The following is a 55,939-nucleotide window of genomic DNA, read 5'->3' as shown; positions in this document are numbered from 1 at the left end:
ACACCGGCAGGCCGTTCTGCATCGCCTTGGCCAGGATCTTGTCGCGGCGCAGGCCGCCGCCGTCGTCGCTGACCTCGATCACGATATTGCCGCCGTGGTGCTGCGCCGACAGGATCAGCTGGCCGGTCGGATCCTTGCCCGCGGCGACGCGCTTGTCCGGCGTCTCGATGCCGTGGTCCAGGCTGTTGCGCACCAGATGGGTCAGCGGATCGATGATCCGTTCGATCAGGCTCTTGTCCAGTTCGGTGGCCTTGCCGAAGGTCACCAGGTCGATCTGCTTGCCGAGCTTCGCGGCCAGGTCGCGCACCAGGCGCGGGAAGCGCGAGAACACATAGTCCATCGGCATCATGCGGATCGACATCACCGCTTCCTGCAGATCGCGCGCGTTGCGCTCGAGCTGGCCCATGCCGGAGAACAGGCGGTCGAACAGCACCGGGTCGAGCGACGACGCGGTCTGCGCCAGCATCGACTGCGTGATCACCAGTTCGCCGACCAGGTTGATGATCTGGTCGACCTTCTCGGTCGGCACGCGGATCGAGCCGGATTCCTGATGATGGGCGGCGGCGGCCGCGCCGGCCCTGGCGCGCTCCTTGTCCTTGGCGGCAGCGGGGGCCGCGGCCGGTGCGGCCACGGCGGCGGCCGCGGGAGCGGCCGGCGCTTCGGTCACGGCAGGCGCGGCGGCAGGCGCCGCGTGGGCCGCGCCGCTGGCCGGCTCGATCACGATCTGCTCGGCGTCGATCACGAAGCAGCAGACCGCGACGATATCGTCGGGGCTGCATTGCGTCGCCAGCTCGATCGCCAGCTCGCCGTCTGTCTGCGTCTCGCCGAGGATCTCGCCGAGGTTGCCGAGCTCCTCGCGCAGCAGCGCCTGGTCGTCCTTCGACACCTTGAGCAGGCGCACCTTCAGCGCGCCGCCCGCCGGCGCGCTCGTCGCGGCGGGCGCGGGCGCCGAGGCCGGAGCGGCCGCTACCGGCGCCGGGGCCGGGGCCTCGCCGCCGGTCTCGTAGGCCAGCTGCTGCAGCACCGCACAGATGCGCGCAAGGGTCTGCGGATCGGGTTCGGTGCCGTTGCGGTAGGCGTTGAGCTGGTCTTGCAACACGTCCTTGGTTTCCAGAAAGGTATCGATGATGGCCCTGGACAACGCCAGTTCACGGCGGCGCGTGCGGTCCAGCAGATTCTCGAGCAGGTGGGTGGTCTCGGTCAGCGCGCTGAAGCCGAAGGTCGCCGCGCCGCCCTTGATCGAATGCGCCGCGCGGAAGATCGCATTGAGGTCTTCCGCGTCGGGCGCCTCGATGTCGAGGCCGAGCAGCAACTGCTCCATTTCAACGAGCAGCTCTTCCGCTTCCTCGAAGAAGGTCTGATAGAACTGCGTGATATCGATATCGACAGACATGACCGTCCTGAATCACTGATTGCTTAGCATTGCGCCGTTACCAGCTGGTTATCGACCTCGCCGACGGTCTTATTAAATTTTGTTACTGATTTAAGCGCCGGCTGCCCTCTCCCCTACCCCTCTCCCGCAAGCGGGAGAGGGGAACACCCTTCGCCATGCCAGACGTCCGCTCCCCTGTCCCGCATGCGGAAGAACGAACCCCCCTTGCCATGCCGGAGGTTCTCTCCCCTCTCCCGCTTGCGGGAGAGGGGCTGGGGGAGAGGGCCAGCCTTTCTCTACTGCGCCCTGCCCGCCGAAGCGCCCGTCGCCTCGTCCATGCCCTGCTGCAGCGCCTCCGCCGACTCGCCGGCCTTGGCGCGCACCGCGACGTCGGCCGCACTGGCGTTCTCCGCCTCGAAGCGGGCCTGGGCGCGCTGGTTCAGCACCACGATGCTGATGCGGCGGTTGACGGGGGCCAGCGAATCCTTCTTGTCCAGCGGCATGGTGGCGGCCAGGCCCAGCACGCGCAGCACCTTGCCTTCCTGCATGCCGCCGGCAATCAGCTCCTGGCGGGAGGCGTTGGCGCGATCGGCCGACAGCTCCCAGTTCGAGTAGGTGCGCTCGCCGTTCATGTAGGTGGCCGAATCGGTATGGCCCGACAGGCTGACCTTGTTCGGCATCTCGTTGAGCACCGGGCCGATCTCGCGCAGGATGTCGCGCATGTACGGCTCGACCACCGCCTTGCCGGTGCGGAACATCGGCCGGTTCTGCGTATCGAGGATCTGGATGCGCAGCCCTTCGCTGGTGATGTCCAGCAGCAGCTGCGGACGAAACTGTCGCAGCACCGGGTTGTTCTCGATCAGCTGCTCGAGCCGTTGCTTCAACGCGCGCAGCCGCTCGGTCTCGAGCTGGTCGCGGCGCTTCTGCAGCGACTGCGGATCGTCCTCGCGCATGCGGCGCGTTTCGCCGTCCTTGCTGGCCGGATCGATGCCGCCGCCGGGGATCACGCTCGGCGACTCGCTGGTCTTCTGGCCGCCGGCGATCGCCACCTTCAGCGGCGTGCGGAAATACTCGGCCACCTGGACCAGGTCCTTCGGCGTCGACGTGCTCAGCAGCCACAGCACCAGGAAGAACGCCATCATCGCCGTCATGAAGTCGGCGTAGGCAATCTTCCAGCTGTGGTTGCCGTGCGGTTTGCCGTGTGCGGCAGCGCGGCGGACGACGATAGGGCGCGCGTGTTCGGTCATGCTTGGCCTGCGGTGGACGGACGGATGGACTGGCTCGAGGACTGGCTCGACGGCGCGCTTACGTCAGGCTCTTGACTTCGCGCACGTGGTCGTCCAGCTCCAGGAACGACGGACGCTCGCTCGAGTACAGCACCTTGCGGCCGAACTCGACCGCGACCAGCGGCGCGTAGCCGTTGAGCGAAGCCAGCAGCGTGACCTTGATGCACTGGTACATCTTGACCGTCTCGGCGACCTGGTGCTCGACGCGCGAGGCCAGCGGCGAAACGAAGCCGTAAGCGAGCAGAATGCCGAGGAAGGTGCCGACCATCGCATGGGCGATCAGGGCGCCCAGCACCGACGGCGGCAGGTCGGCCGAGGCCAGCGCGTGCACCACGCCCATCACCGCGGCGACGATGCCGAAGGCGGGCAGCGCATCGCCGACCCGCGCCAGCGCGTGCGCCGGCACTTCGGCCTCGTGCTTGAAGGTCTCGATCTCGTGGTCCATCAGGGCCTCGATCTCGAAGGCATTCATGTTGCCGTTGACCATCATGCGCAGATAGTCGGTCAGGAATTCCATCATCGCCGGGTCGGCGAGGATGCGCGGATACTGGCTGAAGACGCTGCTGGCCGCGGGATCGGCGATTTCCTTTTCGAGGAACAGGATGCCCTCGCGGCGCGCCTTGGACAGCAGCACGTACAGCAGCGCCATCACTTCCATGTACAGCGCCTTGTTGTATTTGCTGCTGCGAAGCAGCTGCGGCAGCGCGCGCAAGGTCGCCTTGATCGCCTTGCCGCTGTTGGCGCTGATGAAGGCGCCGAGCGCGGCGCCGCCAATGATCACCAGTTCTGCCGGTTGATATAGCGCGCCCATGTGGCCGCCCGTCATGGCGTATCCGCCAAGCACCGCCGCCACTACGACGACATAGCCAAGAACAACTAGCACGATCGATTCCCCGTCAGAAAAACACGCGTCGGACACGCGCGAACCGGCCCGGGACGGGCACGGCCGAAACTTCGCGCCGTACCGCCCGGTCTGGCTCGCCGCGCAAGCCCGGCGTGAATCAGGCGGGTTGCGCTGGCGTGGCGTCCTTCGAGGGCTTCTTTGCCTTGCCCGCGCGCGATGGCGGCCGGCACAGGCTGCAGACGAAGTTCGCGTTCGGCTCGTAGGCGTGCGTAACGAACTGTCCTCCGCAGCATGTGCAACTGGAAAGCTGCAGCATATTGCTCTCGAAGAACCGTACTAACGTCCAGGCACGCGTAAAACTTAAGACAATTTCGCCGCCGAGCAGGGACACGTGCTCGAGGTAGAGACGGTATGCGGCGACCACTGCACGAATGCCGCTCGCCTCGCCCTGCTCGACCATGAACTGGTAGGCCGAGAAGAACAGCGACGAGTGGATGTTCGGCAGCCAGGTCGTGAACCAGTCCGTCGAGAACGGCAGCATGCCCTTGGGCGGGGACACGCCGCGCAGCTCCTTGTACAGACGGATCAGCCGGTCGCGCGAGAGCGTGGTCTCGGCTTCGAGCACCTGCAGGCGCGCGCCCAGGCCGATCAGCTCGATGGCGAGCTGGGTCTGATTGGCATCCTGCAGTACGCTCTTGCGCGGGGCAGCCGGAGCGGCCGTGTAGCTCCGGGCCGGTTGGGCCTGCAGCAGCGCGCTCAATTGAGCGACTCCACCGGCTGGCGCGCGAGCAGGATCGCAGCATGGATCTGCTGCATATCGTGGCTCTTGGCGGTATGCGTCAGCGTGGAGAGCAACGCATGGTCGTCGAACCGGAATCGGCACAGGACCATGTTGGAGGCCGCCAGCTTGACCAGCTGAGCAGGCGTCAGCTTGACCAGGATGTCAGCAATCTCCTTGCTGACGCCAAGGCGGAACATGGCTTCGAGTTGGTTTTCGCGCACCAGGCGTTGCGCGAGCAGCAGATAGGCGAGATTGACCTCCCTGATCTCCTGCAGAAGTTCACTGCTTTCCAATTTATCCCCGCTACCAAGGAACCCTCGCCCGCTTGTCCAGCGCTTACCGGTGGCAGACCTCCGGCGTCCAGATCGTTTCAGTGCGTGTGCGACGGGTACTACATCTGATCGGAACTACACCCGCCCAGTTACATCTTTCACATCTGGTAACAAATGTTACGGAATGTAAATGGACTGTCCGCTTTATATCGGCAATCGCCTGCCGCTGCCAATCCCTACTTACGTTGGGGATCGCCATTGTCGTACGGATGATACATGGCGAACACGGCAGGTCCGGATGTAACAACCTTGTAACGTGATCTGGATCAAATCTGTAACAACGAACATGCCGCGAGAATCACTTATTCAGGGATTCCGGGCGTTCGCGGGCACGTTTTCGCTCTGACTGAAAACGTTTCGCATTTCACTGCGATCGCCTGTCGCTTTCCACCATTGACGGCGCAGCCGGCATCGGCTTGAACAGCCGGCGCAGCCACGCTGCGAGGCGCGCGAAGACGTCGTCGGGCTCGTCGCGAAACAGGTGCGGCCGCGCGTGTTCGACCTGCTCCATCACGCGCCCGGCTTCCTGCGCGTCGATGGTGCCGTAGTCCAGCGCCAGGCCCACCATTGCGCGCAGTTCGCCCAGGCGCGTCAGCGCGGCGCCGGTGCCGCGCTCGGTCTGGACCAGATACAGCAGGTCGTAGACGCGGCGGCGCAGGCTGTCCGCCAGACGCCATGCCGGCGTCTGCATCTGTTCTTCGATGGTGCGCACGTCGACCGCGGCATTGGCAATGTGTTCGGCCAACGTATCGGCCAGCGCCGGATCGGCGCCCGCCTGGTCGAGGATCTCTACCGCCCACTTGCGGGCCTGCGCCAGCCGCTCGGACTGCGACCATTCCGAGCGCACCGCCAGCCCGAAGCCGAAGCGCTCGGCATCGCGCATCAGATTGGCCATCGCATGCGGCAGCTGCTTGTCGAACACGCGCTTGGCCCAGGCGTACTCGCCGCCGGTCAGCAGCCGCGTGACCGCGCGCTCGGTCAGCGGACCGTCCTGGTGCATCACGCGCGCACGCAGGAAGTCCTCGAACGAGGGCGGCACGAACTGCCGGTCCAGCCCTGTCGAGAGCCGGACGAAATGGTCGAACTCGCCGCGCAGCTTGTCCGCGGCCTCAGGCGGCAGGGACAGGGTGATTTCGCTGTTCATCGTCTGTCATGGTCGGGGGCGCGCCATGACGGCCACGCCCGTCCCGCCGCGGCGGGTGGTCAGAAGGCGCTCCAGTCGCTGTCGGCGCCAGCGGTGGCGGCAGCGGCGGCAGCCGCGGCGCGTGGCGCGGGACGGCCCGGCAGGCGCGGGGCGGACCTGGCCGGAGCCGGCTCGGCGCGCTCGGCACGGTCCGCGCGGTCCGCGCGGTCCGTACGCTCGGCGGTAGCGGGCTCATCGTGGCGGCTGGCGGCCTGTGCAGCCGCTGCCGCCGGCGCGGCGGCGATCGGCTTGGCAGCCGATGGGGCCTGCAGCGACGGCGCGAACAGCTCGTCGGCAGCCAGACGGAAGCGGGCCAGCGATGCCTGCAGCCGCGCGGCCTGGTCTTCCAGCGAACCGGCCGCAGCAGCAGCTTGCTCGACCAGCGCCGCGTTCTGCTGCGTGACCTCGTCCATCTGCGCCACCGCCTGATTGACCTGCTCGATGCCCGAGCTCTGCTCGGCCGAGGCCGCGCTGATCTCGCCCATGATGTCCGTCACGCGCTTGACCGCCTGCACGATCTCGCCCATGGTCTGCCCGGCCTGGCCAACCAGCGCCGAGCCGTTGTCCACCCGCGCCACCGTATCGCCGATCAGGCCCTTGATTTCCTTGGCCGCGTTCGCGCTGCGCTGCGCCAGGCTGCGCACCTCGCCGGCCACCACCGCGAAGCCGCGGCCCTGCTCCCCCGCACGCGCCGCTTCCACCGCCGCGTTCAGCGCCAGGATGTTGGTCTGGAACGCGATGCCCTCGATCACGCCGATGATGTCGACGATCTTCTTCGAGGCGCCGTTGATCTCGTCCATGGTCTGCACCACACGGCCGACCACTTCGCCGCCCTTGACCGCGGTCTCGGACGCGTTGGCCGCCAGACCGCTGGCCTGACGCGCGTTGTCGGCGTTCTGGCGCACCGTGCCGGTCAGCTCTTCCATGCTCGACGCGGTCTCTTCCAGCGAGGCGGCCTGCTGCTCGGTACGCTGCGACAGGTCGTTGTTGCCGGCGGCAATCTGACGCGAGGCGGAGGCGATCGACTCGGCCGCGGCCTTGAATTCCTGCACCATGCCCGACAGTTGCAGCTGCATCTGCTTCATCGCGTACAGCATGCTGACGCGGTCGCCGGCGCGCAGCTTGATCTCGGTCGAGAAGTCGCCGTCGGCGATGCGCGAGGCGATCGACGCCGCATAGGCCGGCTCGCCGCCGAGCTGACGCGACAGCGCGCGGGCCAGCAGCACGCCGAGCAGCAGCGATACCGCCAGACCGCCAAGCACCAGTGCCAGCATCCACAGCCGCGAGCTTTCGTAGACGCCCTGGGCTTCTTCCATGTTGGCGCGGGCACCGGCATCGCGGCGCTTGACCATGTTGAACATCAGCTCTTCGATCGCATGACCATCCTTCAGCAGCGCGGTGCTTTCCTCGAAAACCTGGCTCTCGAACTGCGAGGTATCGAGCGGCTGGCGGGAGACCAGCTCGATGTACTTCGTCATGCGGTCGCGATAGGCCGGCAGCATCGTGTCGAACTGCTTGATCAGCGCCTTGCCCTGCTCGGTCTGGAAGGAGCCGCGCGCCTCCTTGATGCGCTCTTCGGCCGTGCCGAACGACTTCTCGATCAGCGTCTTCTCGGTCGTGCGCTCGCCCATCGTGGAGGCCGACAGCAGCGCGATCTGCGCGCGGCTGGCGTACAGCAGATTGATGTTGGCGTCCTGCACGGCCTTCAGTGCCTGCAGGTCATTGTTGTAGATCCGGCTCGTCCACTCGGTCATCCGGCCCATATTGACCACCCCCAGCAGGCCCATCGCCATGCCGATGACGGAAACGATCAGAAAGCCGACGACCAGCTTCGTCGCGACTCGCAGTTGCTTGAACCATTGCATGAGAACTACCTCTTCCTATGGATGACCGTGCGGCCGGATGGCGCGGCAGATCGTCGGTGATCGGTTGCCGCGCTTGCCGGCTTCGTTGTAATGCCCGTGGATGCTGCTGTTCGTACTTCGGTCGGCGGCGGGCGTTGCCGATGCCCCTTCCGCCGCCGTCCATCAAATGCCTGTCAACCGTCCCTCAAGCGACTATCGATTGACCATCGATCGCCCATCGATCGCCCTTCCATTGCTGGCTGGTTGCGCATCGATGCCGCTCAGGCGCGCGCCAGCCGCGGTGCCGCCGGCTCCTGCGCCGACGCCCCACGCGGGCGCAACGGACGCGGCTCGGCATTCAGGCTGACGCGGAACACGGAGACGGCGTCGCGCAGCCGCGCGGCCTGGTCTTCCAGCGAACCGGCCGCGGCAGCAGCTTGCTCGACCAGTGCCGCGTTCTGCTGCGTGACCTCGTCCATCTGCGCCACCGCCTGATTGACCTGCTCGATGCCCGAGCTCTGCTCGGCCGACGCCGCGCTGATCTCGCCCATGATGTCCGTCACGCGCTTGACCGCCTGCACGATCTCGCCCATGGTCTGCCCGGCCTGGCCCACCAGCGCCGAGCCGTTGTCCACCCGCGCCACCGTATCGCCGATCAGGCCCTTGATTTCCTTGGCCGCGTTCGCGCTGCGCTGCGCCAGGCTGCGCACCTCGCCAGCCACCACCGCGAAGCCGCGGCCCTGCTCGCCCGCACGCGCCGCTTCCACCGCCGCGTTCAGCGCCAGGATGTTGGTCTGGAACGCGATGCCCTCGATCACGCCGATGATGTCGACGATCTTCTTCGAGGCGCCGTTGATCTCGTCCATGGTCTGCACCACACGGCCGACCACCTCGCCGCCCTTGACCGCGGTCTCGGACGCGTTGGCCGCCAGACCGCTGGCCTGACGCGCGTTGTCCGCGTTCTGGCGTACCGTGCCGGTCAGCTCTTCCATGCTCGACGCGGTCTCTTCCAGCGAGGCGGCCTGCTGCTCCGTGCGCTGCGACAGGTCGTTGTTGCCGGCGGCCACCTGGCGCGTCGCCGTGGCGATCGCGCTCATGCCTTCCTGGATTTCGTGAACGACAGACAGCAGGCTGCGCTGCATCGTCTGCATGGCCTTGGCCAGCGCGCCGATCTCGTCGTTGCTGGAAAACTCGTAGCGCGTCGCCAGATCGCCGGCGCCCAGGCGCAGCGCGAAATCCAGCATCTCGCGCATCGGCCGATGCACCATCGCCAGCAGTGTCGCGCCGGTCGCCATTGCCGACAGGCCGGCCAGCACGAAGCCGCCCCACAGCCAGGGGCGCAGCGCCGCGCGGGACTGCGGCTCGGCCAGCAGTTCGAACGCGACCAGCGCCGCCAGGAACCAGGCCAGACCCACGCCCTGCGACAGCATGATGCGGCCGCGCAGGCCGACCCGGCGCAGCCGGTCGACCCAGCCCAGCGGACCACGGCGGACCACCACACCCTCGCAGATACGGATGCCCGCGCCGTTGCCTGAGCGAATGCGGGCGTACGCGGCCTGCGCCGCCTCGATCTGCTCGGCGCTTGCCATCGAGCGCACCGAGGTATAGCCGACGGTCTGTCCGTCGACGCGGGTCGGCGTCACCGTCGCGCTGACCCAGTAGTAATCGCCGTTCTTGCGGCGGTTCTTGACCAGCCCGACCCAGGAGCGGCCGGCTTGCAGCGTGCGCCACAGGTCCTCGAAGGCCTCGGGCGGCATGTCGGGATGGCGCACCAGATTGTGCGGGGCGCCGAGCAGTTCTTCGGCGGTAAAGCCGCTGACCTCGATGAACGCGCGGTTGGCGAACGTGATGCGTCCCTTCAGGTCCGTGCGCGAAATCAGGTAATCGTTCGGCGCGAGCTTGTACTCGCGCGCGGTGACAGGCTGGTTGTTTCTCATGACGTTGTGCTGCTGGATTCGTTCGGAGAGCGGCGGATCAGCCCGCGGCGGCGGCTTCGATCGCGGCCAGTTCCTCGGTCGCCAGCAATTTCTCGATATCCACCAGGATCAGCATGCGGTCCTCGACCGAGCCAAGACCGCGGATGTATTCGGTGTCGAGATTGCCGGAGAACTGCGGCGTGGGCTTGATCTGGGCGGGGGTCAGCGTCAGCACGTCGGAGACGCCGTCGACGACGATGCCGGTGGTGCGATGGTTCAGGTCGACGATGATGACGACCGTGTACTGGTCGTAGCTGACCTTCTGCTGCTGGAACTTGATGCGCAGGTCGACGATCGGCACGATGATGCCGCGCAGGTTGATCACGCCCTTCAGATAGGCCGGCGCGTTGGCGATCTGCGTGACCGCCTCGTAGCCGCGGATCTCCTGCACCTTGAGGATATCGACACCGTATTCCTCGCGGCCCAGCGTGAAGGCGAGGAACTCCTCGCCGCTTCCTTCGGACTTGATGCTGAGATTCATCTTGCGCTCCCGCTCCCCTGTGGTGGCCGTCGTTGCACGCTGGCGGCGTGCAACGCGACCGGCCCGACCGCCTTTTATTGGCAACTGCGTGACAACTGCGTGGCGGCCGCATGCGATGGCGCCGCGATGGCGCGGCACCGTTGGCGCCCCGCGCACGGCGCGCCTCGCCCCTTGCTGGTTATCGGCAGTCCCGGGGCGGGACTGAAGGGTCGGAAACGCCCGGCCTCACCCCTCTTCGGAGGGGGATAGCAGCGCGGCGACCGACTGCATCAGCTGGTCGGGATCGAAAGGCTTGGGCAGAAAGCCGCTGGCGCCGGCGTCCCGCGCCTGGGCACGGATCTGGCCATCGGCCTCGGTCGTCAGCATCAGGATCGGCAGCGCGGCATAGCGCGGCGTGGCGCGCAGGCGGCGGATCAGCGTCAGGCCATCCATGCCGGGCATCACCTGGTCGGTGACCAGCATGCCGAACGGCTGCGCGTCCGGTGCGGCCTGGGCCGCTGCGTGCGCCGCGTCGCCGTCCGCTGCCTCGGCGACGTCGTAACCGCCGGCACGCAGGCAGGCGGCGATCATGCGACGCAGGGAAGGCGAATCGTCGACGACGAGAATGCGTTGAGCTGGCATGGCGGCTACCTCGAAACGGCGGCGGATCGGCCGGACGGTGGCGTGGCGCGATCCGCGTTCTGTGCTGGTCGGCGCCGGCCCGTGCCGGCGCATCGCTGGGGGCGCGGGCCGCGATATCGGCCGGACTCGGCCCCCATACCGCGACGCTGTGCGCCAGCCAGACTTATCGGCGGGAAGGCGCGCTTCCTTTAGCGCAGCGCGCCGCGTTCAGCGGCGCGGGCTGGACAGCAGGTCGGCGAAGCTGCCCGCTTCCATCGGCCGGGCCAGCAGATAGCCCTGCACTTCGTCGCAGCCCATGCGCGCCAGGATGTCGAGCTGGGCCTGCGATTCGACGCCTTCGGCCACCACGCGCATGCGCAGTTCGTGGGCCAGCGCCACCATCGAGCCGACGATGGCACGCCCCTGGGGATCCGACTCCAGACCGCCGATCAGCGTGCGGTCGATCTTGAGCGTGCCGACCCGCAGCCGCTTCAGATAGCCCAGGCTCGAATAGCCGCTGCCGAAGTCGTCCAGCGCGACATGGATGCCGAGCGCCTGCAGTTCGGCCAGCGTCTCCAGCGACTGCGCGATGTCCTTCATCGCCGCGGTCTCGGTGATCTCCAGCGTGATCGCCGACGGGGGAATGTCGTGCTGGTGGATCTGCTCGAGCAGATACTGCGGGAAATCGCGGCTGGCAAAACGCAGCCCTGACACGTTGATCGCAACCGGCACCACCGGCAGACCGGCGTCCTGCCAATCGCGCACCTGCCGGCAGACATTGGCGATGACCCAGTCGTCGAGCTTGTCGATCTGGCCGGACTGCTCGGCCACCATGATGAATTCGGCGGGATTGACGGCGCCCAGCGTCGGATGGCGCCAGCGGCACAGCGCCTCGGCGCCCACCACGGTGTGCGCGTCGACATCGAACTTGGGCTGGTATTCGAGCGACAGGCCGTCGTCCTGGATCGCCAGCCACAGATCGCGGCGGATCACGCGCATGCGGCGCGCGCGTTCCCCCGCCGCGGAATTGAAGGTGCGCACCTGGTTCGAACCCGATTCGCGCGCTTCCGACAAGCTGACCCGCGCCGCCTGAATCAGCGCCTCCGAGCTTTGCGCATCGCGCGGATAGACCGCGATACCGATATTGACGCCGATCTGCATCTGCAGGCCGCGCGCGGTGACGAACTCGGAGATCGACGCCAGTACGCGCGAGCCCAGTTCGTGCGCGCGATTGGAATTGAGCAGCGCCGGCACGCCGACCGCGAACTCGTCGCGGGCCAGGCGGGCCAGGAAATCGTGCGGTTCGAGCGCAGCCTGGGCCAGCACGCTGGCGTCCTGGGCGAGGATGTCGTCGGCACGCACCTCGAACACTTCATCGACCTCGCGGAAGTCGGCGATATGGATCAGCAGCACCGCGCAGCTGGTTTCGGCCAGCCGCGCATGGGCGATCGACTGATCGAGCCAGCGCGCGAACGCGGCGCGATCGGGCACATCGGTCGCCACGCTGTATTCGCCGACCGTCGCCTGGCCGCGCCCCACCGGACGCACGGTCAGCCGGCCCGGCATGCGGCCATTGAGCCGGCGCGCGAGGCGCGCGGGCAAACCCGGCGAGGCGCCGGCGCTGCGCTCGCCACTGCGCTCGCCGTCGGGCTCGCCCGCATCGTGCAGCAGCACATCGCGCTCGCGCAGCGGCGCGCGCTGCCGATTCGACAGCGACAGCAACGCGAAGGCCGCCGTGCCCAGCACGGCAAGCCCGAGGCCGAACCAGGCCGGATGCAGCAGGTTGACCGCGTCGATGCAGGCGGCGCGCGAGGTCGAGCCGCCGCATTGATGGCCGAGTCCGATGCCGGCCGCGGCGATCACGCCCGCGCCGGCGAGCGTGGCCAGCATCGCGGCACCACGCCAGTACGCCAGCGCGCGGCGCAGCCATTGCGCCAGCACGGTGGCGGCGACGCCGCCCGCCAGCGCGGCCACGGCCTGCGACCATTCGACCGAGCCCGGCACCGAGCCGGACAGCAGCACGACCCAGACCGGCAGGCCGACCGACGCCTGCGACATCAGCCCCGCGGTCAGGGCCATCATGCGGCCGGGCCATCCCGCTCCCTCGCGGCCGCGGCCGGCAGCACGAAGGCCAAGGCCAACGACGATGCCGAGCAGGATGGCGAGCAGCAGAACGCTAAAACTCATATCGAAGGGGGCGCTGCGGAATGCGTGTGTGCGGCGCCGTCAGGCTCCGGCCCGCAGGCCGGTGACGGAACGCCCGTGGTATTGCGGAACCGCGTCGAGCGCGGCAGATCGTGGTGCGGGACCGGCAGGCGAACGATGTCCGCCGGGGCCGGCGTCGCACGCGCAGGAGGCAGTCCGCCGCCCGCGCGGCACAGCCCGGGACGTTAGCATAGCCACCGCGCGTAGTGCACGCGGCGTCACCTTATTGCAACGAATGCCGCGCTCGCGGATCGTGCCGCGCCCGGCTTCGCCCGCGCCGGCGGCAAGCCGGGCGGAGACATTCGAGGACGGGGACAGCACAACGCGACGCAAGGACATGGGACGACTCGGATCGATCAGTAGCGGCGGACAGCCCGCCAACATGCCGGGCGACAGCCCATGCTGATGGGATATCGACCGCTGGCGGGGATTACTTGAATCGGGGGATGGCGCTGGCGCACCGTCGGGAATGGCGGAAGCCGACCTCGGAGGGATGGAAACGCGACGGCGGCAAGATCGCATCCGTTTTACCGCGTCATATTGCGCAAAACGAAAGCGACAAACGAAAGTTCGAAAGCGAATGCATCAACAAAAGCACGTGGCAAGGCGGGAATCGGCTGAAACCGGGCAAGGGCGGGCGCCGGCGACAGAACGGCGGCGCAAAAGTTCACGTTGAAAGGTTTCGTGATCGATTTTGTCAAAAATCGGTTTCAAGCTGCGCCAGCATTTGCATCGCTAACCCAGGCCGTTATAATTCATGCCGTTCATCTCGCCCACCCGTTATCTGAGGTCTCAAAATGGCAACCTATCAGGAAATCGTTCAGAAAATCAACGAATTGCAGAAGCAAGCCGAAGAGATCAAGGCACGAGAGCAAGCCGCGGTAATCGACGATATCCGCAAGAAAATCGAAGAATATGGCTTGACCGCGGAAGACCTGGGTTTTGGCAGCAAGGCGGTGCCCAGCAAGAAAACCGCCCGCAAGGTGCCGGTGCGCTACCGCGACAGCGCCGGCAATACCTGGACCGGCCGCGGCAAGCGCCCCGGCTGGCTGACCCAGGCGCTGGCCTCCGGTAAATCGATCGAAGACTTCCTGGTGCGATAAACCCGGGGCCAGCGGAGACGCCCGACGGCGGCTCCGCGCCCCTGGCATCGCACGTCAACGGATTTCTCCGGCCGCCGCGGCGCGATAAAAAACCGGACCACTCGCGGTCCGGTTTTCATGCTCCGGCAGCGCCGGCATCGCCGCCCGCCGAGGCGCTCGGCGGCGAGCGTCTAGCCGGACGAAAGCTCAGGACGCAAACCCCAGCGGATTCATCGACTGCCAGCGCCACGAATCGGCGCACATGCGGTCCAGGTCGTGCCGCGCCTGCCAGCCGAGCAGACGCTGCGCCAATGCCGGATCGGCAAAGCACGACGCAATATCGCCGGGGCGGCGCGCGACGATTTCATACGGAATCGGTTTGCCGCTGGCGCGCCGGTACGCCTCCACCACTTCGAGCACGCTATAACCGCGGCCGGTTCCCAGATTGACGGTCATCCCCTCGCGGCGCTCGTTCAGATAGCGCAGCGCCGCCAGGTGGCCGTCGGCCAGATCGCAGACATGGATGTAGTCGCGCACGCCAGTGCCGTCGGGGGTCGGATAATCGCCGCCGAACACCATCAGGCGCTCACGTCGCCCCGCCGCCACCTGGGCCACATAGGGCATCAGATTGTTCGGCACGCCGCCCGGATCCTCGCCGATCAGGCCGCTTTCGTGGGCCCCGACCGGATTGAAATAGCGCAGATAGGCAATACGCCAGTGCGGATCGGCGCGCTCGAGGTCGCGCAGGATCTGCTCGCCCATCAGCTTGGTCTGGCCGTACGGATTGGTGGCCGACAGCGGAAACTCTTCACGGATCGGCACCGTGTGCGGATTGCCATAGACCGTGGCCGAGGAGCTGAACACCAGCGTCTTGACGCCGGCCCCCTGCATCGCGGCGCACAGCGTCAGCAGGCCGTTCAGATTGTTGTCGTAGTAGGCGAGCGGCTGCGTCACCGATTCGCCGACCGCCTTCAGCGCGGCGAAATGGATCGCACCGCCGATCTTGCGCTCGGCGAACAGCCGATCCAGCAAGGCACGATCGCGCACGTCGCCCTCGACGAACTCCGGCGTCTTGCCGGAGATGGTGGCGATCCGGTCGACCACCACGCGATTGCTATTGGACAGGTTGTCCAGACCGACCACGTCGTAGCCGGCCGCGAGCAGCGCGACCCAGGTATGCGAGGCGATATAGCCGGTGGCACCGGTCAGCAGCAGAGTTTCTGGCATCGTGAACTTTGTCGATTGAGAAGGTGGACGGCGCCGAGCCGCCGCCGTCAGGGGCGTTATGGTAACCCGGCCGCGGCATCGACCCCGGCGGCGGCAAGCTGGCCGCTGCGGGCCTGCCAGGCCGTATAGGCGGCATGCAGCCGCCAGCCGGATTCCAGATCGCGCATGCCCAGATACTGCGCCACGGCCGCCGGCTCGGCGCCGGCTTCGAAGTGCAGCGCGCCATAGGTATTGCGCAGCGTCTGCGGCGAGGCGCGCTCCGTGCGCCCGGCCAGCACGCCGGCCTCGTCCAGCAACTGCTCGACCCGGCGATACAGCGAGGCGGCGTGCAGCGGCCGTCCCGCCGGCTGCGCCGGGAACACCAGGGTGCCCAGGGCGCCGCCCGCCGCGCGTACCGCCAGCCAGGCCAGCAACGGCCGCCGCGCGAAGTCGAATACCGGCGCGCGGTAGCTGCGGCCGTTGTCGGTCCGGGTCAGCCGCAGCTCGCTGGCGTCGGCCGCGACATTGTCGAGCCGCAGCGCGCGCACCTCGCCCACCTTGAGGCCGGCGCCCAGCATCGCCGCGACCACGGCGATATCGCGCGAACGCTTCCAGGCGGTCGGGCTCGGCGTGACATCCGGGTCCGGCAGCGTGACCGGCTCCAGCACCCGCGCTACCACGGCCTCGCGCTCGGCGGGCAGCAGAAAGGGCGTCGGATCGTTATCGCCGTCAGCCAGATGCGCGCGCACCGCCTGGCTGCCAGGGTTGTGCAGGCCCGCCTGCTGCAGCGACAGGTAATGAAAGACGCGCTCGATCAGCCGCGTATAGCGATAGCGATGGCGCTTGTGCAAGCCCTCGGCATCCAGAAAATCGCCGATCTGCCCCGCCGACCACGACAGCGGCGCGACGCCATGCTCGCGCGACCAGCGCAGCAGCTTGCCCCACATCGCGCGGTAGACCACGGCGGTGCCGTGACCGAAGCCATGCACGGCCAGCCAGCTGTCGAAGGCCCGCTCGGGATCGGCGTGCCAATCGGCCAGATTGCCTTCGAACAGATCGCGGCCCGCGGCGGCTGCCGGTCGAGAATCCTTGCTCACCTGCACTCCTGCTGATTCGTTGGGCACATTGTAGACAAGGCGCCACCGCAGGCCGCCGGCGCGGGTGCGGGGCACCGTACGGTAATCGCCCGGCGGAAGCGTCGCAGCACGCAGTCGCAACGGGAACGGCTATTGAAAGCCTGCGGAGGCCGTGCTAACTTTCGTCTCACTATGCAACTGGTTGCATACGCAGTCCGACATTGAAGTCAGCCGTTGACGTCATCCATCCCAACCACTTTCGAACCGAGGCCGCCATGTCCCTTCCCCCGCTCCTGCAACGCCTGCGTCTGCCGGTGGTGTGCTCGCCGCTGTTCATCATCTCCAATCCCGATCTGGTGATCGCGCAGTGCAAGGCCGGCGTGGTCGGCTCCTTCCCGGCGCTCAACGCACGGCCCGCCTCGCTGCTGGAGGAATGGCTGGACCGCATCACCACGGAGCTGGCCGAGCACGATGCCAAACACCCGGACCGCCCCTCGGCGCCGTTCGCCGTCAATCAGATCGTGCACAAGTCGAACGACCGGCTCGAACACGACCTGGAACTGTGCGTCCGCTACAAGGTGCCGATCGTGATCACCTCGCTGGGCGCGCGCGTCGAGGTCAACCAGGCGGTGCACTCGTACGGCGGCATCGTGCTGCACGACATCATCAACAACACGTTCGCCCACAAGGCGATCGACAAGGGCGCGGACGGCCTGATCGCGGTCGCTGCCGGCGCTGGCGGCCATGCCGGCACGCAGTCGCCATTCGCGCTGCTGCACGAAATCCGCGAGTGGTTCGACGGCCCGCTGCTGCTGTCGGGCGCCATCGCCAGCGGCAACGGCATCCTGGCTGCACAGGCCGCGGGCGCGGACCTCGCGTACATCGGCTCGGCCTTCATCGCCACCGAGGAGGCGAATGCCCAGCCGGCCTACAAGCAGATGATCGTGGACAGCACCGCCGGCGATATCGTCTATTCGAACCTGTTCACCGGCGTGCACGGCAACTACCTGCGCCAGAGCATCGTCAACGCCGGCCTCGATCCGGAAGCCCTGCCGGCCTCGGATCCGACCGCGATGAATTTCGGCTCCAACCGCGTCAAACCGTGGAAGGACATCTGGGGCGCCGGCCAGGGCGTCGGCGCGATCAAGCGCGTGGTGCCTGCCGCCGATCTGGTGGACCGCTTCGCCGAGGAATACGCGCTGGCCCGCCGCCGGCTTGGGCTGGCGGAGGCCGGCGCCGGGGTGGGGGTGCGGGACCTGGTGTAAAGGTGTTGCGAAGGGGCGCGTACCGCGCCAGGTTTCGCTGACAAATGTTGTCGTTCGCGCGAATGCAGGAACCCAGTGGTTTTTCCCGGGCGCTGCATTCCCGCTTCTCTGCGCGAACGACATGATCGTCGTTGGAATTTGTCAGCGGACAGGCGTGATTCTCAGCGGGATCTTTTAGGTTCGTATGACTGCGAAGCGGAAAACAGAAGCCAGTTTCGAGATGACATGCAGAATCGGGCGCTCTCTGCGCCGGCAGAGCCAACCCGCACAGGAGAAGTCATGGCCAAATCCGCCGAGCCGAAACAAAAAGATGTCACGCGGTCGCTGAAGCGATGTGCGAGTCCCGCCTTCTGCCTGGACGAATTCATCGCTGGTCTCCAGAAAGAGCAGGAAATCGACCCGACCATCGAATGGAATCCCCCTGTGGGCAGCGAATTCGGGGCGCCCGGAGAGCTTGAAAACCCTCCAGGGAAGAAGCGTTAGTAAGCGTTTCACGGCCGCTGGGGGCCGCTCTCTCTACCGCCTTCCGGCTCCAACAACGGCAACACCGCCATCCCCCACGCCACCCAGTCCTCTTCGTAACGGATCCCGCGCCGCAGCAGCGCGTGCCGCAGCTGTTGCGCGCGGTCCGGTTGCGGGCCGGTGAAATCGCGCTGCTCGATCGCGCGATAGGTGGCCAGCCGCTCCTCGTGCAGCGCGATCATGCGCCGCATCTCGTCGCCCAGTCCGAGCGGGCCGGCCACTGCGTCGGCGCGCAGCTTGACCAGGATCTCGTCGCGCTGGTCCAGCCCCGCCGTCGGCGACAACACCCAGCGCACCAGTTCCTCCCGCCCCGCCGGCAGCACGCGATAGACCTTCTTGCGGCTGCGGGCATCGCCTTCGTCGTCCTGCGCGGCGATCCAGCCGCGTTCGGCCATGCGGCCCAGTTCCCGATAGATCTGCTGGTGCGTGGCATGCCAGAAATAGCCGATCGACTTGTCGAAGCGACGCGCGAGTTCGTAGCCCGACGAGGGCTTCTCCATCAACGAGGTCAGAAGGGCGTGCTGGATCGACATGCGGGCGATGAGGGGGAGCGGAAAAGCGCGCGGCGCAAGTGCGCGCAAAGCGCCAATGGTAGCGCATGGGAGCGGCGCCGAAGCCATCGGCTGGGTCTTGCACCCTATTGCTCGCAATATGACGAATCGAGCCGGTGGCTAGGCCAGAATTAAAAAAGGCGAAATAGCAAATCGGCGGGCGCTGCAATACATTGGAGACAAAGTTGCATCGATCAGGAACAGCCGCCATGCCCGGACCGCACGATCTCGCCGAGGAGCGCGATATCCCCTGGGAAGGCGACGGCCCCTCCGCCGCGGAAGGCCGGACCGCCGCCGGCGCCCAGTCCAGCGCCATCTATTACCGCCTGCCGGATACCCCGGTGGGGCACCACATCAAGGAGTATCCCAGCGGGCTGCGCCAGCTGGTCCGCTTTGTCGGCGTCGAGGAACAGGTGGTCAAGGTCAGCCTGAACTGAGGCGAGGCCCACCGCCAACCCCGATGCCCGCCGCCCGGGCGACCACGCTGCCTGGGCAGACGACGATGTCTCCTCCAGCCCGGGTGGGCCGGAACTCGAGCTCGCTGCCAGTCGCGAGCTTTTTTTTGCCGGCCGACAAAAGAAAAAACCGGCCCGCAGGCCGGCTCATTCCGCCGATGGACCTTGTCGTCCCGCCTTCGCGGGAACGACATGGTGCTCGCCGGGGCGCTATCAGTCCACGGTCGCGCCCGAAGCCTTGACGACCTTCGCCCACTTGGCCGCTTCGGTCTTCATGAACGCCGCCAGTTGCTCCGGCTTCTCGGGATGGGGTTCGGCGCCCTGACCCGCCATCTGCTTCTGCACGTCCGGCATGGCCAGGATCTTGACCACTTCGGCGTTCAGGCGATCGACGATGGGCTTGGGCGTGCCGCCGGTGGCATACAGCGCAAACCACGAGGTCGCTTCATAGCCCGGCACGCCGGCTTCGGCGACGGTCGGCACGTCCGGCAGCGCCGGCGAGCGCTTGGCCGAGGTGACAGCCAGCGGGCGCAGCTTGCCGGCCTTCACGTGCTGGTACGACGACGGCAGGTTGTCGAACATCAGGCCGATCTGGTTGCCCAGCAGGTCGTTGACCGCCGGGGCGCTGCCCTTGTACGGCACGTGCTGGATGTTCAGGCCGGTCATCGAATTGAACAGTTCGCCCGACAGGTGCATCGACGAGCCGTTGCCCGACGAGCCATAGCTGATCTTGTTCGGGTTCGCCTTCACGTAGGCGATCAGCTCCTTGACGCTCTTGGCCGGCACGTTGGGGTTGACCACCACCAGGTTCGGCACCATCGCGACACGGGTGATCGGCGCGAAGTCCTTGACCGGGTCGTACGGCAGCTTCGAGTACAGCGACTGGTTGATCGCGTGGGTACCGATGGTGCCCATGAACAGCGTGTAGCCGTCGCCCTGCGCCTTGGCGGCGAGCGAGGCGCCGATATTGCCGCCCGCACCCGGACGGTTTTCGATCACCACCGGCTGGCCGAGCGCCTTGCCCAGCTGCAGGCCGACGATGCGGGCCAGGATGTCGGTGGTGCCGCCGGCCGAGAACGGCACGATCATCGTGATCGGCTTGGTCGGATAGGCGTCCTGCGCGAACGCAGCGCCGGACACGCCGGCGAAGGTGCCAGCCAGCGCGACGCCGGCGGCCAGCAGGCGGCGGCGCGCCTGCGACGGTTGCGAGTTGAACTTCATCGTATGCTCCAGGGAGTTTCCTCGGTGGCCGTCCATGCGGGCCACGACTTGTAATAGGGGCCGCGCCTAGACCGGTGCGACGCCCAGCGTGGTACCGCCACAGACGTACAGCACCTGTCCGGTGACGAAACCGTTTTCGGGAGAGAGAAAGAACAGCGTGGCGCGGGCCACATCCTCGGGGGTGCCCATGCGCTTGACCGCGATGCTGGCCAGGATGCGCTTCGTTTGTTCGCTGCCTTCGGGGTTGCTGCGGCGGAACAGTTCGGTGGCGATCGGGCCGGGCGCGACTGCATTGACGGTGATGCCGTCGCCGCCGAGCTCCATCGCCAGCGTGCGCGTCATGCCGACCATGCCGGCCTTGGTGGCGGAATACACCACACGCTCGGGCTTGCCCAGTGCCGCGCGCGACGCCATGTTGACGATGCGGCCGAAGCCCGCGGCGCGCATCGCCGGCAGGCACGCCTGCGTCAGCAGCAGGCTCGCCTGCAGATGCAGGCCCACCACGTAATCGAGATCCTCGACGGTCGCGGTATCCGCGGTGCCGGGGCGCGTCGCGCCGGCGTTGTTGACCAGGCGCGTGATGGCGAAACGCGACGTCACCTCGGCAGCCGCCGCACGCGTTGCCGCGGCGTCGGTCAGGTCCGCCTGGAAGAAGGTCATGTTGGGATGCGACCAGCCCGGAGCGGCATAGTCGACATTGACGACGCGGGTCACGCCATCGGCCAGCAGCATCTCGCTGATGGCGCGGCCGATGCCGGAACTGGCACCGGTGACAAGCGTGGCAACGGGAAGGGACATCCGATTACTCCATGCCGGTGTGGAACCGGTACTGGCAAAAATTCATGCAACAACTCAGGCAACCACTCGCCGCCAACCTGGCGACGACCGCATCGAATGCCGGGCGCAGAGAAAACGTGCGGCGGGACCGGCGAGCCAGTCGGCCCCTGCCGCACCAACTGCGTTGGGATCATTCAAAAGCAGCGCTGAGCGTCGGCGCCCGCCATCATCAACGGCAGGCGCGTCGCAAACTTGAGGACAGAGCGGGTGCGCGCGCGTTCAGACGCGCTCGATCACCATCGCGATACCCTGGCCCACGCCGATGCACATCGTGCACAGCGCGAAGCGGCCGCCGGTGCGATGCAGCTGGTACATCGCGGTGGTGACCAGACGCGCGCCGCTCATGCCGAGCGGGTGGCCCAGCGCGATCGCGCCGCCATTCGGGTTGACGCGCGCATCGTCGTCGGCGACGCCGAGCTCGCGCAGCACCGCCAGACCCTGCGCGGCAAACGCTTCGTTCAGCTCGATCACGTCGATCTGGTCCATCGTCATGCCCAGCTGCTTGAGCAGCTTCTGCGTGGCCGGCGCCGGTCCGATGCCCATCACGCGCGGCGCCACGCCGGCGGTGGCCATGCCGACGATGCGGGCCTTCGGCGTCAGGCCGTGCTGGCGCGCGGCGGCTTCGCTGGCGAGCAGCAGCGCGCAGGCGCCGTCATTGACGCCCGATGCGTTGCCGGCGGTCACGGTGCCGTCCGGGCGCACCACGCCCTTGAGCCTGGCCAGCGCTTCCATGCTGGTCGCGCGCGGATGCTCGTCGCGCTCGACGACGATCGGATCGCCCTTCTTCTGGGGAATCGTCACCGGCGTGATTTCCTGCGCCAGCGTGCCGTCGGCCTGCGCGCGCGAGGCCTTTTCCTGGCTGCGCAGCGCCATCAGGTCCTGATCTTCGCGGCTGATCTTGTAGTCGGTGGCGACGTTCTCGGCGGTCTCGGGCATCGAGTCCACGCCGTAGGCCGCGCGCATCGCCGGATTGATGAAGCGCCAGCCGATGGTGGTGTCGAAGATCTGCGCATCGCGCGAGAACGCGCTGGTGGCCTTGCCCATCACGAACGGCGCGCGGCTCATGCTTTCCACGCCGCCGGCGATCATCAGGCCGGCTTCGCCGGCGCGGATCGCGCGCGCGGCGGTACCGGTCGCGTCCATGCCCGAGCCGCACAGGCGGTTGATGGTGGCGCCCGGCACGCTCTGCGGCAGGCCGGCCAGCAGCAGCGACATGCGCGCGACGTTGCGGTTGTCTTCGCCGGCCTGGTTGGCGTTGCCGTAGATCACGTCGTCGATGGCGCTCCAGTCGAGGTTCGGATGGCGCGCCATCAGCGCCTTCAGCGGTACCGCGCCCAGGTCGTCCGCGCGCACCGCGGACAGGCTGCCGCCGTAGCGGCCGATGGGGGTGCGGATCGCGTCGCAGATAAAGGCTTCGGTCATGGTTGTCTCGTCCTTGGTTTCAGTGGTGGCGGCAGCGGTATCGCCGAACGCGATCCGCGGCCATCGGGCTGGGCATCAAGCGGGCTGCGCCTGCTTCAGCGGCACGCCGGTCAGGCGCTGCAGTTCGTCGAACGACAGGCCTTCGACCAGGTCGCGCGCGACCAGGCCGTCGGGGGTCACGTCGATGGTGGCCAGATCGGTGTAGATGCGCGTCACGCAGCCGATGCCGGTCAGAGGATACGTGCATTCGGGCACGATCTTGCTCTCGCCCTGCTTGGTCAGGTGCTCCATCATGACGAACACCTGCTTGGCACCGATCGCCAGATCCATCGCGCCGCCAACGGCCGGGATCGCACCCGGCGCGCCGGTGTGCCAGTTGGCCAGATCGCCGGTTGCCGACACCTGGAAGGCGCCCAGCACGCAGTAGTCCAGATGGCCGCCGCGCATCATCGCGAACGAATCGGCGTGATGGAAATACGAGGCGCCGGGCTTGATGGTGACCGGCTGCTTGCCGGCGTTGATCAGGTCGCCGTCTTCCTCGCCGGGCGCGGGCGCAGGACCCATGCCGAGCAGGCCGTTTTCGCTGTGCAGCAGGATTTCGCGGTCGGCCGGCAGGTGGTTGCCGACCAGGGTGGGCAGGCCGATGCCGAGGTTGACGACGGCACCGTCGGGAATGTCTCGGGCCACGCGGGCGGCCATCTGATCGCGGGTCAGGCGTTGCATATCGATTCTCTCTTCGATGCTGGTTGTCCGCGCGTCAGGCGGCATTGGCCGCGCTGGCGGCAGCGGCATCGGCGTCGACCTTGACGACGCGCTTGACGAACAGGCTCGGCGTCACGATGTGCTCGGGGTCCAGTTCGCCCAGTTCGACCACGCGGCTGACCTGCACGATCGCGCATTTGGCGGCCATCGCCATGATCGGGCCGAAGTTGCGCGCGGTCTTGCGATAGGTCAGGTTGCCCCAGCGGTCGGCGGTGTCCGCCTTGATCAGCGCGAAGTCGGCGTGGATCGGGGTTTCGAACACATAGCCCTGGCCGTCGATGATGCGGGTTTCCTTGCCCTCGGCCAGCGGCGTGCCGTAGGCGGTGCGGGTGAAGAAGCCGCCGATGCCGGCGCCGGCGGCGCGGATGCGCTCGGCGAGGTTGCCCTGCGGCACCAGCTCCAGCTCGATCTGGCCGGCGTGGTACAGCGAATCGAACACGTAGGAATCGACCTGGCGCGGGAACGAGCAGATGATCTTGCGCACGCGCTTGGCCTTGAGCAGCGCGGCCAGGCCGGTTTCGCCGTTGCCTGCGTTGTTGTTCACGATGGTCAGATCGCGCGCACCCTGGGCGATCAGCGCATCGATCAGTTGCGCCGGCATGCCGGCCAGGCCGAAGCCGCCGATCATGATGGTCGCGCCGTCATGGATATCGGCCACCGCCGATTCCACCGAGTCGAAGAGCTTGTTGATCAATTGCGTTCCAGTCGAAATGGCCTGGCCGGACCGGCCGGAGCCCGCCGCCCGATGGTGTTGGGCGGCCGCTGGAAGCGTCGTCTCCGGAGGGGTCTGCCTGGCGTTGGTTCTGGGCGCGCCGCGTTGGCGCGCCCATAAAAGCCCTAGCAGTCAAACCATGGTCCGTCGCGCGGACTCTTGTTGTCGCTTGCGTTCGCTATACGAACTTCAATTCGCAGAATGAACACTGAACGCAGAGGTTACACCTCTGTTGTTGCGGGGTCAAGGCAGGGGTGCCGCGGGGGTGCGGCAGGCTGAAGCGCCGGGAACGCGGTTGATGTCGTCCCCGCGGACGCGGGGACCAGCGGCTTCGTGTTTCGCGCCTACTCGACGCGGAAACCGACCTTCAACGTGACCTGGTAATGCGCGATCTGGCCATTGACGATATGACCGCGCATTTCGACCACCTCGAACCAGTCCATGTTCTTGATGGTCTCCGACGCCTTGGTCAGCGCGCTGCGGATCGCGGCGTCGGTGCCGTCGGGCGAGGTGCCCACGATTTCGACGAGCTTGTAGGTGTGATTGGACATCGCTTGCCTCCAGGGTTGGGCACCAGGGTCCTGGCACCGCAGATCGGATAAACGGTCGGCCGCGTGCACCGACGCGAGTTTCATCATAGGCAGCGGTGGTGCCCCGTTCCACCCGCCTTGCCTTTGCGTCCTCCCGCTGCTAACTTCCCCGCCTTCGCAACGTTTCTATTTCGAATCGTTTTCCGATTGGCTACCGTTTGCCGCGAGCGGCGCGCTCCGCGGCAACGCATTCACGCTGTCTCATGTCATTGGTATTTCGCGCGCCCGCCATCGTCGCCGGCGCCCTGTTGTCCGTTCTGCTGTCCTCTTCGTTCCTCGCGCCCGCCTCGGCGCGCAGCCTTCCCCGCAGCGGCGAATCGCCGATGGCGCTTGCCGACGGCGCGCGCAGCTTCGCCGACGGCGCCAGCTACGCGTTGTGTTTCACGCCCGATGGCGAGAGCTGTCAGGCCATGCTGGTCGACGCGATCCGCAGCGCGCGGCGCAGCGTGCTGGTGCAGGCCTACTCGTTCACCAGCAAGCCGATCGCCGAGGCGCTGATGCAGGCGCGCAAGCGTGGCGTCGATGTGCGGGTGATCCTCGACAAGAGCCAGGTGTCGGAGCGCTATACCAGCGCCACCTTCCTGAAGCACCAGGGCATCGAGGTGGTGATCGACTCGCGCCCCGCCATCGCACACAACAAGGTGATGATCTTCGACGGCGAGGCGGTGTTCACCGGCTCGTTCAACTTCACCAAATCGGCCGAAGAGCGCAACACCGAGAACGGCATCCTGATTCGCGGCGATGCGCGCCTGGTCAAGCGCTACGTCGACAACTGGCAGAGCCGGCATCGGCTTTCGCTGCCGTACTGAATCGTCGAGCGGGCGGCCAGCGAGGCTGTCCAGCGAGGCCGCCATTCCGGCCGCCGCGCCACGATCAATCGTTGTCCTCGGAGGCCGCGCCGCCGCGGCGTCCGCGCGAGCCGTACAGATCGGTTTCCTCGAGCCCGCGTTCGATATCGCTCGCGGCCTGCCGGCCCACCGGCCGGCTGCCGGTGTGCTGGCTTTGATGCGATTCGTCACGCTCGTGCGGCAGGCGGGGCATCGGTTCGCCGCCGCCCTTCTGCGGCAGCGTGCCCGGGTCCGGCCGCGACTTGTCGGCCAGCGGCCCCGGACCTTCGCTGGCCCCCTGGGCGGTACTGTCGCGTATCGTTTCGCCTTGTGGCCGCCCTGCTGCCTGGGCTGGCTGCGGTTCGCGTTCCGGATGCGTGGGTTGCTTCGTCATGCGGTCCTCCGATGATGATGGCGCGCCATGCGGCGCGCGAATGCGGACCTGTGAAGACACGCAAACGTCATACCCGCGCCCGCCGTGCCAAACCGACGCGATACGCATTCATGCTGCGGCGCGGTGGCACGCCCATTGCACGGCACCAAGGCGCGGCATTTCGCCGCTGATGGAGACCAGCAATGAAACAGCAACAGCAACCGCAGGCGCAGCAAGGCGGCACCGAAAAGGGTGGCATGGGCCAGGGTGGCCAATCGTCTCAGCAGCATCAGCAAAGCGGCGGCCAGACCGGCCAGCAGGGCGGCATGGGCCAAGGCGGCCAGGGCGGTCAGCAACAGCAAGGCGGTCGCCAGAGCGGCCAGCAGGGCGGCATGGGCCAGACCGAAGGCGGCATGGGCGGCACGGCCGGCCAGCCGCAGCAAGGCGGCGGCCAGAGCGGTCAGCAAGGCGGCATGGGCCAGGGCGGCCAGGGCGGTCAGTCGCAGCAAGGCGGCAAGCAGAGCGGCCAGCAAGGCGGCATGGGCGGCCAGAGTGGCGGCGGCCAGCAGCAACAGCAGTCCGGCACCAGCGGGCAGCCTGGCCAGCAGTCGTCGCAAGGCGGCCAGTCGGGCCAGAACCGCGAGCGGTAAATGCCAACCATCGGCTGACACCGGGGATGCCAGCCCCGCCAACGCGGGAATCCCAGCGCTTGCAAAAGCACTGGGGCCCCGCAGCCGCGGGGACGACAAGGTCTGTCAGCCGGTTAGGGGGCGCGTGTGCGCCCCTTTTTCTTGTCCCTCCCGTTCCCTTCTTACGAAGCGTGAAAAATCGCCACCCTGTCGCCGTGGCTGTGGTCATTCGCTGACAACGCAATCCGCCGAATGCCGAGGCCAGGCCGGGCGCCAAGCCGACGCGTGCGGTGCCCCCGCACCGCTACGCTGCAAGCAAGGACGCGAGAATGGCGCCGCCTCGCCGCAATGAACGAGCGCGGCATCGCGTTTTCCATATCAGGGGAGCGAACGATGCAAGGCAAGACGACATCCCTGCGCGAGGCCGCGCAGAAATGGCTGCCGCTGTCCGGCAGTCACCCGTGCCGTGTCACGCGTTTCGGCCATACCGGCAGCCGACGCGTGCCGTATGCGTGCATCGGCTTCGAGCGCGCGGGCAAACGGTTGTCGATCGTGTTCTTCCGGCATCGCGACGGCTCGTGGTACGTGTTTCCGCCATGGCGATAGACCGCTTCCTCCGATGCCACCGCGACGACGACCTCGCTGAAACGACAAGAGCGCGACGGGCCTGACCCGTCGCGCTCCTGGCTGTCCCCGGTATCGAATTCAATGCAGCCTGTCGATCAGCCTCCGTCGAGGAACTGGCTGCGCTTGCCGACGCGCGACCCCAGCGTCGACAGATCGTGATAGTGCGTGTCGTGGTTCTCCATGCGGGCGTCGTAGCTGCCGCTCATCGGCATCGGCTGCGTGCCCGCCGGCGCCAGATACTGCTGCGTCGGCTGATTGGTGCCCTGCGTGTACGGATCGAACTTGTCGCCGACGCGTGCGCCGCTGCTGTACGGATCGCGCGTGCCAGCCGCGGCCGGATTCGCCGGATCGTATTGTCCCGGCGGCGCAGTGCCCGGCGCGGTGCCCGTGGCGGCGCCGCGGTCGCCCGGCACCTGTGCCAGTGCCACGCAGGAACCGGTCAACGCCAGCGCGGCGAGGGCGGTGCGTACGAGGTGGTGTTTCGCCATGTTATTCACTCCTGAGACTGGCCTATGCATGCCGCGACGGCGCCCGCTAGTGCGGCACGCTGACGACGATGCAAGGCCGGGTTCGTGAACAGGCCCTGCCGGTCACCGCGTCGCGGCGGCCCGTTAAGCGCCGGCACGACGATGCCCCCGCGCAGGACCCGGCCTACGGTGCCGATCACGCGAAACGCATGCCAGAAACACGACGCCTTGCCGGCCGGATCTGCGTGCTCGACCGCGGGCCACGGTGAGGCAAGGGTTCGCGGCGTCCGCCGACGTTGCGGCTGCGGCGAGACGTGGGCACACCGTCCTGCACCGCCGCGCCATGCGTCGGCCTCGTACTTTTTACTCGGCCATGCAGGATGTGCACGGCGTTGTCTGTGCGGCAGCGCGCATAACCGGCAGCGTGTCCCGTGGCATCGAAAGACGGCGGCAATGGCCCACCGCGATCGCGACATATCGGCCGATCGTTCGGCGCCGTTGTCGGATGTAGGACGGTGGCCGATGGATCGCCGCATTGCGATTGCCTATAAGCGAAGTGACAACACAAAGTGACAACGCAAAGTGACAGCGCGAAATCACCGCGTGTCATGACAGCGCGTCATGACAGCGAATGAAGGTGCCGCGCTCCGGCGCAGGACCACGGCCACGCAATTCCGCGTGTCCCGATCGAGGAGCGGCCGCAATGGCGACAAAGCGAGCAGCGAAGCAGCCGGCAAAGGCCGCAACCAGGCGGACCGGCAAAGACAACCCGCCGCCAGCGGCAGGGGCGGCAAAGCGTGCGAGCACACGTTCGCGCGCCGCGCGTCCCGGCGCACCGAGCGCGGCCCGCGGCGCGAACCCCGACCCGCTGCAGCGCTATCGCACCATGCGCGACTTCGGCACGACGGCGGAACCGGCCGGCAGAACGGCACGCAAACGCGCGGCCGCGGCCCCCAGCGAAGCGCTGTCCTTTGTCGTGCAGAAACACGCGGCGCGCCGCCTGCATTACGATTTCCGCCTCGAGCTCGACGGCACGTTGAAGAGCTGGGCCATTCCGAAGGGTCCGAGCCTGGATCCGGCCGACAAACGGATGAGCGTCCATGTCGAGGACCACCCGCTGGAGTATGCAAGCTTCGAAGGCGTGATCCCCGAAAAGCAGTACGGCGCCGGCACGGTGATTGTCTGGGACCGCGGTACCTGGGTGCCGATCGGCGATCCGCGCGAGGGCTATCGCGACGGCAAGCTCAAGTTCGAACTGCATGGCGAGAAACTCCATGGCGCCTGGACGCTGGTGCGCATGCGCGGCCGTGACGAGCGGCAGGAGCCGTGGCTGCTGATCAAGGAGCGGGACGACGCGGCCCGGCCGGCGGCCGAGTTCGACATCACCGAAGCGATGCCGGACAGCGTGCTCGGCGGCGGTGCGCTCGCCGCCGATGGCAGCATGGCGCCCAAGGCATCGAAGAGGACAGCAACGAAGAGCGCCACGAAGGCCGCGACGAAGGCGGCCACGAAGGCCGCCTCGGCTAAAAAGCCCGCCGGCAGGAAACAGCCGGCGGCCAGCGCCATCAAGCTGCCGGACGGCGCGCGCCGCGCCGCGCTGCCGCTGACGCTGTCGCCCCAGTTGGCAACGCTGGTGCAAGGGCCGCCCGCCGATGCGCAGAACTGGGTCTACGAGGTCAAGTTCGACGGCTACCGCGTGCTGGCCCGCATCGAGGATGGCGACGTCAAGCTGTTCACGCGCAACGGCCACGACTGGACCTCCAGGCTCAAGACGCTGGCGCGGGAGCTGGGCACGCTGAATCTGCCGTCTGCCTGGCTCGACGGCGAAATCGTCATCGTCGACAAGGATGGCAGCACCGACTTTCAGTCGCTGCAGAATGCCTTCGACAGCGACCGCACCGACGCCATCCAGTACTTCGTCTTCGACCTGCCCTACTTCGCCGGACACGATCTGCGGCAGGCCGCGCTGATCGAGCGTCGCGACCTGCTGCGCCGGGTGTTCGAAGAACACAATGTGTCGGCGCATCTGCGCTTCAGCGAGAGCTTCGAAGCGGGACCGGAGGAAATCCTCAGCGCGGCCTGCCGGCTTCGGCTCGAGGGGCTGATCGGCAAGCGCATCGATGCGCCGTATGTCTCGGCCCGCTCGCCTGGCTGGATCAAGCTCAAATGCAGCGAGCGGCAGGAGTTCGTGATCGGCGGCTTTACCGAGCCCAAGGGCACGCGCAACGGCCTCGGCGCGCTGCTGCTGGGCATTCACGACGAGTCGGGCCGGCTGGTCTATGCCGGCAAGGTCGGCACCGGCTTCGATACGCAGACGCTCGATACGATTCGGGCCAAGCTCGACGCCCTGCGCACCGATGCCTCGCCGTTCGACAAGATGCCGGCGATCGCCAAGGGGGTCAAAGGCGTTTGGGTACGGCCCAAGGCGGTCGCCGAGGTCTCGTTCGGCTCGTGGACCCGCGACGGTCTGATCCGCCATGCGGTGTTCCATGGCCTGCGGTCGGACAAGAGCGCCAGCGCGATCGGCAAGGAGAAGGCGATGCCCGCGCCAGGAAAGAGCGCCAGCCAGGCGAAATCGCAAAAGGCCGGAGGCAAAGGCGACGACAAACCGGCCAGGTCGGGCAGGACAACCGGCAACGCCGACAAGGCGGATGCAGCCGACGCGTCGCCGGCAGCCAAGCCGGCCGCGAAAACCAAAGCCACCAAAGCCGCATCCGGCCGCGAGCAGATCGGCAACGTCCGCGTCAGCCATGCCGACCGCGTCATCGATCCGTCGACCGGCGCGACCAAGGGCGATCTGGTGCGCTACTACGAGGCGGTCGCGCCGCGCATGCTGCCCGAACTGCGCGGCCGCCCGCTGGCGGTGCTGCGCGGCCCCTCCGGCGTCGGCGGCGAACTGTTTTTCCAGAAGCATGCGGAGACCTTCAATATCGCCGGCGTCAACCGGCTCGACCCGTCGCTATGGCCGGGCCATCCGCCGATGATCGAGGTCGCCAGCGAAACGGGCATCGTCGCCGCGGCGCAGCTCAACGTGATCGAGTTCCACACCTGGAACGCCGACAAGCGCCAGATCGAAAAGCCCGATCGCGTGATCTTCGATCTGGACCCCGGCGAAGGCGTGCCATGGAAGCATGTGGTCGAGGCCGCCGCGCTGACCAAGGGCATGCTCGACGAACTCGGGCTGACGGCCTTTCTGAAGACCAGCGGCGGCAAGGGGCTGCACGTGGTGGTGCCGATCGCACGCCGGCTCGGCTGGGACGAGGTCAAGGACTTTGCGCAGGCGCTGGTCGTCCATATGGCGAAGACCATCCCGCAACGCTTCGTCTCCAAGAGCGGTCCACGCAACCGCGTCGGCAAAATTTTCATCGACTACCTGCGCAACGGGCGCGGCGCCACCACCGTGGCCGCCTTCTCGGCGCGGGCGCGGCCGGGTCTGGGCGTGTCGATTCCCTGCAGCTGGGACGAACTGCCATCGCTGCGCTCGGGCGCGCAGTGGACCATCGCCAATGCCCTGCCGCGCATCGAAGAAACCGAGCACGCCGACCCCTGGGCCGATTACGGCAGCACCCGGCAGACGCTGACCGCGGCGATCCGGCGCCTCGGCGACGGCTGAAGCCACCGGCCCGGCGCGTCCGCCGCCGTGCTGCCTCGGCCGAGCACCATGCGGCCGATCCGTGTCGGACAAACGAGGGCATGGTTCTTGCCACTTCGGACACATGCGTCCGCGCCTTCCGGCGACGGACGCGTGACGAAACGACGACGCAAGCACGAACCGGGAGCCACCATGACAACCCCTCGGACCACGATCCGCATTGCCCACTATGCCGCCCTGGCGCTGATGACGGCGCTCGTCTGGGCGCCCGCCCAGGCCCGCCTGCCGGCCCCCAGCGCCGACCAGCAGCGCGCGGCCGACGAACGCAAGGCCAAGGAGGCCGAAGTCGCCAAACAGCAGGCCGACGCGCTGGCACGCGTGCAGGACCAGATCGCCGCCCGTTTCGGCAAGGGCGCGCAGCCCTCCGGCACCACGCCGCCCAGCGAGGTGTCGCAGAAGGCGGCCGAGGTTCGGCCGAGCGGTCCGCATGGCGGCACCGCGCCGAGCGCGGAAGCCCACTCCGGCCAGGCACAGCGTCGCTGAAGCCACTTCGTCGGGCGGATTTCCGCCCAAAAGTGGCTTTGCATCAACTACAAGCGTTGGAGAGCTAGATTGGTAATTATTACAAACCGCGTCGGCAGCGGGGTCGCGCCGAACGCAAAAACCGACCTGCCGCCCCCTGTCCGCATCGCGTGCCTGCCCATGGCGAGGACAGCATGAGTCCGATCGAAACAAGAACATCGTCCGATTCCCGCGACAACCGGCCGCTGGTGCTGGTGGTCGACGACAACGAGGGCTCGCGCTACATCAAGGGCCGCATCCTGCGGCGTGCGGGCTATGCCGTGCTGGAAGCGTCGACCGGGGAGTCGGCGCTGTCGCTGGTGCGCCGCTATGCGCCGGACCTGGTGCTGCTGGACCTGAAGCTGCCGGACATCGACGGGCTCGACGTCTGCCGCATCATCAAGGACGACCCGCAAAGCTGCCGCACGCTGATCCTGCATACGTCCGGCTCGGCCAGCGATCCGCGCTACCGGGTCGAGGCGCTGGACCACGGCGCCGACAGCTATCTGGTGGAACCGGTCGAGCCCGAAGAACTGGTGTCCAGCGTCAAGGCGCTGCTGCGTCTGCGGCGGGCCGAGGAGGCTTACCACCGGACCTCGCAGGCGCTGCGCGACAACGAATTCCTGTTCCGCCAGCTGGCCGACAACCTGTCCGACGTGCTGTGGATCTTCGACCCGAAGGAGCGCAAGTTCCTGTTCGTCGGCCCCGCCTTCGTCACGCTGACCGGCCGCCCGGTGGAAGCATTGCACCAGCACGGCGACACCTGCTTCGGCTGGGTCGCCGAGTCCGACCGCGAACGCGTGCGGGCCGCCTGCGATGCGATGCTGCACGACGGCCATATGGATCTTGAATTCGCGCTGATCCACGCCGACGGCCAGACACGCGACGTGCGTGCACGCGCCTTCCCCGTCAACAACGCCAGCGGCGAGTTCTACCGCGTGGTCGGCGTCTGCGAGGACATCACGCAGCAGAAGCGCGCCGAAAAGATGCTGCGCGAGGAAGAACGCCGCAAGGACGATTTCCTGGCGATGCTGGTGCACGAACTGCGCAACCCGCTGGCGCCGATGCGCAGCGCGGCCGATCTGCTGATGCACTGCGCGCCGTCGCGCGAGGACAGCTTCAAGGCGCGCGACATCATCGCCCGCCAGCTTTACCACCTGACCCGGCTGGTCGACGATCTGCTCGATATCTCGCGCTTCACGCGCGGCACCATCACGCTGCGCGACGATCTGGTCGAGCTGCGCTCGGCGCTGAACACCGCGGTGGAAACCGTCCGTCCGCTGATCGAGTCGCGCAATCATCAGCTGCGCCTGTCGGTGCCCGAGGGGCCGATGCCGGTGCGCGGCGACCTGGTACGCCTGACGCAGATCTTCGGCAACCTGCTGAACAACGCGGCCAAATACACGCCGCCCGATGGACTGCTATCGATCGAGGCCCAGGCCGACCAGGGCACGGTGACCATCCGGATCACCGACAACGGCACCGGGCTGTCCCCCGAACGGCTGCAGGGCCTGCGCGAGACCTTCGAGCACGACGGCGCCAACGGCAATATCGCCGTGGCCGGCGGCAATGGCCCCGGCATCGGGCTATCGCTGGTGCATCGGCTGGTCAGCATGCATGGCGGCCGGCTGTCGGTGCAGAGCAATGGCCCCGGCCATGGCAGCAGCTTTATCGTGCAATTGCCGATGCAGCCGTGGCGCAGCTGGCAGCCGACGCTGGGCGGACGGCAGGCACCGGCCGGCAAGCCGCGCACCGTGATGGTGGTCGACGACAACGTCGACGCGCTCGAGGCGATGGCGATGACGCTCGAAGCGCTGGGCCATACCGTGATTACCGCGCTGGACGGCGCCGCCGCGATCGTGCGCGCGGTCAAGTACAAACCCGAACTGGTGCTGCTCGATCTGGGCATGCCCGGCATGGACGGCTTCGAGATCGCGCAGCGTCTGCGCGCGATACCGGAGCTGCAGGCGATGAAGGTGGTGGCGCTCACCGGTTACGGCCAGCCGGGCGACAAGCAGCGCACGCAGGCGGCCGGCTTCGACGACCATCTGACCAAGCCGGTCGATCTGGAGGTGCTGTCGCGCCTGCTCGACGAGTGCCGCGCCGATGGCCATGCCAGCGCCGGCTCGCCGCCGCCCCTGCATTCGCCGCTGGGGCATCCCGCCAATGCGAGCTCGGCCAGTTCGCACGCTTCGATGGAGAAAAGGATGCATACCACCCCAGAACCGGACCAGAACCCGGACCAGCCGCCGACCACCCCCGAACCCGAGGTGCCGCCGATCGATCCGCATGAGCCGGTGATCGACCCGCCGCCGGGCGACGTGCCGCCGCCCCCGCCGCAGCGCGCGTAAGGGCACGCGTCCGACAAGCGAGTCTGATCCACGACGGAGTTCCTCTGTGCCCCGCATCATCTGGAAAGGCGCCATTTCCTTCGGCCTGGTCAACATACCGGTCGTGCTGAAGGCGGCCGCACGCGACAACGCGCTCGACTTCGACTGGCTCGACGAGCGCGACATGGCGCCGGTCGGCTATCAGCGCATCAACAAGAAGACCGGCAAGCCGGTCGACAAGGACCATATCGTCAAGGGCTACCAGTACGAGAAGGGCGAATACGTGCTGCTGTCGCCGGAGGACTTCCGCCAGGCCAATGTCGAGGCGACGCAGACGGTCGATATCGTCAGCTTCGTGCAGGCCGACCAGATCCCGCCGTACTACTTCGAGACGCCCTACTATCTCGAACCGGACCGGCGCGGCGAAAAGGGCTATGCGCTGCTGCGCGAGACCCTGCGCCGCACCGGCCGCGCGGCGCTGGCCCTGGTCGTGATCCACAACCGCCAGCATCTGGCGGCGGTACTGGTGCTGGGCGATGCGCTGGTGCTGAACACCATGCGCTGGGCCGAGGAAGTGCTGCCGATGGACGAGCTGAATCTGCCCAAGAGCGGCAGCAAGCAGCAAGGCGTCAGTCCGCGCGAAATCGAGATGGCGATGCGCCTGGTCGAGGACATGCAGGAGGACTGGAACCCCGAGGCCTACCGCGATACCTATCGCGACGACCTGATGGAGCGCATCGAGGGAAAGATCGCCGAAGGCAAGACGCATCTGCTGACCCCGGCCGAGCCGGGCGCCGACGAACCGCGCAAGTCGGCCGAGGTGATCGACATGATGGCGCTGCTCAAGGAAAGCATCAAACGCCGCGGCGGGCGCGGCGGTGCGCGGGCCGAAGCGAGCGACGATGCGGGCGACGCAACGCAGGACGAGGATTCGGACGAGCAGCAGGAAGACGACAAGGCAACGCGCGCGGCGCCGAAGAAGGCGCGCGCCACTGGCGCCCGCAAGACCGCGCGCAAATCGGCCGCGCGTGCCGCCGGCAAGGATGGCAAGGACAGCAAGGAAACGAAGCAGGCGGGCAGCCGCAAGAGCGCGGCGAAGTCCGGCAAGGCTTCGGCTTCAGCGAAGAAGAGCACGGCGGGCACGGCGAAGCGGGACAGCGCCGACAGCGGCTCGCGCAGCGCCCCGCAGCGCAAGCGCGCCTAGTCCGGCAAACGCCGTCGTTCCCGCTTTCGCGGGAACGACATCAGGCCCTCAGGATCTCCTCGGCCCGGACTGTCCGGCCTCACGCCCACGGATCGTACGAGTCCTCCTTCCAATACGGCGAGGTTCCGTAGTACTGGTGAATGCTGGTGGCCCATTGCGGGTCGGCCATCGCCGGCCAGTGGTCCTTGTCGAAGCCGGGCGCGGCCTTCAGCTTTTCCTTGTCGATTCCCAGCACGAAACACTTGCGCCGCGTGTCGAGCGTCAGCGCCGACCACGGCACCGCGAACAGCTTCTCGCCGATGCCGAGGAAGCCGCCGAACGACAACACCGCATAGGCGACGCGGCCGCCCTGTACGTCCAGCATGATGTGGTCGATCGTGCCGAGGTCCTCGCCGGCCGGCCCGATCACGCTGTTGCCTTCCAGCGTATCGGCCGCCATCACGAAGGGGCCCGGCCCGCTCGCATTGGTGTCGACGTCGCCGACGATGGTCGCGCCGGCCGGCGCGCGGGCCGCGGCCGGATCGCGAAGGTCACGGGGATCGCGGGGATCGCGGGGATCTCTGAGGTCTCGCGGATCGCGCGGGTCTCTGTCGAGTGGGTTCATTGGCGACTCCTGCTTCGGTTGTCGGTTGACACAATGGCGCCCTCGCGCCCCTGATGGCCTCACGGCCGTGCGTCACGGACGGCTGGCGGGCACCGGCGGTGCGAGCGGGTCGAAATCGACCCAGCGTCCTTCGCTCCAGCGTCCGTAGGCGCGTTCGACGTCCTTGGCGCCGGCCTGGCGCAACACCTCGGCCGCCGTCTCACGCGTATCGGGACTGACATGCACGGCCAGCAGCACGCCGGCATCGCGCTCGGTCTTGACCTCACGGTTTGGATCGGGCGCGTTCGATACCCGGTCGGGATCGCGCGTCATCGACAGCGCACCGACCAGCGAACCCAGATAGGCGCCCAGGCCCGTGGCCAGCGCCAGCACGAGGACGGAAGCCTGCATCAGCGCCAGCCCCACCGCGCCGATCACGGCACCGGCGATGGCGCCCAGCACGATGCCGCGCCCGGCGCCTGCACCGGCCTTGCGGGTGCCCGCATCGACCGCCACGTCCCCGCCGAGCGGAAAGCGTCCATGCTGGCCCGGCGGATTGACGAAGAACAGGGTCACGTCGTCCTCGGCGAAGCCGCGGGCAAACAACTGGCCCGCCGCCGCCTCGGCCTGGGCGAACGTATCAAAGCGTCCGGCGATAATCAGGGACATGCTGGCTCCTTCGAATCGGTTGGCAGACACCCGCTTGGCGAGCGATGGATCGGCAATCGAATTCGGCCTGGCGTTTCGGGGGCGTTCCGGGGCGGTCGCGACGCCAGCCAGGGCTGCGGTCAGGACTTGCCCCTGGACGTGGAGTCGGGCCTGGACCCGGTCTTCGTCCCCGCAGTCTTGCCGCTCGCGGCCTTGCCGCCCGAGTCCTTGTCCCCTTCCTTCGCTGCGGTGCCCTTGCGCTCGGCCGCAGGACGCGCGCCCGCGGGCTGGTGCGCGCTGCCCGGTTCGATTTCCCAGTCGGTGTCGTCCCGTTCGGTGCTGGTCTCCTTCTCGGCATGCATCGCGGCGCTCGGCGAAATCGGATCGCTGGCCGGGAAGGTCATCTCCACCGATTCGTCGACCGCCTGCTGGTACGTGCACGCGCTGCTCTGCTTTTCCGCTTCCTGGTCGGCGGCCTTCTGCTTGCTCGGCTTCGCCGCGCTGGCGGAAGCAGACTTGGCGGCGGCTCCATGGGCGGAGGGGGACGCGGTCTTGGCCTTCTGCATCATCGGCTCCTGCTCGATTGGAATAGCGAAACAGATGCAAGCGACGGGCCAGAAGGGAACCGCCCGGGACCGGCGCACAAGCGGCGCATGCGGCAGCACTCGGCGTTGCACAAAGTGCATCGCTCGTAAAAAGTACTTGCCGCGCGAGCGGCGTGGCGACCGGGATGAAAGTGGGAAAAACGAAGGCGGAAAACGTCGGCTAGCCGCCGGCGTTCTCGTCGGACGATGGGGCGGGGGATGGGCTCGAGTACACCGTGGAATTGACCGCTGGATCGATCGCCGCACCGGGCGGCACGCGGGGGAACGTCACCGCGATGCAGGCGGTTTGCCCGTCCTGCTCGCACTGCGTCGACGGCTCGGCGCCAAGCGACGCACCATGCAATTCCGCCATGCGCCGCGCCAGCAGCAATGCGGAACTTTGCCGCGCGGGCGCGGCGGCTGCCGTGCCGATATCGCGCCGGAAAAACTCCGACAGCACCGACAGGCGCTCCTTGACACGGTCGGAGGTCGCGCGGCTTTCGGTCAGGCGCAGCTTCACATGGTTGGCGGTGGGCTCCAGATGCGCATCGATGGTGTCGCCATTGCGCGCCTGCTTCAGGCAGTGCAGCACCAGATGACGCAGCAGCGGCTCGAGCCGGCGCGGATCCGCCTGCACGAGGACATCGTCACGGCTGCCCGCGCCCTGATCCCGATGGACCAGCACATCGGCCAGCGTCACCCGCCGCGCCTCCGCGACCGGCTTGGCCGACTCCATGGCCTGCGCCATGGCGGCGGCCAGATCCACCGCTTCCCATTCCGCTTCGCTTTCGTCGGCCAGCAGCCGCACCGCCTCCTCCAGATGCTGGATCAGCGTGACCTGCTGCTGCATCGCCGTGCGCAGCCCGGTCAGCGCCCGTTGCACCGGCGCGGTGGGCGCGTCCAGCGAATGGTCCAGCACGTACGCCCAGCTCTGGATGCCGTTCAGCGCCGAGCGCAGATCGTGCGACACCTGGTCGATCAGCGTCGTGACTTCGGAAGTCGCGTCGACAGCCGCCGGCACCCAGTGCTCGGTGCCCGCCCCGCCGGATTGGCCACCGTTTTCCGCATCGGCGCGGCTGGAGGGAAAAGGTCGCTTGGACATGAGTGAGGATGGCATGTTGGGGTCGCCGCGCCGATGCGGCGGGGCCGGATTTTCGAGCCGAAGCATAGCTTGGGCCAGGCCGGGGCCTTCGGCAGCGGGATTGGCGGGATGGGCGGAATTGGTGGGACGCACGGGCGGCAGGATGGTCTCGCGTGGCTTCAACTGGTGGCGGGAGGCCGGTCGTGGGTGCCGCTGCTGGCACCGTTGGCACCGTTGGCCGAGGTCTTGAACGACTCCGGCAGCTTGCCTCCGGCGGCGTATTCCTCGAGGCGGTTGTAAAGCGTCTTCAGACTGATGCCAAGAATTTCCGCCGCATGCTTCTTGACGCCGGCGCACTGCTCCAGCGTGGCGAAGATCAGCTCGCGGTCGGCATCGGCCAGCGACATGCCGACCGGCACCGTGACGATGGCGGTGGCGGGCACCTGCGAGGCGGCCGCCTGCAGCGGCACCGGCGATTCGGCGATGACGTCGTCCTCCGCCATGATGAAGGCGCGCTGCACGAAATTGCGCAGCTCGCGCACATTGCCCGGCCACGAATGCAGCCGCAGATTGGCCAGCACCTCGGGGCCGAAGCGGCGCTGCGTGCCGTGCTCGGCGTTGAGCTGATCGAGGAAGGCCCCCGCCAGCTGCACCACATCGTCGCCGCGGGTGCGCAGCGGCGGCAGTTCGATCGGAAACACGTTGAGGCGGTGATACAGGTCCGCGCGCAGCTTGCCCTCGGCCACCGCCTCTTCCGGATTGCGGTTGGTCGCCGCGACCACGCGCACGTCGGCGCGCAGCTCGCGGTTGGTCCCCACGCGCATGAAGGTGCCGGCCTCGAGCACGCGCAGCAGCTTGACCTGCAGCTCGATCGGCATCTCGGTGATCTCGTCCAGGAACAGCGTGCCGCCGGCCGCGCGCTCGAAATAGCCCTTGTGCTGGCGCTCGGCGCCGGTGAAGCTGCCGCGCTCGTGGCCGAACATCTCGGACTCGATCAGGTTCGGCGAGATCGCGCCGCAGTTGACGGCGAGGAAGGGCTGGCGCCGGCGCGGCGACAGCTCGTGCACGGTCTGCGCGGCAAGCTCCTTGCCGGTGCCGCTTTCGCCGACCAGCAGCACGGTGGCCTCGGTGGGCGCGACCTTGCTGATCTGGTCATAGACCGCCTGCATCGCCTCCGAGCTGCCCAGCAGCCGGCCGAAGCGCCCGTAACGCCGTAGTTCGCCGCGCAGCGAACGCACCTCGGCCTTCAGGTCGCCGGTGGTGGCGATGCGCTTGAGCACCGTCTGCAGGCGCGCGACATTGATCGGCTTGACCAGATAGTCGGTCGCGCCCAGGCGCAGCGCCTCCACCGCGCTCTCGACGCTGGCGTAGCCGGTCATCAGGATGATGTCGACGCCGGCGGAGCCGACTTCGTTGAACAGGTCCTTGCCGTCGCCGTCGGGCAGCTTCAGATCCGCCAGCACCGCATCGGGCATCTGCCAGCCGATCTGCAGGCACGCTTCGCGCAGGTCGCCGGCGGTGGCCGCGGTGAACCCTTCCGCCGCGGCAATCTCGGCAAGCGCTGCACAGGTGTTCTCGTCGTCGTCGACGATCAGGATGTGAGGCATAGGCTTGACTGATGCCGGCCGCTGAAACCCTTGACCGGAATGGTGGAATTGAGACAGGCGCCGTGGCGGTTGCCGCCGCGGCGGGCGTTACTGCCCTGAATAGACGTCATTCTATGCAAGCGGCAAGCGGCGCCATACCGGTGTTAGTCTGACATCGGCCGCCGGCCGTCCCGTGCGGGCTTGTCGGACAAACTGCGATGGTGGGCCGCCTCGTCGCAAGCTAGCATTGCGTTACGCGAACCGCAATGCGGATCTCGCGAAGCCTGGACCGCGGACGTCTGCCAGTTCGCCTTGCCGCCCGCGTCCACCGTCCGCCGACCGCCTGTCGCCTTATCCGCTCCGCCTTTCGCTACATGTCGACCAGCACCTCGAACGATCTGCCGGACACGACGCGCTCCCGCCATCGGGAACCCGCGCGGGACCACCCACGCGAGGACGGCGGCCGTGGGCCGGCGCGCGACGACTTCGCGCTGCTCTGGCGCAGCAGCTCGCCGGCGATGCGCCGGCTGCTCGAACAGATTCCCCGCGTCGCCGCCACGGACGTCCCGATGCTGGCCGTCGGCGAAAGCGGCACCGGCAAGGAGCTGGTGGCCCGCGCGATACATGAGCGCAGCAACCGGCGCGGCAAACCCTTCGTCGCCGTCAACTGCGGCGCGATCGCGCCGACCCTGATCGAATCGGAACTGTTCGGCCACGAGAAGGGCGGCTTCACCGGCGCGATGCAGCAGAAGGCCGGCTATTTCGAGCAGGCGCATGGCGGCACGCTGTTCCTGGACGAGGTCACCGAAATGGCGCCCGACATGCAGATCAAGCTGCTGCGGGTGCTGGAGACGCGCACTTTCCATCGCGTCGGCGGCGACGCGCAAGTGGTCTGCGACGTGCGCATCGTCTCGGCGACCAATCGCGACCCGCTCGAGGCCGTGCGCAGCGGCGTGCTGCGCGAAGACCTGCTGTACCGGCTCGCCGCGGTGCCGCTGCACATCCCGCCGCTGCGCGAACGCCGGGAGGACATCGTTCCACTGGCCAAGCACTTCCTGGCCGAGCTGAACGCGGCCGAAGGCACCGACAAGGTGTTCTCGGCCAGCGCGCTGGAGCGCCTGTGCCAGTACGGCTGGCCCGGCAATGTGCGCGAGCTGCGCAATACGGTCTATCGCGCGTTCATCCTGGCCGACCGCGTGATCGAACTGCCGAACCCGAATATCGCCTCGCAGCCGCCGCTGCCCACCGCCGCCGACGGCGTGCTGAACGTGCGGATCGGCACCACGCTGGCCGATGCGCAGCGCGGCCTGATCCTGGCCACGCTGGCGCGCTTCGACGGCGACAAGCGGCGCGCCGCGCAGGCGCTCGGCATCAGCCTGAAGACGCTGTACAACCGGCTGGACGCCTATCGCGACGGCTGATCGGCCTGCCTGGCCAGATCGACATCTTCGGCCGCATCCGCCGCGGAACGCACCGATGCCGGCGCGGCCGCGCGCGCGTGCAGCCGCGCCAGCAGCGGCAGATGGTCCGAGGCAATGCGCGCCAGCGGGCTGCGATGGCTCGTCACCGAGGCAAGCACCGAGCGTGGACAGCACCACAGCCGGTCCAGCGCCAGCACCGGCATCCGCGACGGGAAGGTCGGCACATGCGGCGCCCCGTCGAAATACGCATGCAGCCAGCGCAGCGGCCGCCCCCACAGGAACCATTCGTTGACGTCGCCCAGCAGCACGGTGGGCACGCCGGGCTGTTCGGCAAGCGAGGTCAGCAGCCGGCGCACCTGCATGCGCCGCTCGCCCGGCCACAGCCCCAGATGGGTCGCGATCACCCGCAGCGGGGACGCGTGCACGCCGTCGGGACAGCTCAGCGTCGCGTCGATCGCGCCGCGCGGTTCGTGGCGGCCGACGCTCAGGTCGATCTGCCGGACCCGGCTGGGCGGAAAGCGCGTCAGCAGCGCGTTGCCATATTCGCCGTCATGCCGGATCAGCGTGGGCCCGGGAATCGCGTGGTAGCCGGTCTCGTCGCGCAGATAGGCCAGCATGTCGAAGCCGGTGCTGCGCGATTCGACTTCCTGCAGCGCGACGATGTCCGCCTGCAGTTCGGTCAGCACGCCGGCGATGCGCTTCGGTAGAAAACGCCCGTCCACGCCGATGCCGCCGTGGATGTTGTAGCTTGCCACCACGAATTGCGCGGGCGCGGCGGAACCCGGCGCCTTTCCGGGACGCTCCGGACTCTCGGGGAACGGCTCGACGATGTCGCCGGGGCGCAATGGATAAATCCGACTCATGCATGCCCTCCATGGCGGGGTTCGCCGATGGCGGCGCGGTGCACCGCCTGCGTGGTCTCCGCCGGCTGCATGGCCTGCGCGATCCTCGCCTCCCGGGCGGCCTCCGCCGCCTGCGCCGCCTCGGCTTCCTTCGCTGCCTGCGCGGCGTCCGCGCGCCGGCGCCGGCGCAACAGCCACAGCACGCTGAGCGGGATCAGCAGCACCAGCAGCAGCAACGCCACCGTCAGCGGGTTCGGATTGCGTGCCACCGCGGCGATGCGGTCGACCAGCGAGGCCGAGATCACGATGCCGGGCGTCATGCCGATCAGCGTGCCGAGCAGGCAATCGCGGAAGCGGATTCGCGAGGCCCCCACCACCAGATTGACCAGCGTGAACGGCGCCACCGGCACCAGCCGGAGCACCACCATCGCCAGCAGGCCGTGCTGGCCGACCTGCTGGCTCAAGGCATTGAGCCGCTTGCCGCCATAGCGCCGTACCGCGTCGCGGCCGACAAAGCGGCCGATGCCGTAGCCGGTGGCGGCGCTGAGCACCACGCCGCCGAGCGCGCACAGCGCGCCCTTGACCGGCCCGAACACGACTACCGTCACCACGATCAGCAGGGTCACCGGCACCATCACCAGCCCCGCGGCGACATAGGCGCCGAGCATCGCCAGCGGCGCCATCGGCATGTCGCGGATCCGCTCGACCACATCGAGCACGTTGCGGAAGTCGGCCCACTCCCGCAGCGGCGTATAGCGCCATGCAAAGGCCAGGCCCGCCAGCACCACCAGCAGCAGGATCGCCACGCCCAGGCGGCCGATCACGCGCGGCCGCGCCTCGTGCGTCAGGAACTCGTCGACCAGCCCGTCCGGGTCGATCGGCTCGATCGGATCGAGCAGGCGCTCGTCGGGCACCACCGCGTCGACCTCGGGCACCAGCGGCGGATCGAAGGCCTGCAGGGTCCGCTCGCCGGGCCGATGGCAGCGGGCGATGGTCGCGTGCAATGGCTCGCCGCGTGCATGGGCGGCGGCCAGTTCGTCGGCGTCGCACCCCAGATGCTCGGCCACCAGCCGCGCGCGCATGGCGCGGATCGCGTCCGCGATGCGGGCATCGCCGGCCGCCTCGATCACCAGATTGCATTCGGTGTCGAGCCCCATCGAGCGATTGTTCAGATTGGCCGAGCCGATCGTCAGCAAGCTGTCGTCGACCACCATGACCTTGCTGTGCACGTTGATGCCGGGCAGCGGTTCGCCGTCGGGGCCGGGTTCGCCCTCGCCCGGCAGATGCGGGTAATAGAGCCGATAGCGGTGGCCGGCATCGACGCTGCGCAGCTTGCGATGCGCGCGGGCGCGCAGCACGCCCATGCTGTGCTCCTCGAGCCAGCCGCTCTCGCTGCGCCGCGAGACCAGCACCACTTCCGGGCCCTCGGGCTCGGCCAGCCGCGTCGCCAGCGCGTCGGCCAGCACGCCGGAGCTGAAATACTGATTCTCGAGATACAGCGTCTGGCGCGCGGCGGCGATCGCGTCCAGATGCAGCGCGCGGATTTCGCCGATGCCGGGCTCGCCGTCGAAGGCGGGCGCGGTGCGCGCGATCGCCACCGGCACGTCGGTCAGCAGCGGGGCGACGCCGTCGGGCCACAGCCGCCTGCTCTTTTCACCGGCAGCCGGGTCGGGCGCACGCGGCTCGCGCCGGGTACCGCGGCGCCAGCGCTCGGCCGCCATCTCGCCGAGCGCGCGCGCCACGTCGCCTTCGACTACTGCCTGCACGTCGTGGAACGGCCCATAGGGCTTGCCGTCGGGATCGACCCGCCGCGGGTCGTGCAGCGCATGCGAGGGCGTGTCCCAGCGGCAGCGGGTCAGATCGAGTCCGCCGACGAAAGCCAGGCTGTGGTCGATCACCACGACCTTCTGATGATGCGAGGCGCCCACCGGATGCCGGGCGTCGAGCCGGAACGACAGGCGCCGGTGCGTCTGCCAGTCGAGCTTGACCGCCGGCAGCCACTCGCGCTCCATCGCATACACCATGGCGAAATCCCAGCTCAGCACGTAGACGCGCAGCCGCCGGCGGCGCCGCACCAGCGCGTCGAGGAAATCGCGCAGCCCGCGCGGAAAACCGTCGTCGGCGCCGCCGGGCACCAGTTCGAAGCGGCTGTCGATATCCCAGCCGAGGATGAATACCGTGTGCTCGGCCTGGATCAGCGCCGAGCGCAGCGCGCGGAAGTACGCTTCGCCATCGACCAGCATGGCGAAGCGCGACGCGCGTTCGATGCGCCAGCAATTGCGGCCCGGCTGCAGCAGCTTCGCCGCGGCGGCGGCCGGCGCACGATCGCCCCCGGCAGCACGCGGGGCGCCTTCGCGGCGCGCCGTCTGCGCGACGCCGGCTGCAGCTTGCCGGTCTTCAGGCGCGTCTTCAGCGGTCATCGACATCCCTGCGGAAACGGAAGGAGGCGAAGCGGGACCAGGATGTCCGGCGGACCTCCGCCAGCAGTATGGCAAGCCCGGCCCGGAAGCGCCGTCCGCCGCCGGCCCCGGCGCTTGTCGGAATCCGCCTACATCGGGCGCGGGGCAACGTCCGCCGCGCGCCAGGCGCGAAGCGGCACAGCCGTGCGCGCTTGGCAAGCTTGTCCGGCTTGCCTTACCCTGTCGGCCCTACCGATGGAGGAAAACGATGGCCGCTACCCTGCCCGCAAACGACACGCTTCGCCGCTGGACCCGCGTCGGCACCGACTCCCATGCCTTCGATGCCTATCTGAGCCTGCCGCCGGGCGGCATGCGCCCCGGCACGCCGGGCATCGTGCTGATCCAGGAAATCTTCGGCGTCAACGAACATATTCGCGCGGTGGCCGATCAATACGCGCTGGACGGGTACGCGGTGATGGCGCCGGACATCTTCTGGCGCGAAGCGCCGCGCATCGAGCTCGGCTATGCGGGCGCCGACAAGGAACGCGCGATGGCGCTGTACAAGACCACGGACCCCGACGTGGTTCTCGACGATATCGCGCTGACGGCGCAGGCGCTGCGCGCGCAGCTCGGGCCGGACGGCAAGGTCGCCGCGGTCGGGTACTGCTTCGGCGGGCTGCTGGCGTATCTGAGCGCGGCACGCGGGCTGGTCGATGCGGCGGTGCCCTACTACGGCGGCGGCATCCAGCGCCGCCTCGAGCAGGCCAGCGCGGTGCGCGTGCCGATCCAGTTCCACTACGGCGAGCGCGACGCCAATATTCCGCCCGAGGCGGTCGAACAGGTGCGCGCCGCGATGGCGGGCAATCCGCGCGCCGAGATCCACGTCTACCCGGGCGCCGACCACGGCTTCAACTGCTGGGCGCGCGCCTCCTACGACCAGCCCTCGGCGGTGCTGGCGCATGGGCGCACGTTGACGTTCCTGGCCCAGGCGCTGTCGCAGCGCGCCTGAGACGGCGGACATCGCGGGCCGCAATGGCCCGCCCTACTACCCGCGCGACACGCCGTCGTCGTTGAAGGCGGTCAGGCGCGAGATACGGAAGGTATGGCGCAGCGATTCGAGTTCGCTCCGATGCAGCAGCGCCAGCCGATTCAGGCAACGCTCGCCCTTGGGCTGCAGATGGACCTGCACCACGCGGCGGTCGGCGGCATTGGTCTTGCGCTTGACCAGCCCGGCCGCCTCGCAGCGATTGACCAGCGCGACCACGCCATGCTGCTTGGCCTGCAGCCGCTCCGCCAGCTCGCCGATCGAGGCCCAGTCGCGCCCCGGAAAGCCGCGGATATGCAGCAGCAGCAGATACTGCTGCACGGTCAGGCCCTCCTCGCGCACGGCGTCCTCGGAGAAACGCATGAAGCGCCGCAGCTGGTAGCGGAAGTCGGACAGCGCCTCGAAGTCCTGCTTGGCAAGCTCGGCGGCACTCGGGGAACGGGGCTGGGTCATGGCGTGCGATGGAGCGGCCGGCGTGGCAGCGCGGCCGCGATCTGGAGTCGGGCGTCATTATAGGTGCGCGGCAAGGCAGTTACGCGCAGTGCGGCGCACCGGCACGAGTCTGCGGCCGCGGCCACCGTTGCGCTACGCGGGGCATCCCGGGTATGGCAGAATCTGTGCGTCCGCAGACACCTGCGCCACGACCACGGAAATCCGATGCTCTCGCAAATCGCCATCTTTCTGCTCGACACCGTCTTCACGCTATTTGGCATGGCGCTGCTGCTGCGGCTGTGGATGCAATTGACGCGCTTGCCGGCGCGCAATCCGATCTCGCATGCGGTGTTCCAGGTCACCGACTGGCTGGTGCGGCCGCTGCGGCGGGTCATCCCCGGCGTCGGCGGCATCGACTGGGCCACCGTGGTCGCGGCCTGGCTGACCGCCGTGGTGTTCCTGCTCGCCGTGATCGGCCTGACGGCGGGCAACCCGCTCGGCTTGCTGCCCGCGGTGCTCGGCATCGCGGTGCTCAACGTGCTCAAGTGGGGCATCAGCCTGGTGATGTGGGTCACGCTGCTGATGGCGATCCTGTCCTGGGTCAATCCGCATTCGCCGATCACCCCGGTGATCCAGCAGCTAACCGATCCGCTGCTCGATCCGATCCGCCGCGTGGTGCCGCGTCTGGGCGGCTTCGATATCTCGCCGCTGGTGCTGTTCATCCTCGCGCAGGTGCTGCTGATGGTGATCGCCGGCCTGAGCGTCAATCTGTTCGGCCTGCGGCACCTGCTCTGACGCGGGGCTGCATACCGGCCCGCCGGAAGCCGGCAACGGTTCGCCGCGATTGTCTGCCTGCTTGAACAGTGTGTTGCTGCAGGACCTCTTTTTCCGCCTGGGCGACGGGCGTAGATTCGGGCGGTGTGATCGGCTGATGCCGGCCACACCGCTTTGATCAAAGGAAAAAGAACCATGAAGACTCTTGCACAACCCCGTCGCCTGGCCTTCGCGCTGCTCTGCGCCGCCGGCCTGTCCCTGTCCGCCACCGCGCTGCACGCCACCACGCTCGATCGCGACGTGCTGCGTCTGGAAGGCGCCTCGATGCACGTCGGCAAGGCCGACCCGTACACCGACGGCGCCCGCACGGTGGACGCCTATACCGATGGCGCCCGCAGCGTCGATGCGTACACGGACGGCGCGCGCGCCGACCACGTGTCGGACAACCGCGACCGGTTCGGCCAGGGCGCCTGACGCCCTCGCACGTCATCCGGCGTGCCTGCGAGAAACCGGCCTTCCGGCCGGTTTTTTTTATTGGCGGCGGATTGTTCCGGCAGCCGGACGAAGTTTCCAGCCCAGGCGGTTTTTCCCGCACGCGCGCGCCGCTAAGCTGGCGCCCATGCCCCACCAACCCTTGCCCGCCGGCCATCCCGCGCCGAATCCCGTTTCTCCGCCACCTTCGCTGCGTCTCGCCTCGCATCCCGAGTTGGGACCGCTGCGGCTGTCGGCATTCGGCCTGACGCTGGGGCTGGTGACCGGCCTCGACTTCTCGTCGACGCTGATGATGGCGGTGGCCAGCCAGCACATCCAGGGCGGCGTCAATGCGACGCCCAGCGACTACCTGTACGCGGTCAGCGCCTATGCCGCAGCCGCCGTGCTGATGAACATGCTGCTCGACCAGATCGCGCGGCGCATCACCTACAAGCGCTTCACGATGGCGTCGCTCGCGGTGTTCGTGCTCGGCGCGATCCTGTGCGCGGAGGCCGGCTCGCCGACCGGCCTGATCGTCGGCAAGACGGTCGAGGGTCTGGGCGCCGGCGGCCTGTTCGCGGCCTCGCGCATCCTGGTGCAGCTGCTGACGGCGCCATCCGAACGGGCCCCGCTGCTGCTGCGCTTCGGCCTCGGTTCGTTCGGCCTGCTGGCGGTGACCCCGTGGCTGACCGGCATCTTCCTCGACGAGATCGGCTGGCGCGCGGTCTTCCTGTTCCAGGCCGTGATCGCGCTGCCGGTGCTGGCGCTGGTGGCGCTGACCTACCCGCGCCGCGGTCCGCGCGACCCGCATCCGCCGGTATCGACACTGGACTGGCCGGCCGCGCTCAGCGCCGCGGCCGGTGCACTGGTGCTGCTGCACACGCTGCAGGAGATGCGCTATACGCGCTTCTTCAGCACGCCGCACATGCCGCTGATGGCCACGGCCGGGCTGGCGCTGCTGCTGTTCTGCGCCTGGCGGCTGCACCGGCATCAGGATCCGTGGATCGACCCGTCGCGGCTGCTCGGGCGGCGCTATCTGTACGGCCTCGGCTTCTACACGCTGTACTACCTGCTGTCGGCAATCTGGGCCTATCTGCTGCCGACGCTGACGCAGAGCGGGCTGGGCCTGACCTTCCGCACCACCAGCATGCTGCTGTCGGTCAGCGGCACCGTGTCGGCGATCGGCGCGGTGGTGCTGACGCTGTGCATGGCGATGGTGTTCCGCAAGCGGCGGGTGATCGCGGCCGGCCTGGTGATCTACGCCTGCGCCGCGATGCTGCTGTCGCAACGGCTGATGCCGGGCGCGCCCGACTACGCGCTGGTACCGGTGGTGCTGCTGGAGGGCCTGACGCCGGTGCTGCTGATGATCCAGGTCGCCTCGATGACCTACCTCGACCTGCCGGTCGAGGACTTTGCCCACGCCTACCAGTTCAAGAACGTCTGCAAGCAGATCGCCTCGGCGACCGGCACCGGGCTGGCCAGCATGTGGATGCAGGAAGGCGCGGCCACGCACCGCACGCATCTGGTCGAGCACGTGACGCGCTTCGAGCCCGCCTTGCAACAGGGCGGGCTGTCGGCCTCCGACCTGGCGCGGCTGTCGCAGGAGGTCGATCGCCAGGCCACCTTGCTGGCCGGCATCGATCTGCTGCACGGCTTCGCGCTGGTCTGCGTGCTGATCGCCGGTTTCGTGCTGGTGCAGAAGAGCTTTCGCTGACGTTTCGTGCAGGGGGCCGCGGGCTCCTTGCGAGGCGATGCTGGCGGGGCGTTGTGGCACAACGCGGCATGGCGGCTTGCCCCTCTGGCGGTCTGCGGCCTTTTCCACTACTCTTTCGGCCTTTCCGTGCGCATTCGGCATCCAGCCGTATACCTCGATGGCCAGCCACGCCCAGAACGATTCCCAGGATTCCAAGCCGTCCGCCGCCGACGCCGCCGGCACCGCAAGCAGCGCCGCCGAGAAGCCCAGCGACAGCTACGTCCAGTCCTTCGCCCGCGGGCTGTCGGTGATTCGCGCCTTCAACGCCCAGCGTCCCGCCCAGACCCTGACCGAGATTGCCCAGGCCAGCGGCCTGACGCGCGCCGGCGCGCGGCGCATCCTGCTGACGCTGGTGGGATTGGGCTACGTCGAGGCCGACGGACGGCTGTTCCGGCTGACGCCGAAGATCCTCGACCTCGGCTTCGCCTATCTGACCTCGATGCCGTTCTGGAACCTGGCCGAGCCGATCATGGAGGCGCTGTCGCAACAGGTCCACGAGAGCTGCTCGGTATCGGTGCTGGACGGGACCGAGATCGTCTATGTGCTGCGGGTTCCCGCACGCAAGATCATGACGATCAATCTGTCGATCGGCAGCCGGCTGCCCGCCTATTGCTCGTCGATGGGCCGCGTGCTGCTGGCGGGACTGTCGGACGAGGAGCTCGATCGCGTGCTGCGCGCCAGCGATCTGCGCAAGCGCACGCAGCGTACGGTCACCGATATCGACGAGCTGAAGGCCATCATCGCGCGCATCCGCCAACAGGGCTGGGCGCAGAACGATCAGGAGCTGGAGGAAGGGCTGGTGTCGCTGTCGGCGCCGATCCGCAATCGCGCCGGCCAGGTCATCGCGGCGATGAACATCAGCGGCCAGGCCAACCGCACCAGCGCCGAGGAGATGGTGCGCCGTTTCCTGCCGCCGCTGCTCGAAGCGTCCGAGAAGATCACGAACCTCGTCAGTCTGCGGACCTGACGGCGGGGATTATCTGGCCCCTGGCGCTTGGCCCTTGCCCTGGCCCTCGCCGGTTCGTTTGTCCCTGCTTCAACTCGCCATCGGCCCCGGCAATTGCACCATGCCGTACTGTGCCGAACGCGTGCCGGGCACCGGCTTGTTGCTCAGGCCCAGATAGGCGAAGGCGACCGACAGCTTGACCGCGTCGGACAGGTTCTGCCCCGCGCTGTGGAACAGCCGGCTGTCGAAGAACAGCACGTCGCCGCGCTGCAATGACAACGGCGCCGCGTCCGCCAGCAGCGCCGCGCTGGCCGGGTGGCTGTCGACCAGGAATTCCGCGGCATCGAGCTGCCCCGGTTCCAGCGCGACCCGATGCGAACCGGGTATCACGCGCAGCGCGCCATTGCGCTCGTCCTCGTTGCCCAATGCCAGCCACACCGTCACCAGTTCCGGACTGGCGAACGACCAGTAGCGCGTATCGCGATGCCAGCCGGTCTGGCTGCCATAGGCCGGATGCTTGGTCATCACGCAGTTGTGGTGGGCCAGCGTCAACTGCGCCGGCTCGCCGAGCAGCGCGGTGACCAGCGTGGCCACGCGCGGGTCGGTCGCCCATTGCTGGAACACCGGGTCGCGATCGTAGGCTTGCCGCAGCCGCCGCACCGTCGCACCGCCAGCCGCGTCGCGGCTCGGGGGTGCGCCCGGATAGCCGAGCTCGGCCTCGTATTCGACCGGCTCCACCGCGGCCGCCAGCTGGGCGCGCGCCACGCGCTCCATCGCATCGCACAAGGCGGGCTCCGCCAGGCCGCGCAACACCACGAAGCCGTCGCGGTGGAAGGCCGCGGCCAGCGCCTCGAGTTCTTGTGCGTCGAAGGGAGACGTCGCGGGCGGCGCGGCGGTGTCGTTCTGCGCGTCGTTCTGCGCGTCGGGCGCGGCGTCGGGATGGTGGGGAGCGGCAGGGGTCGTCATGGCGACAGCGGAACAGGCAAGGCGGCGAGGCCAGGGCTTCGCCGCGGGTTGGGCACGGCGCGACGGGAACGGTTTCGCGCGCCAACAAACCGGATGATGCCAGAAGCGGGCGCCCCGTGTGCGCGCAGCACTGCGTACGGCGGGGGGCCGCCTCGCATGACCGCAGGCGGCGCGCTTCGGCGCGTACTGATATCGTTCGATATAATTACGTTTGTAACTATTTGGAGGGGCTGCGCCATGTCCTTTGAAGACCGCATCGACCGTTTCTGCGCCGCCCATCCCGAGGCGCCGCGCGACCTGATCCTGGCGTCCCGGTTGTTGATGCGCGCGGCGCGGCTGCTGCGCGCGCATATCGATCGCGCGCTGGCGCCCTTCGATCTCGACATGTCGCAGTACCTGTGCCTGAGCATGCTGGCCGCCGACGAAGGGCAACCGAGCATGCCGTCCGAATTGAGCGCGACGCTCGACGCCACGCGAACGCAGATGACGCGACTGCTCGACGGGCTCGAAGCGCGCGGCCTGCTGCGCCGGCGCGCGTCGACCCAGGATCGGCGCAGCCTGGAATTGCGGCTGACTGCGGCGGGGCGCAGCCTGGTCGAGCGCGCGGCGCCGGTCGTGCACGCCGCGTATGGGCAGGCCTGGGGTCCGCTGGGCGAAACCGGACTGGCGGGCGCGACGCGGGCCCTTGCGAAGCTGCACCAGCATCTGGACTCGCTGGAATCATGAGCCCGCAGACCGTATCGCGCAGGTTGGTGCGATTGCGTCGCGGCGCAGGACGGCTGCGGCTGCTCGGCCATCGGCAGCGCCAGACGCTGTTGATGCTGTTGCTCGCGCTGGCGACTGCGGTCGAATTCCTCGAGAACATCATGTTCGTCTTTGCCGCCAGCCATATCGTCGGCGGCATCGACGGCGATCCCCGCAGCTTCGCGCTGGTACAGGCGGCCTACGCGGTCGGCAGCATGCTGACCATCCTGAAGCAGCCATGGCTGGCGCATCGCTTCGGCTATCGGCGCTATCTGACCGGCGCGCTGCTGCTGTTCATTGTCGGCGCGCTGGCCGCCGCAGGCAGCCATTCGGTGACCCAACTGGCGGCCGCACGCCTGCTGCAAGGGCTCGGCGGCGGCGCATTGTTTACGAGCTGCCGCATCCTCGTCAATCTGATGTTTTCGCCGGCCGACCGGCCGCGCGCGTTGCGCATCTTCATGCTGGGGATCTTCGGCGCTTCGGCGCTGGCCCCGGCTTTTGCCGCCGCGCTGATCGAGCATGGCGTCTGGCAGGACGTGTTCTACGGCGTGGTGCCGTTCGCCGCGCTGGCCGCCTTGGCGGCATGGTGGTTGTTGCCGGATGCCGAGGCCTCGACCGCGGGGCAAGCGCCGGCAATCGGACCGCTGCTGCTGTTCGGCGTCGCCATCGTCGTGCTGCAAGCCGCGTTCAGCGAGGCGCGCTTCGACGTGCTGTCGCACCCGATGCGACTTGCCGCGCTTGCCGCGAGCGGTGCGGCGCTGCTGGCGCTGTTCCTGTGGCACCAGTGGCATCACGGCAAGCCGCTGCTGGCGCTGCGCAACCTGCGCCATCCGGTGTATCTGACCGGGCTGGCGATGTATTTCGTCTACTACCTGATCAACAACCTGAGCGGCTACCTGTTTCCGATCTACGCCGAGCAGGGCCTCGGACTGCCGCTGCAGACCACCGGCTGGCTCAACACCTTCTCGGCGGCCGTCAGCCTCGCCGGGATCGCCATCTATCTGAAGAGCGCTTCGCGGCTGTCGCGCAAGAAGCCGTTGATGGCCGCGGGCCTGCTGGTGATGGCCGGCGCGGCCTGGTGGTTTTCACGGCTGCCGCCGGATGCCGACATCGGCGCGCTCGCCCTGGGGCTGGTCGGCAAGGGCCTGTTCGGCGTGATGGTCATCATCCCGATCGCGGGGCTGACGTTTCGCCCGCTATCGGCCGAGGACTTCGCGCACGGGTATCGCAGCAAGAACCTGATGCGGCAGATCGCCAGCTCGTTGGCGTCCGCGCTGGGCGCGGTTCTGCTGCAAAACCGGCAGTTCGCCGTCCATCAGGGCATCGTCGACGCGCTCGGCAATCGGCCGGAGCAGACCGAGCAGTGGATGCGGACGATGGAGGGAACGTTGGCCGCGCGCGGGCTCGATGCCGCGCACGCGCATCAGTTCGCGCTGACATGGCTGGCGCGGCTGGTGGATCAACAGGCCAGGCTGATGGCTTGCGAGGATCTGTATCGCTGGATCGCGCTGCTGGCGCTGTGCGCGGCGGCGGCGATGCTGTGGCAGCGTCGGCTCGATTGAGCGCGCCGCGAGGGACCGCAGCAGGACTGCGGTCGGTCTGAGGGTGTAACCGGGCTGCGTTGCCGTCGTCAGAACAACGGCAGCTGGCGCATGCCGAAGCCCACGGTCTCTTCGACGCGCATGCGCGCGTGCGCCAGCGAACCTTCGGCCCCCGAATAGTTGCCGGCCGCCCAGCGATAGACCACGGGCACTTCGCCGCGCTCGGACAGATGGACTTCGCCCAGCTTGTCGCCGCGCTCGTTGCGGTAGTAGTGGGAACGATAGCCGCGCTCCCAGTAGGTGACCTCTACCTTCTTGCGACGACGGGGCGACGGCGTCGCGCGCGGCATGCGCCGCGCCCGGTCGGTCGCCGTCACCGTAGATGCACGCGTGAGATCCAACTGCATAGACTTCCTTTTCGATCGAGTCCACAAGACGATGGCACCGATGCCTCGTCATGCATCGCAGTCGAGATGATACGCCGTGATTGCGTTCCTGTGTGGCTATGCAGCCCGGAAAAGCGCGCTGGGCAACGTTTTGCGGGTGGGTACGTATACGTATACCTGCCGTATACGTTGGCGCGTATACGGCAGGTATACGGGGCGTATACGTGGCCGTATACCTCGTCGCAAACGTGACCGGGCACGTCGAAGCGCGTCGAGTCAGCAGGCAAAAAGGCGTCGCGTCCGGGCCCGTCGTGGCCCGATCGCGACGCCTCACGCACCATGCATCAACCCAGTTCGATCGGCACGAAGAGCTGCGTGTCGTCACGCTGCACCAGCAGCGCGACTTCCTTGCCGGCCTTCGACACCATCGTGCGCAACTGCTCGACGGACTTGATCGGCGTTCCGTTGAAGGCAAGGATCACGTCGCCCGGTTGAATGCCGACGCGTGCCGCGGGGCCCGACGCGTCCTCGACCACGAGGCCGCCGGCGATGCCGCTCTCGCGCTGCTCGGCGGGCGACAACGGCCGCACCGCCAGACCGAGCTTGCCGCCGGACTGCGCACCATCGCTCTTTTGCGCGACGCTTTGCTCGTTGGCCGCGCCGACCTTCACCGTCAGCGTGATGGGCTTGCCTTCGCGCACGACCTTCAGCTTCGTCTCGGTGCCCGGCTTCAGATCGGCCACGTGCTCGGGCAGGTCGGTGGAACGATCGACCGTGTCATCGCCGATCTGCACGATCACGTCGCCGGGCTTCAGGCCGGCCTTTGCGGCGGGCCCGTCGGGCTCGACCGTATTGACCAGCGCACCCGCGGGCTTGGGCAACCCGAACGACTGCGCCAGGGCCTGGTTGACCTCCTGCACGCCGATGCCCAGACGGCCGCGCGTGACCTTGCCGTGCGCGACCAGTTGCTGTTGAACCTTGGTGGCCACGTCGATCGGAATCGCGAACGACAGGCCCTGATAACCGCCAGTCCGGCTGTAGATCTGCGAATTGATGCCGATCACCTCGCCGCGCTGATTGAACAGCGGACCGCCCGAATTGCCGGGGTTCACCGCGACGTCGGTCTGAATGAACGGCACATAGGTATCGTCAGGCAGCGCGCGCGACTTCGCGCTGACGATGCCGGCGGTCACGGTGTTCTCGAAACCGTACGGCGAACCGATCGCCACCACCGGCTCGCCGACGCGAACCTGCGACGGGTCGCCCAACTGCACGGTCGGCAGATCCTTGGCGTCGATCTTGATCACCGCGATGTCGGTCTGCTTGTCGACGCCGAGCACCTTGGCCTTGTACTCCCGCCGGTCGGTGAGCTTGACGACCACCTCCTGCGCACCATCGACGACGTGCGCGTTGGTCAGGATCATGCCGTCCGGGCTGACGATGAAGCCCGAGCCCAAACCACGGGCCAGCTGCGGCTGATCGGGCTGAGGACCATACGGGAACGGAATGCCAAAGCGCTTGAAGAACTGGAACATCGGATCGTCGGGATCCATGCCCGGCGGCATCTGCGCCGCGGTGCGCTGGGCGCGCGCGGTCACGCTGATATTGACGACCGCGGGACCGTAGCGGTCGACGATGCCGGAGAAGTCGGTCGGCGTTGCCATCGCGCGGCCGGGAGCAGCCGTCACCTGCGCGGTCACCGGGGTCGGCGCGGCATAGCTCGACGCGACGGCCTCGTTCTGGAGATAGTGGTAGCCGCCTGCCAACACGCCCAGGGCAGCAATGGCAACGGCCGTACGAGCAACAGTTCGGCGAATCATCTGGTTCTCCTCGTTGGTTCGGCGCCCACGGTGGGCGCGACGAGGACATGCTAGGGGGCCAGACTTAAACGAGCCTTAAGGAAGAGAACGGCAGGGATCGATGCGCAGATCGCGGCGATTCAGGAAGTCGCGGGCGTCGCCGCGACGTCGGTTGGGCGCCCACCCTCGCGCAGCCACGCGAGCAAAGCCGGTATCTCGGCCTGTGGCAACATCGCGCAAAACTGCCGCTTGCGCGCGACATGCAGGCGCTTGACCAGCGCCTCGAGTCGGGACGCCTCAGCCCGATCGGCACAGCGCAACTGAGCCGCGATCGCAATCGGTTTGCGCGAACGGGTGTAGCGAGCGCCGGTTCCCGCCTGATGCTGGGCGAAACGGCGGGCGACATCGGTGGTGATGCCGGTATAGAGGCTGCCATCGGCGCATTCGAGCAGGTACAGGTACCAGGAATGGTCGGGTGGCGTGGTCACGGTGGAATCGAGGCGAGAAGCGCGCGGTGGCGGAGCCGGCATTGTGAGGCAGTCGGGGCGACGAGGAAAGCGCTCGTACTTTCATACGCCTGCTCGGTGCCGCCGCCACAAAGCAAAACGCCCCAGACCTTGAGGGATCTGGGGCGTTTTCAAAGGAGAGCCTGGCGATGACCTACTTTCACACGGGTAGTCCGCACTATCATCGGCGCGAAGTCGTTTCACGGTCCTGTTCGGG

The 55,939-nt window shown here is 67.9% G+C and carries 53 protein-coding genes (1 of these 53 cut by a window edge); 19 read left to right on the top strand and 34 right to left on the bottom strand.

What is annotated here, in order from left to right; translation table 11 throughout:
- The 11 genes from cheA to J5T34_RS17295 form a co-directional block, all read right to left on the bottom strand.
- Positions 1-1,393, bottom strand: partial view of a chemotaxis protein CheA gene (cheA, locus tag J5T34_RS17345; protein ID WP_208581160.1) — the 5' portion only. 638 nt of this gene lie to the left of the window's left edge; the window shows 1,393 of its 2,031 coding nt (coding positions 1-1,393); its start codon is at positions 1,391-1,393; its stop codon lies off the left edge, out of view.
- A gap of 275 nt (positions 1,394-1,668) precedes the next feature.
- A complete protein-coding gene (gene motB / locus J5T34_RS17340) occupies positions 1,669-2,619 on the bottom strand; it encodes a flagellar motor protein MotB (RefSeq protein ID WP_208581157.1) in 951 nt (316 codons plus the stop codon).
- Between the two features lie 58 nt (positions 2,620-2,677).
- Entirely contained in the window at positions 2,678-3,541 is an 864-nt protein-coding gene (gene motA / locus J5T34_RS17335; RefSeq protein ID WP_174106419.1) for a flagellar motor stator protein MotA, read from the bottom strand.
- 118 nt (positions 3,542-3,659) lie between these two features.
- Entirely contained in the window at positions 3,660-4,262 is a 603-nt protein-coding gene (gene flhC, locus J5T34_RS17330) for a flagellar transcriptional regulator FlhC (protein ID WP_006579237.1), read from the bottom strand.
- A complete protein-coding gene (gene flhD, locus J5T34_RS17325) occupies positions 4,259-4,576 on the bottom strand; it encodes a flagellar transcriptional regulator FlhD (protein ID WP_149319444.1) in 318 nt (105 codons plus the stop codon). The genes flhC and flhD overlap by 4 nt, the downstream gene beginning before the upstream one ends.
- Positions 4,577-4,979: 403 nt before the next feature.
- Positions 4,980-5,759: a DUF4088 family protein gene (locus J5T34_RS17320; protein ID WP_208581155.1), complete on the bottom strand. Its 780-nt coding sequence runs from the start codon at positions 5,757-5,759 to the stop codon at positions 4,980-4,982.
- A 59-nt stretch (positions 5,760-5,818) separates the two neighbouring features.
- Complete coding sequence (locus J5T34_RS17315; RefSeq protein ID WP_208581152.1) at positions 5,819-7,663, bottom strand: methyl-accepting chemotaxis protein; 1,845 nt, start codon at positions 7,661-7,663, stop codon at positions 5,819-5,821.
- 260 nt (positions 7,664-7,923) lie between these two features.
- The gene (locus J5T34_RS17310; RefSeq protein WP_208581150.1) at positions 7,924-9,579 is read right to left on the bottom strand and encodes a methyl-accepting chemotaxis protein; all 1,656 of its coding nucleotides are present in this window, start codon (positions 9,577-9,579) and stop codon (positions 7,924-7,926) included.
- A 37-nt stretch (positions 9,580-9,616) separates the two neighbouring features.
- Entirely contained in the window at positions 9,617-10,099 is a 483-nt protein-coding gene (locus J5T34_RS17305) for a chemotaxis protein CheW (RefSeq protein WP_208581148.1), read from the bottom strand.
- Positions 10,100-10,324: 225 nt separating this feature from the next.
- Complete coding sequence (locus J5T34_RS17300; protein ID WP_208581146.1) at positions 10,325-10,720, bottom strand: response regulator; 396 nt, start codon at positions 10,718-10,720, stop codon at positions 10,325-10,327.
- A 207-nt stretch (positions 10,721-10,927) separates the two neighbouring features.
- On the bottom strand, positions 10,928-12,886 hold the full coding sequence (locus J5T34_RS17295; protein ID WP_208581144.1) for a putative bifunctional diguanylate cyclase/phosphodiesterase: 1,959 nt from the start codon (positions 12,884-12,886) through the stop codon (positions 10,928-10,930).
- Positions 12,887-13,701: 815 nt separating this feature from the next.
- On the opposite strand from J5T34_RS17295, the gene J5T34_RS17290 reads away from it, so the two are divergent.
- Entirely contained in the window at positions 13,702-14,007 is a 306-nt protein-coding gene (locus J5T34_RS17290; protein ID WP_174106426.1) for an H-NS family nucleoid-associated regulatory protein, read from the top strand.
- 186 nt (positions 14,008-14,193) lie between these two features.
- Here J5T34_RS17290 and galE read toward each other — a convergent pair whose 3' ends face one another.
- Both galE and J5T34_RS17280 read right to left on the bottom strand, forming a co-directional pair.
- Entirely contained in the window at positions 14,194-15,213 is a 1,020-nt protein-coding gene (gene galE, locus J5T34_RS17285) for a UDP-glucose 4-epimerase GalE (RefSeq protein WP_208581142.1), read from the bottom strand.
- A 56-nt stretch (positions 15,214-15,269) separates the two neighbouring features.
- The gene (locus tag J5T34_RS17280; protein WP_208581140.1) at positions 15,270-16,289 is read right to left on the bottom strand and encodes a tyrosine-type recombinase/integrase; all 1,020 of its coding nucleotides are present in this window, start codon (positions 16,287-16,289) and stop codon (positions 15,270-15,272) included.
- Positions 16,290-16,543: 254 nt separating this feature from the next.
- Here J5T34_RS17280 and J5T34_RS17275 point away from each other — a divergent pair, with 254 nt between their 5' ends.
- The gene (locus tag J5T34_RS17275; RefSeq protein WP_208581138.1) at positions 16,544-17,533 is read left to right on the top strand and encodes an NAD(P)H-dependent flavin oxidoreductase; all 990 of its coding nucleotides are present in this window, start codon (positions 16,544-16,546) and stop codon (positions 17,531-17,533) included.
- Positions 17,534-17,812: 279 nt separating this feature from the next.
- A complete protein-coding gene (locus J5T34_RS17270) occupies positions 17,813-18,016 on the top strand; it encodes a hypothetical protein (RefSeq protein ID WP_208581136.1) in 204 nt (67 codons plus the stop codon).
- 8 nt (positions 18,017-18,024) lie between these two features.
- On the opposite strand, the gene J5T34_RS17265 is transcribed toward J5T34_RS17270, so the two are convergent.
- On the bottom strand, positions 18,025-18,588 hold the full coding sequence (locus tag J5T34_RS17265) for a PadR family transcriptional regulator (protein ID WP_208581134.1): 564 nt from the start codon (positions 18,586-18,588) through the stop codon (positions 18,025-18,027).
- A 227-nt stretch (positions 18,589-18,815) separates the two neighbouring features.
- On the opposite strand from J5T34_RS17265, the gene J5T34_RS17260 reads away from it, so the two are divergent.
- The gene (locus J5T34_RS17260) at positions 18,816-19,043 is read left to right on the top strand and encodes a hypothetical protein (protein WP_208581132.1); all 228 of its coding nucleotides are present in this window, start codon (positions 18,816-18,818) and stop codon (positions 19,041-19,043) included.
- A 231-nt stretch (positions 19,044-19,274) separates the two neighbouring features.
- On the opposite strand, the gene J5T34_RS17255 is transcribed toward J5T34_RS17260, so the two are convergent.
- The 6 genes from J5T34_RS17255 to J5T34_RS17230 form a co-directional block, all read right to left on the bottom strand.
- The gene (locus tag J5T34_RS17255) at positions 19,275-20,282 is read right to left on the bottom strand and encodes a Bug family tripartite tricarboxylate transporter substrate binding protein (RefSeq protein WP_174106431.1); all 1,008 of its coding nucleotides are present in this window, start codon (positions 20,280-20,282) and stop codon (positions 19,275-19,277) included.
- Between the two features lie 66 nt (positions 20,283-20,348).
- Positions 20,349-21,080, bottom strand: coding sequence for an SDR family NAD(P)-dependent oxidoreductase (locus J5T34_RS17250; protein ID WP_149320200.1), 732 nt, complete (start codon positions 21,078-21,080; stop codon positions 20,349-20,351).
- Positions 21,081-21,338: 258 nt separating this feature from the next.
- Entirely contained in the window at positions 21,339-22,541 is a 1,203-nt protein-coding gene (gene pcaF / locus J5T34_RS17245) for a 3-oxoadipyl-CoA thiolase (protein WP_208581130.1), read from the bottom strand.
- A 75-nt stretch (positions 22,542-22,616) separates the two neighbouring features.
- On the bottom strand, positions 22,617-23,264 hold the full coding sequence (locus tag J5T34_RS17240) for a CoA transferase subunit B (RefSeq protein WP_149320197.1): 648 nt from the start codon (positions 23,262-23,264) through the stop codon (positions 22,617-22,619).
- A 34-nt stretch (positions 23,265-23,298) separates the two neighbouring features.
- Positions 23,299-23,997: a 3-oxoacid CoA-transferase subunit A gene (locus J5T34_RS17235; protein WP_208581128.1), complete on the bottom strand. Its 699-nt coding sequence runs from the start codon at positions 23,995-23,997 to the stop codon at positions 23,299-23,301.
- Between the two features lie 362 nt (positions 23,998-24,359).
- On the bottom strand, positions 24,360-24,566 hold the full coding sequence (locus tag J5T34_RS17230) for a dodecin (protein WP_174106435.1): 207 nt from the start codon (positions 24,564-24,566) through the stop codon (positions 24,360-24,362).
- Between the two features lie 242 nt (positions 24,567-24,808).
- Here J5T34_RS17230 and J5T34_RS17225 point away from each other — a divergent pair, with 242 nt between their 5' ends.
- Positions 24,809-25,414 carry a phospholipase D family protein gene (locus J5T34_RS17225; RefSeq protein ID WP_208581127.1) on the top strand — a complete coding sequence of 202 codons (606 nt, stop codon included), beginning with the start codon at positions 24,809-24,811 and terminating at the stop codon, positions 25,412-25,414.
- 64 nt (positions 25,415-25,478) lie between these two features.
- Here the strand turns inward: J5T34_RS17225 and J5T34_RS17220 are convergent, their stop codons facing one another.
- Positions 25,479-25,826: a hypothetical protein gene (locus tag J5T34_RS17220; protein WP_208581125.1), complete on the bottom strand. Its 348-nt coding sequence runs from the start codon at positions 25,824-25,826 to the stop codon at positions 25,479-25,481.
- Between the two features lie 182 nt (positions 25,827-26,008).
- Between J5T34_RS17220 and J5T34_RS17215 the strand changes: the two genes are divergently transcribed.
- Both J5T34_RS17215 and J5T34_RS17210 read left to right on the top strand, forming a co-directional pair.
- Positions 26,009-26,455: a hypothetical protein gene (locus J5T34_RS17215; RefSeq protein ID WP_208581123.1), complete on the top strand. Its 447-nt coding sequence runs from the start codon at positions 26,009-26,011 to the stop codon at positions 26,453-26,455.
- A gap of 372 nt (positions 26,456-26,827) precedes the next feature.
- Entirely contained in the window at positions 26,828-27,040 is a 213-nt protein-coding gene (locus J5T34_RS17210) for a hypothetical protein (RefSeq protein WP_208581121.1), read from the top strand.
- Positions 27,041-27,156: 116 nt separating this feature from the next.
- On the opposite strand, the gene J5T34_RS17205 is transcribed toward J5T34_RS17210, so the two are convergent.
- Positions 27,157-27,549, bottom strand: a complete 393-nt coding sequence (locus tag J5T34_RS17205) for an endonuclease (RefSeq protein ID WP_208581119.1) — start codon at positions 27,547-27,549, stop codon at positions 27,157-27,159.
- A 682-nt stretch (positions 27,550-28,231) separates the two neighbouring features.
- Between J5T34_RS17205 and ligD the strand changes: the two genes are divergently transcribed.
- The 4 genes from ligD (at position 28,232) to J5T34_RS17185 (ending at position 35,215) form a co-directional block, all read left to right on the top strand.
- Complete coding sequence (gene ligD / locus J5T34_RS17200; RefSeq protein WP_208581117.1) at positions 28,232-31,141, top strand: DNA ligase D; 2,910 nt, start codon at positions 28,232-28,234, stop codon at positions 31,139-31,141.
- Positions 31,142-31,312: 171 nt separating this feature from the next.
- Positions 31,313-31,663 (top strand): hypothetical protein, encoded by a 351-nt coding sequence (locus tag J5T34_RS17195; RefSeq protein ID WP_208581115.1) that lies wholly within the window; start codon positions 31,313-31,315, stop codon positions 31,661-31,663.
- A gap of 173 nt (positions 31,664-31,836) precedes the next feature.
- Positions 31,837-34,032 (top strand): hybrid sensor histidine kinase/response regulator, encoded by a 2,196-nt coding sequence (locus tag J5T34_RS17190; RefSeq protein ID WP_208581113.1) that lies wholly within the window; start codon positions 31,837-31,839, stop codon positions 34,030-34,032.
- A gap of 46 nt (positions 34,033-34,078) precedes the next feature.
- Positions 34,079-35,215, top strand: a complete 1,137-nt coding sequence (locus J5T34_RS17185) for a Ku protein (RefSeq protein WP_208581111.1) — start codon at positions 34,079-34,081, stop codon at positions 35,213-35,215.
- 79 nt (positions 35,216-35,294) lie between these two features.
- Here J5T34_RS17185 and J5T34_RS17180 read toward each other — a convergent pair whose 3' ends face one another.
- The 5 genes from J5T34_RS17180 to J5T34_RS17160 form a co-directional block, all read right to left on the bottom strand.
- Positions 35,295-35,819: a PRC-barrel domain-containing protein gene (locus J5T34_RS17180; RefSeq protein ID WP_244259022.1), complete on the bottom strand. Its 525-nt coding sequence runs from the start codon at positions 35,817-35,819 to the stop codon at positions 35,295-35,297.
- A gap of 72 nt (positions 35,820-35,891) precedes the next feature.
- Positions 35,892-36,467, bottom strand: coding sequence for a hypothetical protein (locus J5T34_RS17175; RefSeq protein ID WP_208581105.1), 576 nt, complete (start codon positions 36,465-36,467; stop codon positions 35,892-35,894).
- Between the two features lie 119 nt (positions 36,468-36,586).
- Positions 36,587-37,012, bottom strand: a complete 426-nt coding sequence (locus tag J5T34_RS17170; protein WP_208581103.1) for a hypothetical protein — start codon at positions 37,010-37,012, stop codon at positions 36,587-36,589.
- Positions 37,013-37,211: 199 nt separating this feature from the next.
- A complete protein-coding gene (locus J5T34_RS17165) occupies positions 37,212-38,132 on the bottom strand; it encodes a sensor histidine kinase (protein ID WP_208581101.1) in 921 nt (306 codons plus the stop codon).
- Between the two features lie 158 nt (positions 38,133-38,290).
- Positions 38,291-39,718 carry a sigma-54-dependent transcriptional regulator gene (locus tag J5T34_RS17160; protein WP_208581099.1) on the bottom strand — a complete coding sequence of 476 codons (1,428 nt, stop codon included), beginning with the start codon at positions 39,716-39,718 and terminating at the stop codon, positions 38,291-38,293.
- Positions 39,719-40,071: 353 nt separating this feature from the next.
- Here J5T34_RS17160 and J5T34_RS17155 point away from each other — a divergent pair, with 353 nt between their 5' ends.
- On the top strand, positions 40,072-41,118 hold the full coding sequence (locus tag J5T34_RS17155) for a sigma-54 interaction domain-containing protein (RefSeq protein ID WP_208581097.1): 1,047 nt from the start codon (positions 40,072-40,074) through the stop codon (positions 41,116-41,118).
- Here the strand turns inward: J5T34_RS17155 and J5T34_RS17150 are convergent.
- Together J5T34_RS17150 and J5T34_RS17145 are read right to left on the bottom strand one after the other, a co-directional pair.
- Complete coding sequence (locus J5T34_RS17150) at positions 41,103-41,981, bottom strand: endonuclease/exonuclease/phosphatase family protein (RefSeq protein ID WP_208581095.1); 879 nt, start codon at positions 41,979-41,981, stop codon at positions 41,103-41,105. The two genes, J5T34_RS17155 and J5T34_RS17150, sit on opposite strands and share 16 nt — an antisense overlap.
- Entirely contained in the window at positions 41,978-44,380 is a 2,403-nt protein-coding gene (locus J5T34_RS17145; protein ID WP_208581093.1) for a VTT domain-containing protein, read from the bottom strand. The genes J5T34_RS17150 and J5T34_RS17145 overlap by 4 nt, the downstream gene beginning before the upstream one ends.
- A 247-nt stretch (positions 44,381-44,627) precedes the next feature.
- Between J5T34_RS17145 and J5T34_RS17140 the strand changes: the two genes are divergently transcribed.
- The gene (locus J5T34_RS17140; protein WP_208581091.1) at positions 44,628-45,368 is read left to right on the top strand and encodes a dienelactone hydrolase family protein; all 741 of its coding nucleotides are present in this window, start codon (positions 44,628-44,630) and stop codon (positions 45,366-45,368) included.
- 36 nt (positions 45,369-45,404) lie between these two features.
- Here the strand turns inward: J5T34_RS17140 and J5T34_RS17135 are convergent, their stop codons facing one another.
- Positions 45,405-45,857, bottom strand: a complete 453-nt coding sequence (locus J5T34_RS17135) for a MarR family winged helix-turn-helix transcriptional regulator (protein WP_208581089.1) — start codon at positions 45,855-45,857, stop codon at positions 45,405-45,407.
- Positions 45,858-46,061: 204 nt separating this feature from the next.
- Here J5T34_RS17135 and J5T34_RS17130 point away from each other — a divergent pair, with 204 nt between their 5' ends.
- From J5T34_RS17130 to J5T34_RS17115, 4 genes are all read left to right on the top strand, one after another.
- A complete protein-coding gene (locus tag J5T34_RS17130) occupies positions 46,062-46,631 on the top strand; it encodes a YggT family protein (RefSeq protein WP_208581087.1) in 570 nt (189 codons plus the stop codon).
- A gap of 174 nt (positions 46,632-46,805) precedes the next feature.
- Positions 46,806-47,084 (top strand): hypothetical protein, encoded by a 279-nt coding sequence (locus J5T34_RS17125; protein ID WP_053824434.1) that lies wholly within the window; start codon positions 46,806-46,808, stop codon positions 47,082-47,084.
- Between the two features lie 145 nt (positions 47,085-47,229).
- Positions 47,230-48,795: an MFS transporter gene (locus J5T34_RS17120; RefSeq protein WP_244259021.1), complete on the top strand. Its 1,566-nt coding sequence runs from the start codon at positions 47,230-47,232 to the stop codon at positions 48,793-48,795.
- Between the two features lie 157 nt (positions 48,796-48,952).
- Positions 48,953-49,801 carry an IclR family transcriptional regulator gene (locus tag J5T34_RS17115; protein ID WP_208581085.1) on the top strand — a complete coding sequence of 283 codons (849 nt, stop codon included), beginning with the start codon at positions 48,953-48,955 and terminating at the stop codon, positions 49,799-49,801.
- 69 nt (positions 49,802-49,870) lie between these two features.
- Here the strand turns inward: J5T34_RS17115 and J5T34_RS17110 are convergent, their stop codons facing one another.
- Positions 49,871-50,746, bottom strand: a complete 876-nt coding sequence (locus J5T34_RS17110) for a phytanoyl-CoA dioxygenase family protein (RefSeq protein ID WP_208581083.1) — start codon at positions 50,744-50,746, stop codon at positions 49,871-49,873.
- A gap of 237 nt (positions 50,747-50,983) precedes the next feature.
- Between J5T34_RS17110 and J5T34_RS17105 the strand changes: the two genes are divergently transcribed.
- Together J5T34_RS17105 and J5T34_RS17100 are read left to right on the top strand one after the other, a co-directional pair.
- Positions 50,984-51,472: a MarR family winged helix-turn-helix transcriptional regulator gene (locus J5T34_RS17105; RefSeq protein ID WP_208581081.1), complete on the top strand. Its 489-nt coding sequence runs from the start codon at positions 50,984-50,986 to the stop codon at positions 51,470-51,472.
- Positions 51,469-53,052, top strand: a complete 1,584-nt coding sequence (locus tag J5T34_RS17100; RefSeq protein ID WP_208581079.1) for an MFS transporter — start codon at positions 51,469-51,471, stop codon at positions 53,050-53,052. The genes J5T34_RS17105 and J5T34_RS17100 overlap by 4 nt, the downstream gene beginning before the upstream one ends.
- Positions 53,053-53,120: 68 nt before the next feature.
- On the opposite strand, the gene J5T34_RS17095 is transcribed toward J5T34_RS17100, so the two are convergent.
- The 3 genes from J5T34_RS17095 to J5T34_RS17085 form a co-directional block, all read right to left on the bottom strand.
- Positions 53,121-53,438 carry a hypothetical protein gene (locus J5T34_RS17095; RefSeq protein ID WP_006577865.1) on the bottom strand — a complete coding sequence of 106 codons (318 nt, stop codon included), beginning with the start codon at positions 53,436-53,438 and terminating at the stop codon, positions 53,121-53,123.
- A gap of 323 nt (positions 53,439-53,761) precedes the next feature.
- Positions 53,762-55,237 (bottom strand): DegQ family serine endoprotease, encoded by a 1,476-nt coding sequence (locus J5T34_RS17090; protein ID WP_208581077.1) that lies wholly within the window; start codon positions 55,235-55,237, stop codon positions 53,762-53,764.
- 119 nt (positions 55,238-55,356) lie between these two features.
- Positions 55,357-55,704 carry a GIY-YIG nuclease family protein gene (locus tag J5T34_RS17085; RefSeq protein ID WP_347880665.1) on the bottom strand — a complete coding sequence of 116 codons (348 nt, stop codon included), beginning with the start codon at positions 55,702-55,704 and terminating at the stop codon, positions 55,357-55,359.
- Between the last annotated feature and the right edge of the window lie 235 nt (positions 55,705-55,939).

Origin of the sequence: Cupriavidus gilardii (assembly GCF_017598945.1) — a bacterium.
Taxonomy (GTDB): domain Bacteria; phylum Pseudomonadota; class Gammaproteobacteria; order Burkholderiales; family Burkholderiaceae; genus Cupriavidus; species Cupriavidus gilardii_E.
Note: the sequence above shows the minus strand (reverse complement) of the source record. Positions and strands in the feature narration are given on the sequence as shown.

Excerpts from the sequence above, each read along its gene's own strand:
- motB (WP_208581157.1), bottom strand. The coding sequence starts at position 2,619 with ATGACCGAACACGCGCGCCCTATCGTCGTCCGCCGCGCTGCCGCACAC.
- J5T34_RS17320 (WP_208581155.1), bottom strand. The coding sequence starts at position 5,759 with ATGAACAGCGAAATCACCCTGTCCCTGCCGCCTGAGGCCGCGGACAAG.
- J5T34_RS17315 (WP_208581152.1), bottom strand. The coding sequence starts at position 7,663 with ATGCAATGGTTCAAGCAACTGCGAGTCGCGACGAAGCTGGTCGTCGGC.
- J5T34_RS17310 (WP_208581150.1), bottom strand. The coding sequence starts at position 9,579 with ATGAGAAACAACCAGCCTGTCACCGCGCGCGAGTACAAGCTCGCGCCG.
- J5T34_RS17305 (WP_208581148.1), bottom strand. The coding sequence starts at position 10,099 with ATGAATCTCAGCATCAAGTCCGAAGGAAGCGGCGAGGAGTTCCTCGCC.
- J5T34_RS17300 (WP_208581146.1), bottom strand. The coding sequence starts at position 10,720 with ATGCCAGCTCAACGCATTCTCGTCGTCGACGATTCGCCTTCCCTGCGT.
- J5T34_RS17295 (WP_208581144.1), bottom strand. The coding sequence starts at position 12,886 with ATGAGTTTTAGCGTTCTGCTGCTCGCCATCCTGCTCGGCATCGTCGTT.
- J5T34_RS17290 (WP_174106426.1), top strand. The coding sequence starts at position 13,702 with ATGGCAACCTATCAGGAAATCGTTCAGAAAATCAACGAATTGCAGAAG.
- galE (WP_208581142.1), bottom strand. The coding sequence starts at position 15,213 with ATGCCAGAAACTCTGCTGCTGACCGGTGCCACCGGCTATATCGCCTCG.
- J5T34_RS17275 (WP_208581138.1), top strand. The coding sequence starts at position 16,544 with ATGTCCCTTCCCCCGCTCCTGCAACGCCTGCGTCTGCCGGTGGTGTGC.
- J5T34_RS17270 (WP_208581136.1), top strand. The coding sequence starts at position 17,813 with ATGGCCAAATCCGCCGAGCCGAAACAAAAAGATGTCACGCGGTCGCTG.
- J5T34_RS17265 (WP_208581134.1), bottom strand. The coding sequence starts at position 18,588 with ATGTCGATCCAGCACGCCCTTCTGACCTCGTTGATGGAGAAGCCCTCG.
- J5T34_RS17260 (WP_208581132.1), top strand. The coding sequence starts at position 18,816 with ATGCCCGGACCGCACGATCTCGCCGAGGAGCGCGATATCCCCTGGGAA.
- J5T34_RS17255 (WP_174106431.1), bottom strand. The coding sequence starts at position 20,282 with ATGAAGTTCAACTCGCAACCGTCGCAGGCGCGCCGCCGCCTGCTGGCC.
- J5T34_RS17250 (WP_149320200.1), bottom strand. The coding sequence starts at position 21,080 with ATGTCCCTTCCCGTTGCCACGCTTGTCACCGGTGCCAGTTCCGGCATC.
- pcaF (WP_208581130.1), bottom strand. The coding sequence starts at position 22,541 with ATGACCGAAGCCTTTATCTGCGACGCGATCCGCACCCCCATCGGCCGC.
- J5T34_RS17240 (WP_149320197.1), bottom strand. The coding sequence starts at position 23,264 with ATGCAACGCCTGACCCGCGATCAGATGGCCGCCCGCGTGGCCCGAGAC.
- J5T34_RS17230 (WP_174106435.1), bottom strand. The coding sequence starts at position 24,566 with ATGTCCAATCACACCTACAAGCTCGTCGAAATCGTGGGCACCTCGCCC.
- J5T34_RS17225 (WP_208581127.1), top strand. The coding sequence starts at position 24,809 with ATGTCATTGGTATTTCGCGCGCCCGCCATCGTCGCCGGCGCCCTGTTG.
- J5T34_RS17220 (WP_208581125.1), bottom strand. The coding sequence starts at position 25,826 with ATGACGAAGCAACCCACGCATCCGGAACGCGAACCGCAGCCAGCCCAG.
- J5T34_RS17215 (WP_208581123.1), top strand. The coding sequence starts at position 26,009 with ATGAAACAGCAACAGCAACCGCAGGCGCAGCAAGGCGGCACCGAAAAG.
- J5T34_RS17210 (WP_208581121.1), top strand. The coding sequence starts at position 26,828 with ATGCAAGGCAAGACGACATCCCTGCGCGAGGCCGCGCAGAAATGGCTG.
- J5T34_RS17205 (WP_208581119.1), bottom strand. The coding sequence starts at position 27,549 with ATGGCGAAACACCACCTCGTACGCACCGCCCTCGCCGCGCTGGCGTTG.
- ligD (WP_208581117.1), top strand. The coding sequence starts at position 28,232 with ATGGCGACAAAGCGAGCAGCGAAGCAGCCGGCAAAGGCCGCAACCAGG.
- J5T34_RS17195 (WP_208581115.1), top strand. The coding sequence starts at position 31,313 with ATGACAACCCCTCGGACCACGATCCGCATTGCCCACTATGCCGCCCTG.
- J5T34_RS17190 (WP_208581113.1), top strand. The coding sequence starts at position 31,837 with ATGAGTCCGATCGAAACAAGAACATCGTCCGATTCCCGCGACAACCGG.
- J5T34_RS17180 (WP_244259022.1), bottom strand. The coding sequence starts at position 35,819 with ATGAACCCACTCGACAGAGACCCGCGCGATCCGCGAGACCTCAGAGAT.
- J5T34_RS17175 (WP_208581105.1), bottom strand. The coding sequence starts at position 36,467 with ATGTCCCTGATTATCGCCGGACGCTTTGATACGTTCGCCCAGGCCGAG.
- J5T34_RS17170 (WP_208581103.1), bottom strand. The coding sequence starts at position 37,012 with ATGCAGAAGGCCAAGACCGCGTCCCCCTCCGCCCATGGAGCCGCCGCC.
- J5T34_RS17165 (WP_208581101.1), bottom strand. The coding sequence starts at position 38,132 with ATGTCCAAGCGACCTTTTCCCTCCAGCCGCGCCGATGCGGAAAACGGT.
- J5T34_RS17160 (WP_208581099.1), bottom strand. The coding sequence starts at position 39,718 with ATGCCTCACATCCTGATCGTCGACGACGACGAGAACACCTGTGCAGCG.
- J5T34_RS17155 (WP_208581097.1), top strand. The coding sequence starts at position 40,072 with ATGTCGACCAGCACCTCGAACGATCTGCCGGACACGACGCGCTCCCGC.
- J5T34_RS17150 (WP_208581095.1), bottom strand. The coding sequence starts at position 41,981 with ATGAGTCGGATTTATCCATTGCGCCCCGGCGACATCGTCGAGCCGTTC.
- J5T34_RS17145 (WP_208581093.1), bottom strand. The coding sequence starts at position 44,380 with ATGACCGCTGAAGACGCGCCTGAAGACCGGCAAGCTGCAGCCGGCGTC.
- J5T34_RS17140 (WP_208581091.1), top strand. The coding sequence starts at position 44,628 with ATGGCCGCTACCCTGCCCGCAAACGACACGCTTCGCCGCTGGACCCGC.
- J5T34_RS17135 (WP_208581089.1), bottom strand. The coding sequence starts at position 45,857 with ATGACCCAGCCCCGTTCCCCGAGTGCCGCCGAGCTTGCCAAGCAGGAC.
- J5T34_RS17130 (WP_208581087.1), top strand. The coding sequence starts at position 46,062 with ATGCTCTCGCAAATCGCCATCTTTCTGCTCGACACCGTCTTCACGCTA.
- J5T34_RS17125 (WP_053824434.1), top strand. The coding sequence starts at position 46,806 with ATGAAGACTCTTGCACAACCCCGTCGCCTGGCCTTCGCGCTGCTCTGC.
- J5T34_RS17120 (WP_244259021.1), top strand. The coding sequence starts at position 47,230 with ATGCCCCACCAACCCTTGCCCGCCGGCCATCCCGCGCCGAATCCCGTT.
- J5T34_RS17115 (WP_208581085.1), top strand. The coding sequence starts at position 48,953 with ATGGCCAGCCACGCCCAGAACGATTCCCAGGATTCCAAGCCGTCCGCC.
- J5T34_RS17110 (WP_208581083.1), bottom strand. The coding sequence starts at position 50,746 with ATGACGACCCCTGCCGCTCCCCACCATCCCGACGCCGCGCCCGACGCG.
- J5T34_RS17105 (WP_208581081.1), top strand. The coding sequence starts at position 50,984 with ATGTCCTTTGAAGACCGCATCGACCGTTTCTGCGCCGCCCATCCCGAG.
- J5T34_RS17100 (WP_208581079.1), top strand. The coding sequence starts at position 51,469 with ATGAGCCCGCAGACCGTATCGCGCAGGTTGGTGCGATTGCGTCGCGGC.
- J5T34_RS17095 (WP_006577865.1), bottom strand. The coding sequence starts at position 53,438 with ATGCAGTTGGATCTCACGCGTGCATCTACGGTGACGGCGACCGACCGG.
- J5T34_RS17090 (WP_208581077.1), bottom strand. The coding sequence starts at position 55,237 with ATGATTCGCCGAACTGTTGCTCGTACGGCCGTTGCCATTGCTGCCCTG.